Genomic DNA, 54046 nt, shown 5'->3' with positions numbered 1-54046 from the left:
GTCTCGGTCAGCCTGATGATGAACGCCGGCCTGCTGCTGGATCTCCAGCACCTGGACGAATCGGGCGCCGACGGCATCGGCCTCTATCGCACCGAACTGCCGTTCATGGCCCGCTCCAGCCTGCCCGACGTCACCGCCCAGACCGTGCTCTACCGCAAGATCATGGATCAGGCGGCGGGCAAGCCGGTGGTGTTCCGCACCCTCGACGTGGGCGGCGACAAGGTGCTGCCCTACTGGAATCCCTACGAGGAGGACAACCCGGCCCTGGGCTGGCGGTCCATCCGTATCACCCTGGACCGGCCGGCGGTGATGCGCCACCAGTTGCGCGCCCTGCTGCGTGCCGCCGCCGGGCGCGAGCTGCGGGTGATGTTCCCGATGATCGCCGAGGTCGCCGAACTGGTCGAGGCGCGGCGCATCCTCGACCTCGAGATCGAGCACGAGCGCGACCGCGACCACCCGCAGCCGACGGCCATCAAGGTCGGCACCATGCTGGAGGTCCCGGCGCTGGCCTTCCAACTCGACGCGCTGCTGCCCCGGGTCGATTTCGTGTCGATCGGGTCCAACGACATGGCGCAGTTCCTGTTCGCCGTCGATCGCGGCAACCCGCGCATTTCCGAACGCTACGACCCGCTGGCGCCGGCCATGCTGACGTTCCTGTGCGGCGTGGCGGCCAAGTGCGACGCCGCCGGCGTGCCGCTGTCGGTGTGCGGCGAGATGGCCGGCCGCCCGCTCGAGGCCATGGCCCTGATCGCCTGCGGCGTGCGCACCCTGTCCCTGGCCTCGCCGGCCATGGGGCCGGTCAAGACCATGATCCGCTCCCTCGAGGTGGCGCCGGTGCGCGCCTACCTGGACGGCCTACTGCACGGCCCCGACCGGTCCCTGCGGAACAAGCTGAAATGCTTCGCCCTCGACCACGGGGTGGTGCTGTAGGGGGCCTGCGAGCCGAACTTTCGCCATTCGTCACGCCCGGGCTTGACCCACGGCTGNGTCGATCGGGTCCAACGACATGGCGCAGTTCCTGTTCGCCGTCGATCGCGGCAACCCGCGCATTTCCGAACGCTACGACCCGCTGGCGCCGGCCATGCTGACGTTCCTGTGCGGCGTGGCGGCCAAGTGCGACGCCGCCGGCGTGCCGCTGTCGGTGTGCGGCGAGATGGCCGGCCGCCCGCTCGAGGCCATGGCCCTGATCGCCTGCGGCGTGCGCACCCTGTCCCTGGCCTCGCCGGCCATGGGGCCGGTCAAGACCATGATCCGCTCCCTCGAGGTGGCGCCGGTGCGCGCCTACCTGGACGGCCTACTGCACGGCCCCGACCGGTCCCTGCGGAACAAGCTGAAATGCTTCGCCCTCGACCACGGGGTGGTGCTGTAGGGGGCCTGCGAGCCGAACTTTCGCCATTCGTCACGCCCGGGCTTGACCCACGGCTGTCCGGTTTAAATTTCGGCTGGCAATTGCCCCCCTCGCCCGCTTGCGGGAGAGGGGGGCGAGCGCCAGCGAGCCGGGGTGAGGGCGGCGCGCGTCGGCGCGCCCAAGACCTGGAGAAACCAGCGCTTTCGCTGTCGCCAAGCGCACCTCGCGGCGCGCACCCTCTCCCTCCCGTCGCTGTCGCGACGGGCCCCTCCCTCTCCCGCAAGCGGGCGAGGGTAATCCTGTCTACTTCGGCCAGCGTCACCCTGGACGCAGCCGTCACCAAGGGCTCCGGAAGGCAATCCGAAAATTAAACCGGACAGAAGTGGGTCAAGCCCGGCGATGACGAGTGAGGGGGCACGAATTCGCGTCTCGTCGCACACAGGGCCTTGACGATGAAAGGCAAACGCTACCCCGCCCGCCGCTCGCCGTCCTCATCGGCCGCGTGCTCGGGGCAATGGACGTCGCTGAAGAAGTCGGGGTCCCTGATCTCCACCGAGAACGGCGTCACGCCGTGGTGGTGCCAGGAATCGATGCAGGCGATGTGATCGTTGAGCGACTGCCGGGTACGCCGGAACGCGTCCTCCTCGCTGGAAGCATCCACATGGCGGTATTCGAAGCTGTGCCGCATCCCCTCGCCGGTGGCGACGGGATCGCTGTGGCGGATCAGGACGTCGAAGGTCATGGCTTGTCATCCTCATTCGGGTGATACGCATTCTCATATTGGAAGGCGGCCGGTCGGCGGCAATAGGGAGCTTGGTTGCGGCCCCGGCCCCGCGCCCCATATTGTTGGCGCACCAATCGAGGGGCGTCCCGGCTGCCGCAGGCGGGGTCCGGATGCCCTGTCGCACGAAGGACGGCACCCATGGATTTCGAGAAGTACACCGAGCGGTCGAAGGGGTTCATCCAGTCGGCGCAGACCCTTGCGCTGAGGCGCGGCCACCAGCGCCTGACCCCTGAGCACCTCGCCAAGGTGCTGCTGGACGACAAGGAGGGGCTGGCCGCCAACCTGATGAAGGCGGCCGGGGCCGACCCCAAGAAGGCGCTGGCCGGAATCGAGGCCGAGCTGGACAAGCTGCCCAAGGTCGAGGGGCCGGGGGCCGGCGGCGTCCACCTCACCAGCGAGCTGGCGCGGGTGTTCGAGCAGGCCGAGCAGGCCTCCGAGAAGGCCGGCGATTCCTACGTCACCGCCGAGCGCATGCTGCTGGCGCTGTCCATGGCCGCCGGCACCGCCGCCGCCCGCGTGCTGTCCGAAGCCGGGCTTTCGCCCCAGGGTCTCAACCGCGCCATCGAGGAGGTGCGCAAGGGCCGCAAGGCCAATTCCTCGTCGGCCGAGGACCAGTACGACGCCCTGAAGAAATACGCCCGCGACCTCACCGCCGCGGCGCGCGAGGGCAAGCTCGATCCGGTCATCGGCCGCGACGAGGAGATCCGGCGCACCATCCAGGTGCTGTCCCGCCGCACCAAGAACAACCCGGTGCTGATCGGCGAGCCCGGCGTCGGCAAGACCGCCATCGTCGAGGGGCTGGCCTTGCGCATCGTCAACGGCGACGTGCCCGAGAACCTGAAGATGAAGCGGCTGATGAGCCTGGACATGGGCGCCCTGATCGCCGGGGCCAAGTTCCGGGGCGAGTTCGAGGAACGCCTGAAGGCGGTGCTGACCGAGATCACCAGTTCCAACGGCGAAGTCATCCTGTTCATCGACGAGATGCACACCCTGGTCGGCGCCGGCGCCGCCGAGGGCGCCATGGACGCCTCGAACCTGCTGAAGCCGGCCCTGGCCCGCGGCGAGCTGCACTGCGTCGGCGCCACCACCCTGAACGAATACCGCAAGCACGTGGAGAAGGACGCCGCCCTGGCCCGGCGCTTCCAGCCGGTCTTCGTCGAGGAGCCGGGGGTCGAGGATTCCATCTCGATCCTGCGCGGCATCAAGGAAAAGTACGAGATGCACCACGGCGTGCGCATCACCGATTCGGCGCTGGTCGCCGCGGTGACCCTGTCGCACCGCTACATCACCGACCGCTTCCTGCCCGACAAGGCCATCGACCTGATGGACGAGGCCGGCTCGCGCCTGCGCATGGAGGTGGATTCCAAGCCCGAGGAGCTGGACGAACTGGACCGCCGCATCGTCCAGCTGAAGATCGAGCGCGAGGCGCTGAAGCGCGAAAGCGACGCCGCCTCGCGCGACCGGCTGGCCCGGCTGGAGGCCGAACTGACCGAGCTGGAGGCCGAAAGCGGCCGCGTCACCGCCGAATGGCGGGCCGAGAAGGACCAGCTGGCCTCATCGACCAAGCTCAAGGAGCAGCTGGACCAGGCCCGCATCGACCTGGACAAGGCCATGCGCGCCGGCGACTGGGCGCGGGCCTCGGAAATCCAGAACGGCCTCGTCCCCGATTTGGAGCGGCGCCTCGCCGCCGCCGACGGCTCCGACCACCGCATGCTGCAGGAGGCGGTGACCGAGGAGCATGTGGCCGGGGTGGTGTCGCGCTGGACCGGCATCCCGGTCGACAAGATGCTGGCCGGCGAGCGCGACAAGCTGCTCGACATGGAAAACCGCCTGCGCACCCGCGTGGTCGGCCAGGACGAGGCGCTGGTGGCGGTGTCCAGCGCCATCCGCCGCGCCCGCGCCGGCCTGCAGGACCCCAACCGGCCCATCGGCTCGTTCCTGTTCCTCGGCCCCACCGGCGTCGGCAAGACCGAGCTGACCAAGGCGCTGGCCGAGTTCCTGTTCGACGACGAGACCGCCATGGTCCGCATCGACATGTCGGAATACATGGAGAAGCACTCGGTCGCCCGCCTGATCGGCGCCCCGCCCGGCTATGTCGGCTACGAGGAGGGCGGCGCGCTGACCGAGGCGATCCGCCGGCGCCCTTATCAGGTGATCCTGTTCGACGAGATCGAGAAGGCCCATCCGGACGTCTTCAACGTGCTGCTGCAGGTGCTCGACGACGGCCGCCTGACCGACGGCCAGGGCCGCACCGTCGATTTCCGCAACACCCTGATCGTGCTGACCTCGAACCTGGGCGCCGACATCCTGGCGGCCCAGGGCGAGGGCCACGATTCGGGCGAGGTGCGGGCCGAGGTGATGGAGGTGGTGCGGGCCGCCTTCCGCCCCGAATTCCTCAACCGCCTGGACGAGATCCTGCTGTTCCACCGGCTGGGCCGGCGCGACATGGGCGGCATCGTCGATATCCAGCTGGGCCGCCTGGGACGGCTGCTGGCCGATCGCAAGATCGCCCTGGACATCGACCAGGCCGGCCGCGACTGGCTGGCCGACAAGGGCTACGATCCGGTCTACGGCGCCCGGCCGCTGAAGCGGGTGATCCAGCGCTGGCTGCAGAACCCGCTGGCGACCATGATCCTGGAGGGCCGCATCGGCGACGGCCAGACCGCCACGGTTTCGGCCGAAGGCGGCGACCTGATGATCGGCGGGCAGCGGGTGGACGCGGACTGACCCGGCGTTGTGCGCCATGCGGCTTCCGCAACCCTCTTGCGCGTCCGCCGGCAAAGGTTGGGAAAAGGTTATATGACAAAGGCTTGAGCGCCCCGACCGGTGTGCGCATCGCATTTGCATCGATGCATCCGCCATGCTACGTAAAGGCCCCTCCGCGGGGGTGTACCCAACGCGATGGAAACGGCCGGCGCTCCGCCCCCTCCCCCCCCACAGGGGTGCTGGCCCAGGCCGGGGTCCCTGCCCGCGCGGGGACCCCGGCCGCCCCGCCGTTCAGGCCCCTTCCCTCAGGCAGGCCGGCGCGGCAGTGCGATGAAGAAGGTGGAGCCGCTATCGACATCGGACTCGACCCAGATGCGGCCGCCATGGTGGTCGACGATCTTCTTGCAGGTGGCCAGTCCGACCCCCGAGCCGTCGTAGACCTCCCGCGAGTGCAGGCGCTGGAACACCTCGAAGATGCGGGTGAAGAATTTCGGGTCGATGCCGATGCCGTTGTCCGACACCGTCACCACCACCTCGTCGCCGTCGAGCCGCCCGTCCACTTCCACCTTCGGCGTGACGCCCCGGGCAACGTATTTCAGCCCGTTGTCGAGGACGTTGAGGAACAGCCGCAGCAGCTCGTCGCGATAGGCCGGAACCGGCGGCAGCCCCCGCAGCCCGTCCCCGGTCTCCACCACCGCCGCCACGTCCTCGATGCGCGGCGACAGCATCCGCAGGGATTCGTCCACCACCTCCGCCACCACGACCTCGTCGCGGTCCCTGGCCTTGCGTCCGACGCGGGAATACTCCAGCAGGTCGACGATCATCCGGTCCATGCGGCGGGCGCCGTCCATGGCGTAGTGGATGAACTCGTCGGCCTCGGCGTCCAGCGCCCCCTTGTAGCGGCGCTCGAGCAGGGAGACGTAGGACGCGACCATGCGCAGCGGCTGGCGCAGGTCGTGGGACACCGCATAGGCGAACTGCTCCAGCTCGCGGTTCGAGCGCGCCATGCTGTCCTCGGCGATGCGGCGGGATTCGCGCATGGCGGCGAAGGCGGACACCAGCGCGCCGATCTCGTCCCGGGTGGCCGGCGGCAGCGGCACGTCGAAGTCCCGCCGCGCCAGGGCCTCGGAGGCCCGGACCAGGTCGCGCACCGGCCGCAGCACCGCCGAGCGGACCACCAGCACGGTGACCGCCACCAGCAGGGCGGACATGGCCAGGAAGACGATGCCCAGGGACAGCGAATGGCGGCGCTGGTAGGCCAGCATGGGCTCCTGGTCCACCACCACCGTCAGGGTGCCGTAGACGCGCCCGTCGCCGCCCACCTGGCGGACCACCTCGAGCGACCTTTGCTCCGGCCGGGACGCGGCGCTGCCGCCGCCCAGCGGATAAAGCGGCGTTCCGTCGGCGCCGTTCAGCCGGATCTCGATCCAGTCGCCGTTCTTGGCCCGCAGCGCGTCCAGGTTCTCGTAGATGACGTCGAGCCGGCTGCTCATCAGCAGCGGCGTCAGGCCCTCGGCGACGCTGTCGATATGGCGGGACGCCTCGTCGCGGTGCCGCTCGATCTCGCGGGTCTGCAGTTCCGGCAGCCAGATACCGTAGAAATAGGCCAGGGTGACCACAAATGCCGCCACCAGCGGCAACAGCAGCCGGCGCTGCAGACTCATTTCAGCTTTCCCTCTACGTCCCAGTACTTGTCCAGGCCCCACTCCTCCATGACGGCGTAATCGGCCATGGCGGCGGCACTGATCGGGTTCATCGGCAGCTTGTCGAGCATGGCCGCGCCCTCCGGCGTGGTGGCGAGGTCGAGGAAGGCCCGCCGCACCCGCTCCCGCACCTCTTGCGGCACCCGCGGATGCGCCGCCACCGGGTGCGACGGCATGCCGCGGGTGGTGTAGATCACCCTCACCCGGTCGCGGATTTCCGGCTTCTGCTCGCCCAGCACCTTCTGCACGCTGCCGCCGGCATCGACCAGCCGGTTGGCGACGTGAAGGAACACCGAGGCATGGGTGTTGACGTCGCGCAGCTTGACGCGCACCCCGAACAGGCGATCGAGATCAGCCTGCATCATGATGCTGGCGCCCAGCGCATTGGGGGTGGGCACCGCCAGGACCTTGCCCTTGAGCTCCTGGGGCGAGGAAACCGGGCTGTCGGCGGGGACCACCAGCACCCCCTTGAGCGGCGCCGCGCCGCGCACCAGCGGAATGTAGCCGCTGCGCCGACGTTCCTGCAGGATGTGGAAGGGGTTGGTGAAGACGAAATCGAACCGGCCGTTGGACAGGTCCTGCTCGAACTCGCGCACCGACAGGGCGGTGGTCATCTCGAAGCCGATTCCGGCCCGCTTCGCCACCTCGTCCAGCACCGGCTGCCAGACCGCGAACAACTGGCGCCGCTCGAACTGGGGCACCACGCCGAACAGGTAGGCCGGCTCCGCCGCCGCCGCGACCGTTCCCCAGCACTGCACCACCAGCGCCAACAGCAGGACGAGCCGCCCAGCCATCCACCGCATGAACCCCCCTTCCACCCCTGGCGGGCCAGAAAACCCATCCGGCCGGACTTATACCAAAGTATGGTGCCGGAGGACAATCCCGATCCACCTGTAATTCAGATGTACGCACCGACCGCGCCGTCCTTACAACCCTTTGGCGCATCACCCCTCTCCGGCATTATTGTTGCCTCGTGCGCAACTCGTTTGCTAAACAGGGGTAGGGATGCGCCGCGGTCTGCAATGACCAAGGCACCCGCCGCAAGGGCCTTTACTGGAACCGGCAGCGACGATGTCCTGTGCGTCGCCGTCACGAGGCAGGAACGACCAGTCACATGCAAGATGAACCGGTGACGGAACACCTTCCCGCCGCGCCTTCGTTCTCCGGTGTCGGGGCGACCCTGGCGGCGGCCCGCGAAAAAACCGGCAAGACCCTGGCCGAGGTGGCGACGCAACTGCGCATCCGCCAGCCTTATCTTCAGGCGCTGGAAGAGGGCCGCCACCGCGACCTGCCGGGCGGCACCTACGCGGTCGGCTTCCTGCGCACCTATGCCGAATTCCTCGACCTGGACGGCGAGGAAATGGTCCGCCGTTTCCGCGCCGAGGCGGCCGGCGACCTCAATTCCCGCTCGGAACTCATCTTCCCCTCGCCGGTCTCCGAGGGCCGCATTCCCGGCGGCGCGGTGCTGTTCCTGGCACTGGTCGCGGCGGCGGTGGCCTATGGCGGCTGGTACTGGCTGTCGTCGCGCGACGGCAGCGTCGCCGAGATGGTTCCGGCCCTGCCCGAAAAGCTGGCCACCACCCTCAACCGCCCCGGCGAGCCGGCGGCGGTCAAACCGGCCGAGACGGACAAGGCCGAACCGGCCGAGGCGGCCAAGGCATCCAAACAGGACATGGTTCCGCCGGCCGAGGACGACGAGGGCAAGAGCACACCGGCAAAGCCGGTGGAAGCGGTCAAGCCGGTGGAAACTGTAAAGCCGGTGGAACCTGCCAAGCCGGCGGACGTGGCCAAGCCGGCCGAACCGGCCAAGCCCGCCGAACCGGCCAAGCCGGCCGCCACCGACGAGCAGGGTGATTCCCGCATCAGCATCAGCGCCGCCGGCGACGATTGCTGGGTGCAGATCCGTGAGCTCGACGGCCAGCTGCTGATTTCGCGCCTGTTGCGCAAGGGCGACAGCTACGCCGTCCCCAATCGGCCCGGCCTGACCCTGATGGTCGGCAATGCCGGCGCGCTGGACGTCGCCGTCGATGGCAGGAAGGCGCCAGCCCTCGGCACCAGCGGCCAGGTCCGGCGCGACATCCGCCTCGATCCTGAAAAGCTGCTGGCGGGCGGGGCTTAGAGCAGGGTACGGAAAAACTCTGCTTGCCACCCTCTGATCCGTCACCCCCGCGAAGGCGGGGGTCCATGCTGGGGCGATATCGCGCTTTCACCGCAATATACTGTGTGCGGAGGCATGGATTCCTGCCTGCGCGCATATGCGCTGACTTAGGCAGGAGCTTCGCCTCATTCGGGCCTCATCCTGAGGAGCCGCCGCAGGCGGCGTCTCGAAGGACCAGGCCCGTGGCACGGCGTCCATGGCCCGCTGCATCCTTCGAGACGAGCGCTGCGCGCTCTCCTCAGGATGAGGCTACGGATACGGAATGGCCTAAGTCAGCGCCTATGTGCCTGCGCGGGAATGACGGAAAAAGGTTGGGAGTTTTTCTGCAGCCCGCTTATCAGTTCTCCGTGGCCGGCCAGGGAACGGGGTGGAACTCCACCCCCTCCTCCTTGAGCTCGCGGGCCTGCTCGGGCGAGGCCTCGCCGTAGATGGCCCGGGCCTCCGTCTCGCCGTAATGGATCTTGCGCGCCTCCTCGGCGAAGTTCTCGCCGACGTAGTCGCAGCTTTCCTCGACCTTCTTGCGGATCTCGCCCATGACCTTGCGCATGGCCCCGGCGGCGGCGGCGAGGTCGAGGGCCTCGCCGGTGGCGCGGTTCAGCCGCGGCGCCATGATCGCCTTGGCCACGTCGGTGGCGCCGCAGACCGGGCACGACACCGCCGCCGCCGCCACCTGCGCCTCATAGGCGGCGTTGTCCCTGAACCATCCCTCGAAATGATGGTCGTTGCCACAGCGCAGTTCGAACAGGATCATGACGGCATCATTACCCGAGGCCGGCCATCATGACAACGCCCATGCCGACACTGCCGCCATCGCCCTGGATCACCCGTTTCGCCCCGCTGGTGCGGGCCGGCGGCGCGGTGCTCGACCTTGCCTGCGGCGGCGGCCGCCACACCCTTCTGTTCCTGGATCGCGGCCACCCGGTCACGGCGCTGGACCGCGACCCGGGCCAGGCCCCGGCGGCGGCCGAACGCATCGCCGCCGACCTCGAGGACGGCTCCCCCTGGCCGCTGCCCGGCCGCCGCTTCGCCGCATTGGTGGTCACCAACTATCTGTGGCGCCCCCTTTTCCCCCACCTGCTGGCGGCGCTGGAGGAGGGCGGCGTGCTGCTCTACGAAACCTTCGCCCGCGGCAACGAGGCCTTCGGCCGCCCGCGCAACCCCGACCACCTGCTGGAGCGTGGCGAATTGCTGCGCCTCACGGCGGGCCTGACCGTGGTCGCCTTCGAGGACGGCATCCTCGACGACCGCGCCGTGGTGCAACGGCTCTGCGCGGTGCGGGGGGAGGCGGTGCGGCGGCTGTGAAGCCGGCCCCGCCCCAGCGCCCCCCTATTGTCCGCCCGGCGCCGGTTCCGCCGGGGCCGGTTCCGCTGCCGGCGGCGGCTCCTCGGCCTCGGCCGGGGGGACCATCTCAGGCTCCGGTTCCGGTTCCGGCGGCGGCGGCGGGGCGGTGAGGTCCTGCCAGCGGGCGGAATCCATGCTGGGCAATTGGTTGACCAGCGCCACCAGCGACCACAATTCGTCCTCGGACAGGCGTCCGTCCCAGGCCGGCATGCCCGAGCCGGCCAGGCCGTAGCGGACGATCCAGTAGAGCTCGGCCGAGGTCCATTCGCGCGCCGTCACCGCCAGGTCGCCCGGCGCGGGACGCATGGAGCGTGCGAAGACGCGCGGCGGCACCCCGGGGGCGCCGTGGCAGGCCATGCATTCGCTCTGGTAAAGCAGCGCCCCCGGCTCGACCGAGGTCTGGGCGCCGGCTTCCGGCACCACCACGGCCTTGGCCGCGTGGCGCACACCCTGGCGCTTGGCGGTCTCGGCCAGCCAGTGGAGCACGGGCGTCCGCCCCTCTCCCGCCGAGACGTCGTAGCGCCCGGTGTAGAGCCAACCCACCAGCGCCAGCGCCAGAAGCACCAGAACCCCGATCACACCCGCCAATACCCGCATGCCAAACCTCCCGCACGGAGTGTTCCGAGCAGGTGGGGACGGACCCGCTCAGGCGCGAGGGGGCATGGCGAAAGGCCTGTCATGCTCCATGCAGGGTATCTTGCGGCGGGCGTCAGCCACCTTGCGGGGGTCGATGTCGGCCATGATCCAGCCCGGCTGCTCCAGCGCATCGGCCAGGATCTCGCCCCACGGCGAGACGATCAGCGCATGGCCGTAGGTCTCGCGGTTGCCGGCATGACTGCCGATCTGGGCGGGGGCGAAGACGTAGCAGCCGGTCTCGATGGCCCGCGCCCGCAGCAGAACGTGCCAGTGGGCCTTGCCGGTGGTGCGGGTGAAGGCCGCCGGCACCGCCAGGAAGTCGCAGCCGGCCTTGCCGTAGGCCCGGTAGAGGTGGGGGAAGCGCAGATCGTAGCAGATGGACAGGCCCAGCCGCCCCCACGGCAGCTTCGCCACCACCGCCTCGGCCCCGGGGCTGAAGGTGGCCGATTCCTTGTAGACCTCGCCCAGACCGAGATCGACGTCGAACATGTGGATCTTGTCGTAGCGGGCCTTGATGGCGCCGTCGGGACCCAGCACGAAGGTGCGGTTGGCGACCATGCCGCCCTCGAGCAGCACCGCCAGCGACCCGATGTGCAGCCAGCACGACAGCTCGCGCGCCAGATCGGCGAACGCCTTCAGCGCCAGGTGGTCGTCCTCGGGCATGGCCTTGAGCACGACGTTGGAACGCCCCCATTCCATCATCGCCACGTTCTCGGGCATGCAGATCAGGTCGGCGCCGGCGGCCCGCGCCTCGACCGCCAGATGCGAGGCGACGTCGATGTTGCGCTGCAGGTCGGTGCCGGCATTGACCTGCAGGCAGGCCGCCTTGAAGCTGTCGTCGATCACGCTTGGGCCGCCAGCAGGGGATCCAGGCCGCCCTCGGCCTCCAGCGCGTAAAGATCGTCGCAGCCGCCCACATGGGTGCCGTTGACGAAGATCTGCGGCACCGTCTGGCGTCCGCCGGCGCGCGCCACCATGGCGTCGCGTAGCGCGGCATCGGTGGACACGTCGATCTCGCGGTAACCGACCCCCTTCTTCTCCAGCAGGCGCTTGGCCCGCACGCAATAGGGGCAAATCCTGGTGGTATAGATTTCCACGTCCGGCATCACGGCGGCTCCGTCGTTGCGTTGCCCTAATATAGCGAGGCGGCAGGTTTTGGCTAGGCGTGAGGGTGGACCACCCGCCCCAGCGTCAGCACGTCCACCGCCGCCGCCCCGGCCGCCCGCAGCACCCGGGCGCATTCGCCCACCGTCGCCCCGGTGGTGAGCACGTCGTCGATCAGCAGCACGGCCTTGCCGGCCGCCGCGTCCCGCAGCTTCGGATTGACGGCGAAGGCGCCCCTGACGTTGCGGCGGCGCTCCTCGCGCCCGAGATGGCCCTGGGCGGGGGTGTGGCGGCGGCGCAGCAGCAGGCGCGGTTCGACGGGCAGTCCGGCCTGCCGCCCCAGCGCCACCGCCAGCACCGCCGCCTGATTGTAGCGCCGCGCCAGCAGGCGGAAGGGATGCAGCGGCACCGGCGCCACCAGCTCGGCCCCGGCCAGAAGGTCCGCTCCCGCCCGGGCCATCCAGCGGGCGAAGGCGGGCGCCCCTTCCAGCCGGTCGGCGTGCTTGAAGCGCAGCACCAGCGCCTTCGACGAATCGTCGTAGCGGAACACCGCGCGGGCCCGGCGCCACGGCGGCGCGTCGGCCAGGCAATGGCCGCACAGCATGCCCTCGCCCGGGTCGACATCAAACGGATGGCCGCAGCTCTGGCACTGGGGCGCGCCCAGGAACGCCACCTTCTCCCAGCATTCCGGGCACAGGCTGCCCGGCTCGGCCACCACCGCGCCGCAAGCCAGGCACAGCGGCGGCAGCACCGCGTCCAGCATCACCCGCCCCAGCCCGGCCAATCGCCGCCGCATTCCTGTTTCCCCCGCCGTCCGCCCGTGCCATATAGCAGCCGATGTCCGGTTCCATCACCATCTTCGACCGCGCCCTGGTGCGCAAGCGCCGCGACCGCGCCGCCGCCGGCTTCGCCGCCCACGACTTCCTGGTGCGCGAGGCGGCCGAACGGCTGGCCGACCGCCTCGACGACGTCACCCGGCGCTTTCCCGTCGCCCTCGACCTCGGCTGCCATACCGGCGAGCTGGCGGCGGTGCTGGCCGGGCGCGGCGGCATCGAGACCCTGGTGCAGTGCGACCTGTCGCCAGTCATGGCCCGCCTTGCCGCCGCCACCGGCCACCCCACCTTGGCCGCCGACGAGGAATGGCTGCCCTTCGCCGACAACAGCTTCGACCTGGTGGTGTCGGCGCTGTCGCTGCACTGGGTCAACGACCTGCCCGGCACCCTGGTGCAGCTCAGGCGGGTGCTGAGGCCGGACGGGCTGCTGCTGGTGTCGCTGCTGGGTGGCGAGACCCTGACCGAGCTGCGCCAATGCCTGGCCGAGGCCGAGATCGCCAAGGAAGGCGGCCTGTCGCCCCGCGTCTCGCCCTTCGCCGAGGTGCGCGACCTGGGCCAGCTGCTGCAGCGCGCCGGCTTCGCCCTGCCGGTGGCCGACAGCGACACGGTGGCGGTGCGCTACGCCGAGCCCTTCCGCCTGCTCGCCGACCTGCGCGGCATGGGCGAGACCAACGCGGTGCTGGAGCGGCGCAGGACGCCGCTGCGCCGCGCCACCCTGTTCGCCGCGCTGGAGGCCTATGGCGGCCGCTTCGCCGGCCCCGACGGGCGGGTCCCGGCCACCTTCCATTTGCTGACCATGACGGCGTGGAAGCCGTCATGATCTTCCCCTCCCCCCTGGTGCGCGGCCGGCTGATCCGGCGCTACAAGCGTTTCATGGCCGATGTCGAGATGGAGGACGGCACGGTGGTGACCGCCCATCTGGCCAATTCGGGGGCGATGACCGGCACCTCCGATCCCGGTATCGAGGTGTGGCTGTCGCCCGCCGCCAACCCCGAGCGCAAGCTGAAGTGGAGCTGGGAGCTGTGCCGCATCGACGGCCATCTGGTCGGGGTCAACACCGCCCATCCCAACGCCCTGGCGGCCGAGGCCATCGCCGCCGGCACCATCCCGGAACTGGCCGGCTACGCCACAATCCGGCGTGAGGTTAAGTACGGCCGCAATTCCCGCATCGACCTGTTGCTCGAGGCGCCGGACCGTCCCACATGCTACGTCGAGGTCAAGAACGTCCACCTGAAGCGGGGCGACTGGGCCGAATTCCCCGATGCCGTCACGGCGCGCGGCGCCAAGCACCTGCTGGAACTGCGCGACATGGTCGCGGCGGGGTCGCGGGCGGTGATGCTGTACCTGGTCCAGCGCGAGGACTGCACCGGCTTCCGTCCCGCCGCCGACGTCGATCCCGCCTATGCGCGCGGGCTGGCCGAAGCCGTTGCGGACGGAGTCGAAACGATCTGCTATAGCTGCCGCCTCAGCCTGGATGGCATAATCGTGATGAACCCGATGCCCATCGATATCGGGACGAGGTGAGGATTTCGAGGAATATGGAACGGGAAGACCGCGAATCGGGCCGCATCACCCTGCACGGGCCGGACGATTTCGCCGCCATGCGCAAGGCCGGCCAACTCGCCGCCGAGGCCCTGGACTTCATCGCCCCGCATGTGCTGCCGGGCGTCACCACCGGCGAGCTCGACCGCCTGTGCGCCGAGTTCATCGCCGAACGCGGCGGCGTCTCGGCGCCCATGAACTACCGCGGCTTCCCCAAATCCATCTGCACCTCGGTCAACCACGTGGTCTGCCACGGCATCCCCGGCGACAAGACGCTGGAGGACGGCGACATCGTCAACATCGACGTCACCCCCATCGTCGATGGCTGGCACGGCGATTCCAGCCGCATGTACTATGTCGGCCGCCCCGGGGTGAAGGCGAAGAAGCTGGTCGAGGTCACCTACGAGGCGCTGATGCGCGGCATCGAGGTGGTCAAGCCCGGCGCCACCCTGGGCGACATCGGCTGGGCCATCCAGGATTTCGTCGAGCGCCAGCGCTTCTCGGTGGTGCGCGACTTCTGCGGCCACGGGCTGGGCCGCGTCTTCCACGCCCCCCCCAACATCATGCATTTCGGCCGCCCCGGCCAGGGCCTGGAACTGCGCGAGGGCATGTTCTTCACCATCGAGCCGATGATCAATGCCGGCCGGGCCGAGACCAAGATCCTGTCCGACGGCTGGACCGCGGTAACCAAGGACAAGTCGCTGTCGGCCCAGTTCGAGCACTCCATCGGCGTCACCGCGACGGGCTGCGAGATATTCACCCTGTCGCCCAGGGGCTGGCATCTGCCGCCTTACGAATAGCGAGTGCCCCCTCCCCCTTGTGGGGAGGGCCGGGGTGGGGGGCGTCGATGTCTGCCAAGGTGGCCGCCAACCCCACCCCCGACCCCTCCCCATGAAAGGGGAGGGGAGCCCCTATCCCGTCCCGAACCGCCCCGCTTATTGACATCGAACCGCAACGAAGGTTTCATGGCTGTGCCTAATGCCTAAACTTTGGTTTTATAAGAGGCCGAGGCATTACCTCAACCCGTGGGGACGGGCGAGGGGGAGGACAGAGGGACATGGCTTCCATGGCAACCGCGGCCGGAGGGGCCGAGGGGGGAGACGCAATCCGGCGGGTGAACGACACCCTGCGCGGTGCCGTCGTCGATGTGATGGGCACCCTGGTGCCCGAGGTGAAGGCCCTGCCGCGCGAGAAGGCCTTCGAACGAACCCTCGACGACCTTGCCTTGCTCGAGCGCTGCTTCAAGACCTTCCGCGCCCGACGCGAGCGTTTCACCGCCGTTCTGGTGGACGAGGCGAAACGGCCGGTGGCCGACGACACCACCCCGCTGTCGTGCGGCCGCACCCTGGACCAGGTGGTGGCGATGATCGTGCGCACCACCGCCAAGCGCTATTTCCGCCGCCGCTGGAGCCCCGACCAGGCCGACCGCCCGCTGGCCCCGCGCTTCGCGAAAAGCGGCCTGATGGACAAGGTCGGCGCCCTGCTGAACCGCCCCGCCGCCGCCGCCTCCACTCCGGCCGAACCCGGCCGCGCCGACGAGCTCTACCACGCCCTCAAGGAGCATCTGCTGCACGAGTGGCAGGTGCCGCTGGTTCCCACCTATGCCGACATGACGCCCCGTCTGGCCATCGAGCTGGGCGCCAAGATCCTGGAGCTGCGCGACCCCGAACACCTGAAGCGGGTGGTCGCCGATCCCGACGAGGCCGCCAAGCTGTTCGAGGACGCTCCCGCTCCCGCCGCCGCGCCCGAACCCGCGCCGGCGCCCGCCGCCAAGGGGCCGGACCAGCGGGCGCCGCTGCATCAGATCATCGCGCCGGGCGGCCAGCGTCTGCGCATCGAGGCCTTCTCGGGGGTATTGCGGCGCCAGGAGGTCCGCGACCTGGTCAAGGAAGGGCGCTCCATGGCGCGCCTGTCGGAAATCTTAAGCGGCGTCGGCGGCGGCACCGCCAAGCTGCTGGTGGGCGAGCTGGCCCTGCGCCTCGACCAACTGGCGGTGGTGCTGCTGGTCGCCCACGACACCGTCGGCGCCGACGTGTTCGTCCACTTCTTCGGCCATCCCGGCGATCCGGAAGTGCTGCGCCGGCTGGTCGCCAGGGCGCGCGAGGCCAAGCTGGACCAATCCAGCGACCTGCTGGCCTGGGCCGGCTTCATCGCCGAATCTCTTGCCCCTTTGGCGCGAACGCGTTAGCACTTCGGTAATCGCCTGGGGCGATCATCAGGCGATCACGTGAATCCTGGTCGGGGCAGGAGTAACGGTATGCGCGCCTTGCCCGGCGGCGACCACGCCAGTGTCGTCCGCAGGATCAATGCCACCTTGCAGGGACCGGTCGTCGATATCCTCGGCGACCTGGTACCCGAACTGCGCCGCATTCCCCGCCGCGACGCGCTGCAGGCGATCCTCGACGACGTCGATCTGCTGCATGCCTGCTTCCAGGCCTTCCGCGCCAACCCCGACAATTTCGCCCACGTCCTGGTGAACAAGCACAAGGTCAGCGTCGAGGACGCCCAGGCCCTGCTGGAATGCGGCCGCAGCCTCGACCAGGTCATCGCCATGGTGGTGCGCAGCGCCGCCAAGCGCCATTTCCGCCGCCGCCTGGACGGCGTCACCAAGCCGCTGCGCCGGCGCCCCAAGGCACGGCGCGACCTGATGGCGCGCATGATGGCGCTGTTCGCCCGCCCCAAGCGCGAGGCGCCGCTGCCGCGCAGCCGCGGCGACATCCTGTACGAGGTGTTCCAGGACTACCTGCTGCACGACTGGCAGGTGCCGATCATCCCGGAATACTGCCAGATGCCGCCGGCCCTGGTGCGCCGCCTGGGCGAACGCATCCTCGATTACCGCATCGCCGAGGACATCCGCCGCCTGCGCGCCGATCCCGACAACCCGCCGGCCCCGACCCCGGTGGTGATGGCGGGCGGCACCTACCAATTGCCGCCGCCGGTCGAGGAGAGCAAACCCGCCCCCGCCCCGATCACCGTCGCCGACCAGCGGGTCAGCGACGGCATGGCCAAGCTGGTGACCGAACCCGAAGCCACCGCCAAGGACGAGCGGGCGCGCCTCTCGGACGTGCTCACCGCCGACGGCAAGCGGCTGAAGGCCAGCGCCTTCACCATCGTCCTGCTGGACCCCAAGGTGCGTTCGGTGCTGCCCGATTCGGCCCAGACCGTGCGCATCACCGCCATCCTGGGCATCGTCAACGGCCAGTTGGGCAAGCTGCTGGTGGGCGAGCTGGGCCTGCGCACCGACCAGCTCGCCATCTTCGTCATGGCGGCCCACGCCGCGCTGGGCGACGACCGTTTCGAGAAGGCTTTCGGGGTGCCGGGCCGGCCCGACTACATGGCCAAGCTGGTGGACCGCGCCAAGGCCGCCGGCATCGGCCAGCACTCGGACCTGAAGCGCATCGCCACCTTCGTCACCGGCCTGTTCGCCGCCGCCGAGGCGGCGCAGAAGAAGGGCTGACCCGTCACAACCTGCGCCCCCACCGCAGCAGCAGCACGGCGACCAGCGCGACCACCACCAGCAGGCCGAGGAATCCCCAGGCCGGGATGCCGGAATGGCTGGCCGCCGGGGTCGGCACCGCTTCGCCGGGCACCAATGTGCCGCCCTGCTCGCCGGCGCCCTGGCCCATGTATTGCTGGGACGACATGGACTCGCTGGATGTGGTTCCCTGGGTCGGCGTCTCGGGCATGGCGTTCTCCTGTGATTGCGTCCGGCGGTACGGGAACCCTCCGCCGCGGCTCCGGGTTGGCGGGGGATGGGTCTGGTCGGATTCTTCGGGTTCCTGGCGGCGATCTTCCTCATCGGCGGGCTGGCGAAGGGCGCCGTCGCCTGGCTGCTGGTGGGCGGCGCGCTGGCCATCGCGACCATGCTCCTCGGTGTGCTCCGCCTCACCAAGCTGTGGGTGGACCGCAGCCGGCGCTGATTTCGGCTTAGCAGGGTGCGGAAATACTCTGCTTGCCACCCTCTGATCCGTCACCCCCGCGAAGGCGGGGGTCCATGCAGGGGCAATATGGCGTTCTGGCCGCAATATATTGTGTGCTGAGGCATGGATTCCCGCCTTCGCGGGAATGACGAAAGAAAAACAGGGGTTTTTCCGCAGCCTGTTAGAGCCGGATGCTATCAGGTTGAATCGCGAGGCGATCCAACCTGATAGCTGAATCCGCCTCTAAATCAATAAATTAGAGTGCGATTCAGACATTAGGTCGGCGCACCCCGTGCGCCGACCTAATGTCATCGCGCACTAGGGTCCGTACTCAATTAGGGTGTGGCCTGCGCCGAGACGAATTTGCCCGCCTGGCAGGAAGGACGCGCAGCGCGATGTGGACCATCGCGCAAGCGGCCTGACGCACCGGGAGGGCAAATTCGTCCGGCCCGGAGGGTTGGCGTTCCAAGGGCGCCCTGGTACGTTGCCGCCGCTAGGCGATGCGTCCAGCATCGCCGTCGCGCCGGCGCCTGCCATTGCGCCCTTGGAACGCCAACGCAGGCCACACCCTAATTGAGTACGGACCCTAGCGGGAATCCTCGGTTTCCGAGCGGGCGGTCTGCTCCCATTCCCGCCGCAGCGCGTCCAGCGCGGCCTCGGTATGGGTCCGGGCGGTCTGGTAGTTGGGGCCGACCGTCTGCTTCAGTTTCTCCCAGTTCTGCTTGGCGGTCTGCCACGCGCGGTCGAGGGAGGCCGCCGCCTCTCCGCCCTCGGCCCGCGCCGCCAGGCCGTCGATGCGCGTGCGCCACTCGGCCAGGCGGCCCTGCATCTGACGCTCATAGAACTCACGCTCGTATGACGCCTGGCGGTCCGGGGTCTCGGCCATGGGCCGGCCAGTGGGGGGCGGGGCGGTGTCGGGCGGCGTGGTGGTCTGCTCGGTGGTGGCGGCGGCCAGGACGACGGCGAGCACGGCGGCCGGAAGCGTGGTGTAGGGCATGGGCACCTCCTCTCGTTGCTGTAATCAACGGGTGAGCGGGCCTGCGCGTTCGCACCCGCCCGCTCACCCCGTCTCGACCCGGAACCAGCGGTAGCCGTAGGGACCCAGCGGCACGGTCCTGCCGGCGAGGGGGCGCGACGGCGGGGCGCCGATCAGCTCGACCGCCTGGCCGTCGCCGAACGGGTCCATGTCCAGCTCCGCCTCGCAGGCCTCGGCGGCGAGGTTGTGGACGGCCAGCAGGTCGCGGTCCCGCCAATGGAAGCGCAGGGCGAAGATTCCGGGGCGGTCGGCGGTGACGACACGGCATTCGCCCAGGCCGATCTCGGGGCAGGACCGGCGCATGCGGATCAGCCGGCTTACGATGTTGAGCAGGGAATCCGGGTCGTGCAGCTGGCCGCGCACATTGACGCGGGAGCAGCCGTAGCGGCCACTGGCGATGACCGGCCGGATCAGGCCGTCGGCCGGCGCGCGGGAGAAGCCGCCATTGGCGGCGTCGGACCATTGCATGGGCGTGCGCACCGCCTCGCGCGCCTCCAGCGACAAATCGTCGCCCATGCCGATCTCGTCGCCGTAACGGATGACCTGCAGGCCCGGCAGCGTGAACATCAGGCTGAACGCCATGGCCTGGCGGCCGGGGTCGCCGTCCATCATGGTGGCCAGGCGGCGGCGGATGCCGCGGCCGTAGATCTGCATGTCGGGATCCGGGCCGAAGGCGGCGAACACCTGCTCGCGTTCCTCCGCCGCCAGCCGCCCGAGGTCGAGTTCGTCGTGGGTGCGCAGGAAATTGGCCCAGGCTCCGGTCGGCCCCGGACCGGGCAGGCCGTCCAGGGCGGCGGCCAGCGGCGCCGCCTCGCGCCGCGCCAGCGCCAGGAAAAGGGCCTGGTTGACCAGGAAGTTGAACAGCACGTTCATGCGGTGGCCGGCGCCGAAATACTGCTCGATGCTGTCGGCGGCCACGTTGGCCTCGGCCAGCAGCACGGCGTCCGCCGCCCGCCACGACACGAACTGGCGCATGTCGGCGAGGAAGGAATAGAGCGCCCTGCCCTGCTCGGCCGGCGCGCCGGCCAGCTCGATGAGGAACGGGGCGGCATCGACGCGGAAGCCCGAGATGCCGAGCCGCAGCCAGAACCCCATGATGCGCAGGATCTCGTCGCGCACCGCCGGATTGGCGATGTTGAGGTCCGGCTGCTGGGCGTAGAAGCGATGGAAGTACCAGGCCCCGGCCTGCTCGTTCCAGGTCCAGGTCCGTTCCTGCTGTCCGGGAAAGACCATGCCGGTATCGGCGCCGGCCGGCTCGTCCCGCGACCAGACGTAGTAGTCGCGGTAGGGCGATCCCGCATCGGCGCAGGCCTGAAGGAACCAGGGGTGCCGGTCCGAGGTATGGTTGACCACCAGGTCGAGGATCAGGCGGATGCCGCGCTGGCCGAGCTGATGGGCGAACTCGGCGAAATCGCCCAGATTGCCCAGGCGCGGATCGACGCCGTAATAATCGGTGATGTCGTAGCCGTCGTCGCGGTTGGGGCTGGGGAAGAACGGCTGCAGCCAGATGCAGGTGACCCCCAGGGTCTCGAAATGGTCGATGCGGTCGATCAGCCCGCGGAAATCGCCGGTGCCGTCGCCGTCGGCGTCCATGAAGGTCTCGACGTCCAGGCTGTAGACCACCGCGTTCTTGTACCACATGGCCGCGTCCCGCCTGCGTCGATGCCCGTCGGAAAGGGGAACGCGACCGAGGCGGCCGGGTTCCGCGCGCCGGCGGCGAACCCGCCGCCCCCGGACGCGTTGACGTCAGGGAACAGGCAGATGGGAGGCGGCGATGTTGAAGGTGGTCGGCTGGGTCGTGGGCATCATCTTCCTGATCGGCCTGCTGGTGGTGTTCGGGATTTTCGACCTGATCTTCTGACGCCGCGCTTGTCCCGCTGCCGGCCGTGCGCTAGCGCGTGTTCCGTTCTAACGGAACATGCCTGCGGCCCAAGGGGCCGCGGCCGTGTCGCCCCGTAGGGGCTAACGACGCCCGTCAGGGCGGCCCGAGCTTGCGAGGGTGGGCTTCGCCCACAAGGGCGCGGAACGCGCCCGCCCGGCGAGGGCTAAACAAACAAACCATGTTCCGTTTGAACGGAACATGGTTTAGCGTCGCGCCTCCCGACAGCGAGGCCGACCATGGACAGCACCACCCCCCAATGCCCGGCATGCGGGTCCGAACACGCCTATCCCGACGGCTCGCTGTGGGTCTGTCCGGAATGCGGCCACGAATGGGCCGCCGGCGCGGAAGCGGCCGAGGCGCCGGCGGCCGAGGGCGGCGGGGTGAAGGATGCCAACGGCAACCCGCTGGCCGACGGCGACAGCGTCACCGTCATCAAGGACCTCAAGGTCAAGGGCTCGTCCCTGGTGGTCAAGGGCGGCACCAAGGTGAAGAACATCCGCCTGGTGGCGGATGCCGTCGATGGTCACGACATCGCCTGCAAGATCGACGGCATCGGCGCCATGAACCTGAAATCGGAATTCGTCCGCAAGGCGTAGGCCGCCGAGTCAGGCCCGAGCGTCGCCTCATTCGGGCCTCATCCTGAGGAGCCGCCGCAGGCGGCGTCTCGAAGGACGAGGCCCGTCGCAGGTGGCCCGCCTCATCCTTCGAGACGAGCGCTGCGCGCTCTCCTCAGGATGAGGCTACGGAATGACCGAAATCCACCACCACCGCCATGTGGTCGCTGGCGCCGTCGTCCGGGGCCACCGACCAGGCGACCGGCGCCAGGGCGCCGCCGATGCGATACAGCACGTGATCGATGCAGTCGCCCGGTCCGCCTCCCACCAAGGTCGCCTGCGGGGCCAGGCCCAGGGCGGTGCGGCAATCGGCGAAGCCCGAGCCTTCCGGCGCCAGCGCCTCGACCGGGGCGTTGACGTCGCCGGCGATGACGGCATCGCCATTTTCCCCCAGCGCCGCCGCCGCCATCCGCCATTGCCGCCGGCGCAGCTCGCCGGCATCGGCGAGATGGGTGAGGTGGACCACCGCCACGGCCAGTCCCTCCAGCTCCGCCACCAGGGCGGCGCGCTCGCCGTCCCGCGCATCGGCCGGCAGCGGCACCGCCCGGAACGACCGCAGCGGCCGGCGGGTCAGCACGGCAAGGCCGGACCAGCTGTCGGCCTCGGCCCCCTCGATGCGGCGGCGCTTGTGGCGGAGCGGCAGGAATGCCGGCGTCATGTCCAGATGCCGGGCCAGGTGGGCGGCGGTGTCGAGGCCGAGATCGGGGGCCTGCAGCACCTCCTGCAACGCCACCACGTCCGCAGCCAGCCCGGCCAGGAGGCCGGTCATCAGCTCGAGGCGGCGGCCATAGGGGCCGTCGCCCTTCCAGGTATTCAGGGTGACGACGCGCATGGTCTCAGCCGCCGAACGGGAAGCGTGCCGACAGCCGGAAGGCGGCGCCGGGAGCTGCCTGCTCGAACAGGCAGAGCGAGCGGAACGCCACCGGCTCGGCCAGGGCGGCGGCCGCCGCCGCCCGCGCCACGGCGGCGATGTCGGCCTCGCCGTCGCGCAGCCGCCGGGTCAGGGTGAGGTGGAAGCGGAAGCGGTCGAGCACGTAGGGATAGCCCCATTCCTTCAGCAAGTCGCGGTGACGCTGGTCCAGGGGGGCGGCCAGCCGCTTGGCCAGCTCCGCCTCGGTGGGCGGGGCGCGGAAGCGGTCGAAATGCCGCACGCAATCGGCGGCCAGCGAATCGATGGCCGGAGACGGAAGCGACGGTTGCAAGGCGAGGAAGCCGTCGAGCGGCTCCAGCACCAGCGCCGGCGCGGTGAAGGCGGGGCGGGCGCGGGCGAACTCGGCCGCCGCATTGAGAAGCTCGTCGCGGCTGCGGCCCTCGGCCAGGCGGAAGGGCGGCTTCAGGGTGGCGTGGAAGCCGTAAAGCCGGGGCTCGGCGATCAGGTCGTCCCGCCCCTCCAGCCACGCCCCCGCCAGCCACGCTTGTCCGAAGCGGGCCAGTGCGGTGCCCTCCTCGGGGGCGAAGTACAGCGCATAGCGCAGGCTCATGTCTTGCCCTCGCCGGGCGCGGGCCTCCGCCCGCTTGTGGGCGAAGCCCACCCTCGCAGGCTCGGGCCGCCCTGGCGGGCGTCGTTTGCCCCTGTGGGGCGGCACGGCCGCGCCCGCAATGGGCGCTGGATGCCGGCCGACTTCGCAAACGGATGAGACGAAGCGACGGCCGGCATCAATGCATCACCCTCTCGGCATGGACCAGCCGGCCGGCCACCATGGTCGCCACCACCCGGGGCAGGGCCGGGTCGGACTCATCGACCAGCACCAGATCGGCGCGCTGGCCGGGGGCGAGCTCGCCGCGGTCGTGGAAGCCGGCGGCGCGGGCGGGGTTGGTCGATACCAGCCGCCACGCCCGGGCCAGGTCCATGCCCTCGCGCACCAGGCGGAAGGCGCCGTGGGCCAAAGCGGGGTAATAGTAGTCCGAGGTCAGCACGTCCACCAGCCCGTCGCGGGCCATGTCGGCGGCCTTCATGCCGCCCTCGATGTGGCTGCCGCCGCGCACCACGTTGGGGGCGCCGAAGATGGTGGCGTTGCCCAGGCGGCGGCCTTCCTCGGCGGTGGCGCGGGTGAGCGGGAACTCGCACAGCTCGCAGCCCAGCGCATGGAAATGCCGGCGCATCTCGGGCGAGGGATCGTCGTGGGAGGCCAGGGCGATGCCGTGGCGCCGCGCGGCGGCGGCCAGGCGGGCATTGACCGCCGGAACCCGGTCGGCGCGGTCGGCGACCTCGCGCACCAGGGCGATGAAGGCGTCCACCGTCATGTGGGCGCGCTCGGCGTACTGGGCCAGCTTGGCCGGCGTGTCGATGCGGGCGGTGAACATGGGCAGATGGTCGTTGAAGGCCAGCAGGTGGATGCGGCCCTCGGCCAGCCACGCCTCGATCTGGTCGGCGGCCTCGATGTTGTAGACCTCGTGGCGGAGGTGGACATGGCTGTCGCAGGCCAGCTTGGGGCGCAGACGGTCGAGGGTGTCGAGGAACCCCACCGCCGCCTCGCGCCCGCGCAGGCCGGGCTCCCAGCTCCAGGTCAGGCCGTGCAGGGCGGTGGTGATGCCGTTGGCCACCAGCTGGCGGTCGGTGTCGAGCAGCGCCACGTCGGCGGGAAAGCGCACCTGCGGCCGCGGCATCAGCTGGCGCTCGAAGGCGTCGCCGTGCAGATCGACGATGCCCGGCAGGGCCAGCAGGCCGGCGGCGTCGAGCACCCGGCCGTTGCCGGACCCGGCCAGCTCGGCGATGCGCCCCCCGGCCACCGCGATGCCGGTCTCGACGATCCCGTGCGGGGCCAGCACGCGCGCCCCCCGGATGAACATGTCCATGCGTCCCCTCAAGGCTGGTGAACGCGTCTGCAATATCGCCGGGCGGCGGGGCCGGGCATGATTGTTTGATGACAGAACGGTCGGCGGGGCGACCTTCGCCCGATTGGTCGGTCAGCCGCCCGGCTCGAACACGATCTGCACCCGGTCCGAGGCCCAGCGCGCCACCGAATATTCCACCGGGCGCCCCGAGGAATCGACGTTGACGCTTTCGGTCATCAGGATCGGCTTGTTGGGGGCCTGCTGCAGCAGGCGGGCGTCGCCGGCGCGGGCGGCGCGGGCGGTCACCCGGGTGACCTTGCGGGTATAGTCGCCGACCCCGAGCCGTTCCATCGAACGGGTGATGGAGCCGGTCTCGGCGATGATGGCGGCCAGGCTGGGAAAGCGGGCCTTGGCGAAATAATGGGACGACACGCTGACCGGGCGGCCGTCGGCCTCGCCGAGCCGCTCGATGACCACCACCAGGCTGCCCTTGCGGATTTCCAGCGACCGCGCCACCGCCGCCTCGGCCGCCTCCTCGCGCACCGCCAGGGTGCGCCCCGAGGGCTCGCGGTTGTGGCCCGCCACGGTCTCGGAAAAGCGGGTGCGCTTCTTGACCCGGTAGTCGATGACGCTTTCCTGGACGAAGGTGCCGCGCCCCTGCTCGATGCGCACCAGCCCCTGTTCGGCCAGTTCGGCCACCGCCCGGCGCACGGTATGGCGGTTGACGCCGAAATCCCCGGCCAGCTGGTGTTCGGTCGGCAGCTGCTCGCCGGGCTGGCGGCGGCCGACGACGATGTCGCGCTCCAGCCGTTCGGCGATCTGGCGCCACAGCAAGGTGCCCGCGCCGCGGGCGAGGTCCTGCCCCGTCATGGAAACTTCACCCTTCAACCCTTGAGTCCGAAAGCGTCCAACGCCATAACTATGGCACGATGACGTATAGACGTCTATACCAATTTCGGATTGATCCATGCCCCCCGCCGAAACCGAGTTCCGCCGCCGCTGGATGGGCGTGCTGGCCAAGGCCGCGCCGGCCGAGATCGCGGCCGCCTGGCACCGCCTGGCGTCGCCGCCGGCCTATGCCCTGCTGCGCCGGCCTGAAATCGGACTGGTGATGGTGCGCGGCCGCGCCGGCGGCGACGGCGGCGCCTTCAACCTGGGCGAAATGACGGTGACCCGCTGCTCCGTCCGCCTGCCGTCGGGCATTGTCGGCCATGCCTGGGTGGCCGGGCGCGCCCCCGCCCACGCCGAACGCGCCGCGGTCATCGACGCCCTGCTGCAGCAGGGCGACGCCACGCTCGGTCCCGAAATCGACCGGCTGGAGGCGCTGCAGGCCGAACGCCGGACCCTGGCCGCGCGCAAGGCGGCGGCCACCCGGGTCGACTTCTTCACCATGGTCCGCGGGGAGGATTGAGAGTGACCGCTGTGCACGCCACCGACGGGCTGCTGCCCGGTTTCGCCGACCCGGTCCTCGATTCCCAGCGGGTGTTCCGCGCCGTGCTGGAGGCCACCGCTCGGCCCGGCACCCTGGTCGAGCTGCCGCTGCACCTGGAGCCGCCGGCCCCGCTCGACGCCGCCACCGCCGCGGTGATGCTGGCGCTGGCCGATTACGAGACGCCGCTGTGGCTGGACGGCACCGCCGCCACCGACGCGGTCGCCGAGTACCTGCGCTTCCATTGCGGCTGCCCGCTGGTGAGCGACCCGGCGGCGGCGGCCTTCGCGCTGATCGCCGACGCTTCCATCATGCCGCCGCTGGCCGCCTTCCATGCCGGCAGCGACGAGTATCCCGACCGCTCCACCACCCTGGTGATCCAGGTCGCCACCCTGACCGCCGGCGAGCCGGTCGAGCTCAGCGGCCCCGGCATCCGCGACAGCGCCCGCCTGGCGGCCGGCGCCTTTCCGCCCGATTTCCCGCGCTGGGTGGCGGCCAACCACGAGCTGTTCCCGCGCGGCGTCGATCTGGTGCTGGCCAGCGGCCGCAGCCTGGCGGCGCTGCCGCGCAGCACCAGGCTGGAGTGGTAGGCCATGTACGTCGCGGTCAAGGGCGGCGAGACCGCCATCGACAACGCCCACCGCCTGATGGCGGAGGAGCGGCGCGGCGCCCCCGCCACGCCCGAGCTGTCGCTGGACCAGATCGCCGGCCAGTTGGGCCTGGCGGTGGACCGGGTGATGACGGAAGGATCGGTGTACGACCGCGAGCTGGCGGCGCTGGCGCTCAAGCAGGCCCAAGGTGACGTGGTCGAGGCGGTGTTCCTGCTGCGCGCCTACCGCACCACCCTGCCCCGCTTCGGCGCCTCGGAGCCGCTGGACACCGCCGCCATGGCCATCCGGCGGCGCATCAGCTCGGCGTTCAAGGACCTGCCCGGCGGCCAGGTGCTGGGGCCGACCTACGACTACACCCACCGCCTGCTCGATTTCGCGCTGGCGGAAGGCGGCGATCCCGCCCCGGCGGCGCTGGCGCCCGAGCCGCTCGACGCCGCCATGCCCCGGGTCGCCGACGTGCTGGGACAGCAGGGCCTGATCGAGGACAATCCCGCCGGCGACGAGAGCCCGGGCGACCTCACCCGCCAGCCGCTGAATTTTCCCGCCGGGCGTGATCTGCGGCTGCAGAACCTGGCCCGTGGCGACGAAGGCTTCCTGCTGGCGCTGGCCTATTCCTCGCAGCGCGGCTACGGCAACACCCACCCCTTCGCCGGCGAGATCCGCATGGGCAATGTGGCGGTGGAGCTGGTGCCGGAGGAGCTGGGCTTCGCCATCGAGATCGGCGAGATCGCGGTCACCGAATGCCAGATGATCAACCAGTTCAAGGGCTCGAAGACGCGGCCGCCGCAATTCACCCGCGGCTACGGCCTGGCCTTCGGCCGCTCGGAACGCAAGGCCATGGCCATGGCCCTGGTCGATCGCAGCTTGCGCGCCGGCGAACTGGGCGAGGACGCCACCAGCCCGGTGCAGGACGAGGAATTCGTGCTGGCCCATTCCGACAGCGTCGAGGCCTCGGGCTTCGTCCAGCACCTGAAACTGCCCCATTACGTGGATTTCCAGTCGGAACTGGAGCTGATCCGGCGGCTGCGGGCCGGCAAGGAGGCCGCGGAATGACGCGCCCTGACCAGATCATCCCCTCGCCCGCTTGCGGGAGAGGGAGGGGCCCGTCGCCCCAGCGACGGGAGGGAGAGGGCGCGCGCCGCCCTCACCCCGGCTCGCTGGCGCTCGCCCCCTCTCCCGCAAGCGGGCGAGGGGTTGGCGGTCCGGGAATGACGAAAAAATCGGACAACCGCCCATGACCCACGCCACCGGCTACAACTTCGCCTATCTCGACGAGCAGACCAAGCGGATGATCCGCCGCGCCATCCTCAAGGCGGTGGCGATCCCCGGCTATCAGGTGCCGTTCGGCAGCCGCGAGATGCCGCTGCCCTATGGCTGGGGCACCGGCGGCATCCAGGTGACGGCGGCGGTGATCGGGGCCGACGACACCCTGAAGGTCATCGACCAGGGCGCCGACGACACCACCAACGCCGTCTCCATCCGCCGCTTCTTCGCCCGCACCGCCGGCATCGCCACCACCGAGCGGACCGAGGCGGCGACCATCATCCAGACCCGCCACCGCATCCCCGAGACGCCGCTGGCCGAGGGCCAGATCCTGGTCTATCAGGTGCCCATCCCCGAGCCGCTGCGCTGGCTCGAGCCGCGCGAGACCGAGACCCGCAAGATGCACGCCTTGGCCGATTACGGGGTGATGCACGTCAAGCTTTACGAGGACATCGCCCGCTTCGGCCGCATCGCCACCACCTACGATTATCCGGTGCTGGTCAACGGCCGCTACCTGATGCGGCCCTCGCCCATCCCCAAGTTCGACAATCCCAAGATGCACATGAGCCCGGCCCTCCAGCTGTTCGGCGCGGGGCGCGAGAAGCGCATCTACGCGGTGCCGCCCTATACGGCGGTCAAGAGCCTGGATTTCGACGACCATCCCTTCGAGGTCCAGGCCTGGGACCAGGCCTGCGCCCTGTGCGGCGCCACCGACAGCTTCCTCGACGAGGTGGTGACCGACGACAAGGGCGGCCGCATGTACGTCTGCTCCGACACCGATTATTGCGGCCGCCGCCGCGAGGCCCAGGAGGCCGCCCAATGAGCGCGCCGCTGCTCCGCGTCAAGGACCTCACCCGCCTGTACGGCGCCCGGGTGGGCTGCCGCGACGTCTCGTTCGACCTGTGGCCGGGCGAGGTGATGGGCATCGTCGGCGAATCGGGCTCGGGCAAGACCACCCTGCTGAGCTGCCTCTCGGCCCGCCTGGAACCCACCGCCGGCAGCGTCCAATACGACGTGCGCGGCCAGGGCCTGACCGACATCTACATCATGGGCGAGCCGCGGCGGCGCATGCTGATGCGCACCGACTGGGGCATCGTCCACCAGAATCCCAGGGACGGGCTGCGCATGGGCGTCTCGGCCGGGGCCAATGTGGGCGAGCGCCTGATGGCGGTGGGGGCGCGCCATTACGGCGACATCCGGGCCCGCGCCGACGAATGGCTGGGCAAGGTGGAGATCGAGTCGGAACGCCTGGACGACCTGCCGCTGACCTTCTCGGGCGGCATGCTGCAGCGCCTGCAGATCGCCCGCAACCTGGTCACCCATCCCCGCCTGGTGTTCATGGACGAGCCCACCGGCGGCCTCGACGTCTCGGTCCAGGCCCGCCTGCTCGACCTGCTGCGCCGGCTGGTCACCGACCTGAACCTGGCCGCCATCATCGTCACCCACGACCTGGCGGTGGCCCGGCTGCTGGCCCACCGGCTGATGGTGATGAAGAACGGCGAGGTGGTGGAATCCGGCCTGACCGACCAGGTGCTGGACGACCCGCACCATCCCTATACGCAGCTGCTGGTCTCTTCGGTGCTGATGCCATGACCAAATTCGGCTCGGACTGCAATTTCCGTCGTTCCCGCGAAGGCGGGAACCCAGGGGTCCCGGAACGGATGTCGGTGCACCCCCTGGGTCCCCGCCTGCGCGGAAACGACGCTGGAGATGGACATCGCGCGCCTTTCGCGGACGGGAGGCTTCCATGACCGCCATGATCCGGGTCGAGACCCTGTCCAAGACCTACGTGCTGCACACCCAGGGCGGGGTCAGCATTCCGGTCTTCGCCGATGCCGACCTGGAGGTGGCGGGCGGCGAATGCGTCACCCTGCACGGCCCCTCGGGCTCGGGCAAGTCGACCCTGCTGCGCTGCCTGTACGGCAACTGCAAGCCCGATGCCGGGGCCATCCGGGTCCGCCACGACGGCGCCGAGGTGGACATCGCCGCCGCCGACCCGCGCGACGTGCTGGCGGTGCGCAAGCACACCATGGGCTATGTCAGCCAGTTCCTGCGCGCCATCCCGCGAGTGCCGGCCCTCGACGTGGTGGCCGAGCCGCTGCGCGCGGTGGGAGTGCCGGCCGAGACGGCGCGGGGCCGCGCCGCCGAGCTGCTGGCCCGCCTGCGCATCCCCGAGCGGCTGTGGGCGCTGGCCCCGGCCACCTTCTCGGGCGGCGAGCAGCAGCGGGTCAACATCGCCCGCGGCTTCGCCGCCGGCCATCCCATTCTGCTGCTGGACGAGCCCACCGCCTCGCTGGATGCCCGCAACCGCGCCGTGGTCATCGAGCTGATCGAGGAGGCCAAGGCCGCCGGCACCGCCCTGGTCGGCGTCTTCCACGACGACGAGGTGCGCGAGGCCGTCTCCACTCGCATCTTCTCCATGCTAGGCTGACCCGACCATGACCAGCGAAATCGTGCTCGCCAATGCCCGCATCGTCACCGCCGACGAGGTGATCCGGGGCACCCTGCACGTGAAGGACGGGCGCATCATCGGCCTGGCGAGGGGCGCCACCGCGCTGCCCGGCGCCGTCGATTGCGACGGCGACTACGTGGTGCCGGGGCTGGTGGAGCTGCACACCGACAATCTGGAGAAGCACGTCACCCCCCGGCCCAAGGTGCGCTGGCATCCCGGCTCGGCGGCGCTGGCCCACGACGCCCAGATGGCCTCGGCCGGCATCACCACCGTCTTCGACGCCATCTCGTGCGGCGACATCATCGAGGGCTCGACCCGGCTGGAGACCCTGGAGGACATGGTCGGCGCCGTCAGCGACGCCCAGGCGCGCGGCCATTTCCGCGCCGAGCACCGGCTGCACCTGCGCTGCGAGGTGTCCAGCGCCAACATCCTGGAGCTGTTCGGCGCCTTCGCCGACAACCCGCTGGTCGGCATCGTCAGCCTGATGGACCACACCCCGGGCCAGCGCCAGTTCGTGCGCGAGGACAAGTATTACGAATACTACCAGGGCAAGTACGGCTTCAGCGATGCCGAGATGGTGGAGTTCACCCGCCGCCAGCAGGAGAATTCCGCCCGCTATTCCGACCCCCACCGCCGCGCCATCGCCGCGACCTGCCGGGAGCGGGGCCTGACCCTGGCCAGCCACGACGACGCCACCCCCGAGCACGTGGCCGAGGCGGCCGGGCTGGGCATCCACTTCGCCGAGTTCCCCACCACCGTCGAGGCCGCCCGGGCCTCGCGCGCCGCCGGCATGATGGTGCTGATGGGAGCGCCCAATCTGGTGCGCGGCGGCTCCCATTCCGGCAACGTCTCGGCCGCCGAGCTGGCCGGCATCGGCTGCCTCGACGTGCTGTCCTCGGATTACGTGCCCATCAGCCTGATGGAGGCGGCCTTCCTGCTGCACGGCGGCCCGCTGGGCTTCGCCCTGCCCGCCGCCATCGCCACCGTCGCCGCCAACCCGGCGCGGGTCGCCGGCCTCGACGACCGCGGCACCATCGCGGTGGGCAAGCGCGCCGACCTGGTCCGCGTCCATGATGCCGGTCACATGCCGGTGGTCCGCGCCGTCTGGCGCCAGGGCCGGCGCATCGCCTGAGGAAAGGACTCCCCATGCCCAAGCTGGCCGAGACCGTCGTCCACGAGTCCGTGCGCCTGCGCGAGACCACCATCGGGCGCCGCTGCGAGGTGCTGGCGGACACCCGCATCGAGTATTCCCGCCTGGGCGACTACTCCTATCTGGGCGAGGATTGCGAGGTGGCCGATGCCGAGATCGGCAAGTTCGTCGCCGTCGCCAACCGGGTCCGCATCGGCGCCCCCAACCATCCCATGGAGCGCCCGTCGCAGCACCGCTTCACCTATTGCCCGGAATATTACGAGGCGGGGGCCGGGCGCGACCTCGGCTTCTTCGCCGACCGCCGCGCCGCCCGGGTGGTGATCGGCCACGACGTGTGGATCGGCCACGGCGCCATCGTGCTGCCCGGCGTGACTGTGGGCGTCGGCGCGGTGATCGCCGCCGGCGCCGTGGTCAGCCGCGACGTCGCGCCCTATACGGTGGTCGGCGGCGTGCCGGCCAGGCCCATCCGCGCGCGCTTTCCCGCCGCCATCGCCGCCAGCCTGGCCCGCATCGCCTGGTGGGACTGGCCCGACCAGGTGCTGTTCGCCCGCCTGGCCGAGTTCCAGAGGATGCCGGCGGAAGAGTTCTGCCGACACTACGATCCGGCCATGGAGGTCGCACCATGATCACCGTCCGCGACAGCCGCGACGACGACGTCGCCACCATCGCCGCCATCTACGGCCATTGGGTCCGGCACGGCCTCGCCAGCTTCGAGCTGGAGCCGCCCGGCGAAGGCGAGATGGCGTCGCGCCGCGCCGCCCTGCTGGCCGCCGGCTACCCCTATCTGGTGGCCTCGAACGGCGACGGGCGGGTGGTGGGCTATGCCTATGCCGGCCCCTACCGCACGCGGCCGGCCTATCGCTTCACCGTCGAGAATTCGGTCTATGTCGCCCCCGACGGCCAGGGGCGCGGCGTCGGCCGGGCGCTGATGTCCGAGTTGATCCGCCGCTGCGAGGCGGCCGGGTTCCGCCTGATGGTGGCGGTGATCGGCGATTCCGCCAACACCGCCTCGATCAAGCTGCATGCCGGTTTCCGCTTCGGCCATGCCGGCCTGCTGCCGGCCGCCGGCTGGAAGCACGGGCGCTGGGTCGACAGCGTGCTGATGACCCGCCCCCTCGGCCCCGGCGCGGCGATGCCGCCGGGTTAGGCCGCCGGAGCAGGCAGATACCCCTCGCCCGCCCGCGGGAGAGGGAGGGGCCCGGCCGTCAGGCCGGGAGGGAGAGGGCCCGCACCGTCAGGTGCGCTTCGCGACAGCGAAAGCTCTTGCGTTATCATATTATGGACGCGTGGACACGCGCCGCCCTCACCCCGGCTCGCTGACGCTCGCCCCCCTCTCCCGCAGGCGGGCGAGGGGGACCATTCTTACGGGTTTTTCTGCGCCGGGTTAGGCCGCCGCCAGCTCGATGACCGGGCGGCTGTCGTTGGCCGGTTCCGGATCGGCGGCGGCGGCGGCGGCCACCGGTTCGGTCATCCGCACGGAGGCCAGCAGCAGCGCCACGGCGGGCAGCATGGGCAGCACCGGGGCGACCACCTTGTAGAAATCCTCCGCCGACGTTCCCGTCACCGCGAACGCCCAGGCCGAGGCCGCGAAGGCGGCGGCGATGGCGATAAGGGTCGGAGCGAGCATGGCTTTCCTCTCAATATGATGATGCGCTAATGTTGCGCTGCAGCAGGACATGGCGCGCCGATTCTCCAGCGCAAGCGCCGTCCTCGCCCCCGGGTAGGCCGGCCCACCCGGTCGAGGCGGCGGCTTTCACCCGTCTCGCGCAGCATCCTTAGGCGGAGCTGGCGATGGCGGCAATGAAACGCCGTCCCATGCTGCAATGCGGAATAAAATTGCCCGCCCCTGCCCCACCCTGGACTGAGGTATGGGGCGGCCCCAGCCCGCCCCGACGGGTGGCATATCCGGCTAGATCCGCCGGAACAGGCACCAGGTGAAGTGCTGCACGCCGCCATTGGGGGTGACGTGCTCCTCGCGCATTTCGGCCACCAGGTCGAAATCCGGCCCCAGCAGGTCGGACAGCGTGCCGGCGTCGTGGCGCATCACCGGCAGGCCGGAGCATTTCTCGGGACCATCGGGGGCGAAGGTGCCCAGCACCGCCCAGCCGCCCGGCACCAGCGCCGCCATCATCACCTTGCGATAGGCCTTGCGTTCCTCGGGGCGGGTGAGGAAGTGCAGCACGGCGCGGTCGTGCCACAGCTCGAACAGGCCCGGCACCGGGCGCCATTCCAGCACGTCCGATTCGATCCAGGTGACGTCCTCGGCCATCGCCCCCAGGCGGTCGGCGGCGACGTCCAGGGCGGCGGCCGAGACGTCGAGCACGGCGACCTGGCTGTGGCCGCGTTCGAGCAGGCGGTCCACCAGCAGCGACGCGCCGCCGCCGACATCGACGATGCCGGCGGCGCGCGACAGGCCCGCCCGCGCGATCAGGGCCAGCGAGGCGGCGGGCTCGGCCTGGTACCAGCTCACCCCCTCGGGCGCCTTGCTGGTCCAAACCTCCTGCCAATGGCTGCGGCGTTCGTCGTTGATGGTCATGGTCTCCTCCCGGTGCGGTTCCACATTATGTGGGATCGCATGCCCCTGACCAGAGCAACTCCGTCGCGGCGGGCTGGAATTCTTTGCCCGGGAGTCGTATAGAGAACCCCCTGCTCTCGCGCGTGCGAGATGACATTCCTGTTTCGAGGACGTGATGGCTGAACCGTGGACGCCGGAGTCCTGGCGCTCGAAGACCCTGCACCAGGTGCCCACCTACCCCGACGCGGCCCGCCTGGCCGGTGCCGAGGAGACCCTGCGCACCTTCCCGCCGCTGGTCTTCGCCGGCGAGGCGCGGCGCCTGAAGGCCTCGCTGGCCCGCGTCGCCGACGGCCGCGCCTTCCTGCTGCAGGGCGGCGACTGCGCCGAAAGCTTCGCCGAGTTCCGCGCCAACAACATCCGCGACACCTTCCGCGTCATGCTGCAGATGGCGGTGGTGCTGACCTACGGCGCCGCCGTGCCGGTGGTCAAGGTCGGCCGCATGGCCGGCCAGTTCGCCAAGCCGCGCAGCGCCGACACCGAGACCATCGACGGCATCACCCTGCCCAGCTACCGCGGCGACATCATCAACGGCATCGACTTCACCCCGGACTCGCGCATCCCCGACCCCGAGCGCATGGTGCGCGCCTACAACCAGTCGGCCGCCACCCTGAACCTGCTGCGCGCCTTCGCCCAGGGCGGCTATGCCGACCTGCACAAGGTGCACCAGTGGACCCTGGGCTGCGTCACCGGCTCGCTGCAGGGCAAGCTGTACGAGGATCTGTGCAACCGCCTGTCCGAGACGCTGTCCTTCATGGAAGCCTGCGGCATGACCTCGGAGACCACCCCGCAGATCCGCGAGACCGAGTTCTTCACCTCGCACGAGGCGCTGCTGCTGCCCTACGAGGAGGCGCTGACCCGCGTCGATTCCACCACCGGCGACTGGTACGACTGCTCGGCCCACATGCTGTGGATCGGCGAGCGCACCCGCCAGCTCGACGCCGGCCACGTGGAGTTCCTCAGGGGCGTCAGGAATCCCATCGGCTTCAAGGCCGGGCCGGGCATGTCCGGCGACGACCTGCTGCGCCTGATCGACGCGCTCAACCCCGACAACGAGCCCGGGCGCCTGACCATCATCACCCGCATGGGCGCCGAGAAGATCGGCGAGAGCCTGCCCGGCCTGGTCCGCGCGGCGGCGCGCGAGGGACGCTCGGTGGTGTGGTCGTGCGATCCCATGCACGCCAACACGGTCAAGGCCGCCGGCGGCTTCAAGACCCGCGAGTTCGACCGCATCCTGGCCGAGGTGCGCGCCTTCTTCGCCGTCCACAAGGCCGAAGGCAGCCATGCCGGCGGTGTCCATTTCGAGATGACCGGCCAGGACGTCACCGAATGCGTCGGCGGCACCAAGGCGGTCACCGAGGCCCGCCTGGGCGACCGCTACCACACCCATTGCGACCCCCGCCTCAACGCCACCCAGGCGCTGGAGCTGGCCTTCCTGGTCGCCGACCAGCTCAAGGCCGACCGCCAGGGGGACCAGGCCACGGCGCGGGTGGCGGCGCGGTAAGCCCCCTCCCCCCCTCTCTCCCTCCCCCCTTGCGGGGGAGGGTTGGGGTGGGGGGGGGGAACCGCGTCGGACGTGGTCGTTCGCGGCTTCACCCCGCCCCCAACCCCTCCCCATCAAGGGGAGGGGAGAGTGGAAGCGCCGTCACCCCGCCGCCCGTTCCACCACGTCCGGCAGGTTGTCCTCGATCATCCGTTCGAGCAGCCGGTATTCCTCGACCCGCGAGGTGGTGCGGCGCCACACCATGTCGATGGGGCGGCCGGGCGGCGGCGGCTGGAACGGGCGCACCGCGATCTGGTCGTCGGCCTCGGCCTCGGCCTTGACGTAAAGGGCCGGCAGCAGCGTCGCGCCCAGGCCGGTGGCCACCATCTGTCGCAGCGAATCCAGCGAAGTGGCGCGGAAATCGGGATGTTCGGCGGCGCCGGCCTGGCGGCACAGGACCAGCGCCGGCTCGCGCATGCCGTCGCCCTCCTCGAGCATGATCAGGCGTTCCCCGGCCAGGTCCGAAGGCATCAGGGACTGCTTCTCGGCCAGCCGGTGGCCCAGCGGCAGCACCGCATAGAGCGGTTCGCGGAACAGGGTGCGCACGGTCAGATGGTCGTCGTCGCGCGGCGCCGCGGCGACCAGCAGGAGGTCGAGGTCGCCATGGGCCAGCTCGGCCAGCAGGCGGTCCTGCGGCTCCTCGCGCAGGTACAGGCGCAGCTCGGGATACCGGCTCCGCAGCACCGGCAGGATGTGCGGCAGCAGATAGGGACCCAGGGTGCGTAGCACCCCCACCCTCAGGGTTCCGGCCAGCGGCCGGCTGCCGGCCTGGGCCGCCTGTTCCAGGTCGGCGACGTCGCGCAGGATGGCCCGCGCCCGGTCCGCCACCTCGCGGCCCACCGGGGTGAGCAGCACCCGGCGGCGGGTGCGCTCCACCAGCAACACCCCCAGCGTGTCCTCGAACTGGGCAACCTGGGCCGACAGCGCCGGCTGGGACAGGCCCAGGCGCTCGGCAGCGCGGCGGAAATGCAGCGTTTCGGCGACGGCGACCAGGCAGCGCAACTGACGGAGGGAGACGGCCATGGCTGTGTTATAACCTTTTCCTATCAATAATGAAAGACAAATCGATTGGCATTATCACCGCGCGCGCCCTAGTTTCATTGTCAAGGTTACTGAACCTGGGAGAAGACCATGTCCACCCCCCGAGCCTCCTCGGACCCCGCCACCTCGTACTTTCGCGCCCTGCGTGAGGCGCCGCTGCTGTCGGGCGAGGACGAAGCCGAGCTGATCCGCCGCTGGCGCGACAATTCCGACGAGGGCGCGCGCACCCGGCTGATCGAGGCCCATCTGCGCCTGGTGGCCAAGACCGCCGCCCAGTTCAAGGGCTACGGCCTGGGCACCGCCGACCTCATCGCCGAGGGCAATCTCGGCCTGGTGCGGGCGCTGGAGACCTTCGAGCCGGAGCGCGGCCTGCGCTTTTCCACCTACGCCCAGTGGTGGGTGCGCGCCGCCATGTTCGAATATGTGCTGAAGTTCTCCACCCCGGTCAATTTCGGCCTGTCGGCCGAGCGCAAGCGCCTGTTCTTCAAGCTGCGCGGCCTCAAGGCCCGGCTCACCGGCCCCTCGGGCGGCTCGCTCAGCGCCGCCGACACCGCGACCGTCGCGGCCGAGCTGGGGGTCAAGCCCGAGCGCGTCGCCGAGATGGAGCGCCTGATGACCCAGCCGCCGCGCTCGCTGGACGCCCCGGTGGTGGAAGGCGGCGCCTCGTTCGGCGAGCTGCTGGCCGACGACACCCCGTCGGTGGAGGAGCGCCTGGGCGAGCGACAGGAGCTGATGTACCGCCGCGAGCTGCTGAAGCACGCCTGGAGCGAACTCACCGAACGCGAGCGCGACATCGTCGCCGAGCGCACCCTGCGCGACAAGCCGCTGCGCCTGGAAGACCTGGCCCAGCGCTACAACATCAGCCGCGAGCGCGTCCGCCAGATCGAGGCCTCGGCCCTGGGCAAGCTCAAGACCCTGGTCGCCGGCGCCCCCGCCCGCCTGGCCGCCAAGCCCGCAGGCGCCTGATCCCCCCTTTACCTCCGGCCCTCCGGACTCGGCCGCCACCCCTCGGGGCTGGCGGCCTTTTTTTCACCCGGCAGCGCCAGGGCCGCCGCGACCACCACCAGCGCCGCCGCCGCCATCAGCCAGAACAGCACCGCGAAGCCGCCGGTGGCGCCGTGCAGCAGCGACACCAACGGCACCGCCAGGCCCGAGACGCCGAAGGACAGCACGAATTTCATGCCGAAGGCGGTGCCGCGCCAGCGCGCCGGGGTGTAGCGGGCCAGCAGCAGGTTCTCGGCCGGGATGGCGGCCATGTTGAAGGCCACCGCCAGGGTGGCGGCCAGCACCAGCGGCAGGCCGGCGGCCCAGGCGCACAGGGCGAGCAGCGGCACCTGGCCGAGATAGGCCAGCAGGTAGACCCATTTGGCCGGGAAGCGGTCGGCGAGGTGGCCGGCCAGCACCTGGGTCAGGCCGGCGGCGAGATAGACCGCGCTGACCGCGGCGGCGGCCTCGCCGATGCCGGCGCCGTCGCCCAGGCGCTCGGCGAACAGCTTGGGCAGGGCCGGCTGGGTCGCCTGATAGACCAGGCCGCCGCACAGCATGGTCAGCGACAGCACCAGACCGGCGCGCACGGTGTCGCCGCGGCTGGCCGGCGGCACCAGAACCCGGTCGATGCGGGTCTCGACCACCCAGCCCCGAGCCAGGACCAGCAGGAAGACGGCGCCGGTCAGCAGCACCGCCAGCCCGGGCACCACGAAGGCGGCTCGCCAGCCGAAGGCTTCGATCAGCCCGCCCGCCACCAGCCCGGCCACCGCCGGTCCGATACCGCCGAACACCCCGTTGACGCCGATGGCCTTGCCCCGGTCCACCGCGTTGCGCAGCAGCCAGTTGATGCCCACCGGGTGATAGATGGCGCCGAACAGCCCCACCAGCGCCAACGCCGCCGCCAGCGTCGCCGGCCCGTCGGCCAGCCCGACCAGCACCGCAGCGCCGCCCAGGCCGAGGAAGTACACCGCCATCATCCCCACCGTGCTCCAGCGGTCGCCCAGCCAGCCGGCGACCGGGGCGAGCAGGCCGTAGAGCAGCTTGCCGGCGACGATCAGCGCCAGCACTTCGCCGTAGGGCAGCCCCAGCTCGGCCGGCAGCACCAGCGCCGCGATGTAGAAGATCGGCTCGAACAGGTGGGCGTAGAGATGGCCCACGCACGAGAAGGCGAGCGCGGCGCGGCCGGAGGATTGCGGGTTCGCGGCAGGGGGGGCGGGCATGGAGAGGCACTGTGCCCGAGCCAGGGTATGTCCGCAACCCGGCCGCGCGCCGGGCGCAGGCCGCCTTCACTGTGTGAACCGGCAAGTCAAGCGTATACTCGACTTTAGTTTTAAGACGTTCGCATAGGCTCTGAGAGGGAGGACGCCATGCTGTTCAGATCGGTCGAGGCCTATGTGGAGGCCCTGCAGAAGGATCACTCCCTGGCGATGATCCCGATGGGGATGGTGGCCGAATTCAAGGGCATCACCCGCTCGGCGGTGTCGGAGCAGATCAAGGCCGGCCAGTTGGAAAGCATCTCGGTGAAGGGCCGCAGCAAGACCTGGAAGGGGGTGACCCCGAAGGCGCTGTTCGCCCAGGCCGCCCGCATCGAGGGCGACACCCGCGAACGCCGGGCCAAGGTGCTGCGGTCGGTGTCCAACGCCGCCGTTGCCGGTCGGCTGATTCCCTACAGCGAGGTGATGGAGGCGGCCGGACTGTCGTCGCGCAACCCGCGCCACCGCGGCGTCATCGGCGCCCTGCTCACCGACCTGTCGCAGGAAAGCTGGCGCGAACACGGCTTCCTGGTCAGCTGCATCGTCATCCAGAAGGCATCGGGGCGGCCCAACGGCCTGTTCTTCGAACTGGCGCGGACCCTGGGCGCGCTGCCCGAGGACGGCGACCCCGACGCGTTCTGGCAGGCCGAGTGCCTGAAGCTCTATGCCGCCATGACCGCCAAGCCGAAGGAGGCGCAGGAGCGCCGCGCCGGGTAGAGGCTGTCACCCGCCGCGCCGGGCGGCCATCAGCCGCCAGGCCAGCACGATCAGCACCGCCACCACGGCGACGATGAGGGTGCCGAGGGCGTTGATCTGGGGGCTCACCCCCAGGCGCACCGACGAGAACACCTCGATGGGCAGGGTGGTGGCGCCGGGACCCGAGACAAACTGCGCCACCACCACGTCGTCCAGCGACAGGGTGAAGGCCAGCAGCCAGGCCGCCGCCAGCGACGGCGCGATGACCGGCAGGGTGATGACCAGGAACACCTTCAGGGGCCGCGCCCCCAGATCCATGGCCGCCTCCTCCAGGCTGCGGTCCATCTGCGCCAGGCGCGAGCGCACCACCACGGTGGCATAGGCCATGCCCATGGTGGAATGGGCGATGGCGATGGTGGCGAAGCCGCGTCCGTCGGGCCAGCCCACCGCCTGTTCCAGCGCCACGAACAGCAGCAGCAGCGCCAGGCCCAGGATCACCTCGGGCATCACCAGCGGCGCGGTGACCAGCCCGTTGAACAGCATCCGGCCGCGAAAGCGGCCCAGCCGCACCAGCACCACCGCCGCCAGCACCCCCAGCGCCAGCGCCGCGGTGGCGCTGGTGGCGGCGACCTTCAGCGACAGCCAGGCGGCATCGAGGAACGCTTCGTTGCGGGTCAGCTCGCCATACCACTTGGTCGAGAACCCGCCCCAGACGTTGACCACCCGCGAGGCGTTGAACGACCACGCCACCAGCAGGCCGATGGGCAGGTACAGGAAGGCGTAGCCGAACAGCAGCGCCGCCAGAAGGCCACCCGATCGCCTCATTTCTCCTCCGGCTCCAGGCGGGCCTGCAGGCGGTTGAACACGGCGATGGGCAGCGCCAGCGCCGCCAGCATGGACACCGCCAGGGCGGCCGCCGTCGGCCAGTCGCGGCTGAAGGCGAAGACGTCCCACAGCGCCTTGCCCAGCATCTGGGTGTCGCCGCCGCCCAAGAGGTCGGGGATGACGTATTCACCCACCGCCGGCACGAACACCAGCATGGAGCCGGCCACCACCCCGGGCAGCGACAGCGGCAGCGTCACCGACAGGAACGCCCGCCAGGGCCGCGCCCCCAGATCGGCGGCCGCCTCGAGCAGCGACGGATCGAGCTTTTCCAGGGTGGCGTAGAGCGGCAGCACCATGAACGGCAGGTAGGAATAGACGATGCCGATATAGACCGCGGCATCGGTGTTGAGGATCACCAGCGGCTCGGAAATCACCCCCGCCCACAGCAGCGCGCCGTTCAGCAGCCCCTCGTCCTTGAGGATGCCCATCCAGGCGTAGACCCGGATCAGGAACGAGGTCCAGAACGGCAGGATGATCAGCAGCAGCAGCGGCCCGCGCCGGTCGGGCCGGGCCCGGGCGATGCCCAGCGCCATGGGATAGCCGATCAGCAGGCACAGCAGCGTCGAGACCAGGGCGATGCCCACCGACTGGAAATAGGCGCCGACGTAGAGGTCGTCCTCGAACAGAAGCGCGAAGTTCTCCAGCGTCGCCCGCACCCCCACCAGGGCGCCGTCGGCGAAGTCCAGGATGGGCTCGTAGGGCGGCACCCCGGCGCGCATCTCGGACAGGCTGATCTTGCCGACGATCAGCAGCGGCACCAGGAAGAACAGCACCAGCCAGGCATAGGGCACCGCCAGCACCAGCGCCCGCCCGACCCCGCCGCGCCAGCCGCCTACGCGCATGACCAACTCCTCCCTCCCCCCTTGTGGGGGAGGGTTGGGGTGGGGGGTGAACCGCGTCGGCGCTTGAGTGTGCGACTCCACCCCGCCCCCGACCCCTCCCCATCAAGGGGAGGGGAGCAGAAAAGGAAAGACCCCTCCCCATCAAGGGGAGGGGAGATTTGCGGGATACGCGTCACCGCAGCACCACCGCGTTGCCGGGGTGCCAGGTCAGCGCCACCGCATCGTCCCAGGTGATCGCCGGTTCCGAGGAATGGCGCAGATTGGCGGCGGTGACCATGGCGACCGCGCCCGAGGGCAGGCGGACATGGTAGATGGAGACGTCGCCGAGATAGGCGATCTCCACCACCCTGCCGGTCAGCGCGCCGGGGGGCGCGGTGCCGTCGTCGCGGCTCATGGCGATCTTCTCGGGCCGCACCATCACCGTCACCATCCCGCCGATCTCGGCCGTGCCGGCCACCGCCAGCGGCGCCTCGATGCCGGGGACGCGGATCTCGAGCACGCCGTCCGCGCCGGCCGCCACCCGTCCGTCGAAGAAATTGGCGATGCCGATGAAGTCGGCGACCACGCGGTTGGCCGGGTATTCATAGATTTCGTGCGGGGTGCCGACCTGCAGCACGCGGCCCTTGTCCATCACCGCGATGCGGGTGGACATGGTCATCGCCTCCTCCTGGTCGTGGGTGACCATGACGAAGGTGACGCCCACCTTTTCCTGGATGTTGACCAGCTCGAACTGGGTCTGCTCGCGCAGCTTCTTGTCCAGCGCCGACAGCGGCTCGTCCAGCAGCAGCACCTTGGGCCGCTTGACCAGGCTGCGCGCCAGCGCCACCCGCTGGCGCTGGCCGCCCGACAGCTGATGCGGCCGCCGCCCGGCGAAGTCGCCCATCTGCACCAGATCGAGGGCCGCCGCCACCCGTTCCCGGATCTCGGGCCGGGGCACCCCGTCCTGCTTCAGGCCGAAGGCGACGTTGTCGGCGACGCTCATGTGCGGGAACAGGGCGTAGGACTGGAACATCATGTTCACCGGCCGCTCGTAGGGCGGCACGTCGGTGACGTCCGCCCCGCCGATCAGCACCCGACCTGCCGACGGGCTCTCGAACCCGGCCAGCATCCTGAGCAGCGTGGTCTTGCCGCAGCCCGAGGGGCCGAGCAGGGAGAAGAACTCCCCCTCGGCGATCTCGATATCGATGCCGGCGACCGCCTCGGTGTCGCCGAACCGCTTCTCGATGCCCTCCAGGCGGATGGCGATGGCGGCCAAGGCCGGCGCCCTATTTCTTGGCGGCGCGGAACTTGGACCAGGCGCGGCTGCGGGCGCGGTCGTAGTCGCGGCCGGCCGGCGGCGGCGGGGTGTGCAGCTTGGCCTGCACCGCCGCCGGCGGGAAGATCACCGGGTCCTTGGCGATGGCCGGGTCGGTCTTGTCCATGGCCGCCGGCACCGCGTTGGCATAGCCGACCTCGTTGGTGATGCCGGCGATCACGTCGGGGCGCAGGATGAAGTTGATGAAGGCGTGCGCCGCCTCGGGATGGGGGGCGTCGGCGGGAATGGCCATGACGTCGATGTTGACCAGGGCGCCTTCCTTGGGGATGACGATGGCGATGTCCTGCTTCTTCTTGGCCTCGGCGGCGCGGCTGCGCGACTGCACCAGATCGCCGACATAGCCGTGGGCCAGGCAGATGTCGCCGTTGGCGAGATCGGCGCGGTAGCGCTCGGAATTGACGTAGCGGTAATTGGGGCGCAGCGGCGTCAGCGCCTCCATGGCGGCGGCCAGGCTGTCCGCATTCTGCACCTGGGGGTCCTTGCCCCGGTAGATCTGCATGGCCGGCACCGCCTCGGTCGGAGTGTCGAGCAGCGACACGCCGCAGCCCTTGAACCGGGACACCACCGCCGGATCGAACAGCATCGCCCACGAGTCCACGGGCGCGTCGGGCATCGCCTTCCCGATCTTGTCGACGTTGTAGGCGAAGCCGGTGGCCGCCATCATGTAGGGGACGCCGAAGCGGTTGCCGGGATCGACCTTGGCCAGGTTGGCCATGACGCCCTTGTCCAGGCCGGCGGCGTTGGGCAGCCTGGCGACGTCGAGGGGCTGGTACATGCCCGCCTTGACCTGGGCGGCGAAGAACGGCGAGGCCGAGGGGAACACCACGTCATAGCCCGACTTGCCCGCCGACAGCTTGGTGTCGAGGATCTCGTTGTCGGCGTAGGTGTCGTACTTCACCTTGATGCCGGTTTCCCGGGTGAAGGTCTCCAGGGTGTCCTTGGCGATGTAGTCCGACCAGTTGTAGACGTTGACCACCTTGTCCTCGGCGTGGGCCGGCAGGACGGCGAGGCCGGCCAGGGCGGCGGCGGCGAGACGGGTCAGGCGAGCGAGCATGGGCTGTCCCCCCAATGGCTGATGCGTGGCAGGATCGGGCGGCACCCCCCGGCCCCGCCTCGCCCCGGATATTCCGCCGCACCGCACACCGAGTCAATAACGGGGGAGCCTCGGACCGCCGACACCTATTGCATTGGTTTCGCGCTTGAACGACATTGTCCGCGATGGCGGAACTCTCCCCCGCCGCGTGCGAAGACAGGCGTCATGGGCTTTTCGACGGTCCTCATCATCAGTCTGGCGGCCGGTGTCATCCTGATCGTCGGCGGCGGCCTGATGATGTACATGGGCAACCTGGTCAAGTCCGCCTACGAGATCAAGGTGCAGATCAACACCGAGGTCGAGGAACGGCTGGGCAAGATGGGCGAGGACCTCGACAAGAAGTCCCGCTGGATCAAGCGTGACCTGCTGGAGGAGATCGAGAAGATCAAGGCCAACATGCACGCCGAGAACGCCGCCAAGGTGGGGGAATTGCTGACGCCGCTGCTGGCCCGCATCGAAACGCTGGAAGCGGCGCTGAAGAACGAGCGGGCCGACTGGAACAAGGCGGTCGAGTCGGACCGCGCCATGCTCACCAATCTCGACAACCGGGTGAAAGCCCTGACCAAGCAAATCAAGGGCGGCGACGCCACGGGCGAACCGGCGGCCAAGCCGACCCCCCCTGCCGCCGGCGCTCCGGCCGCCGGCGCGGCCCCGGCCCCGGCCCCGGCCCCGGCAAAACCCGCAACCGCGGCGCCGGTGAGCCAGACGCTGCAGGAATTCTGACGGCTTCGTAAGGCCCGGTGCTCGCGTCCCCAGCTTGATACGTCATGCCCGGGCATCGACACGGCGCGGCCTAACTCATTGATTCATGAAGCGTCCGGGCGGACCCACGGTAGATCGCCGGGTCAAGCCCGGCGATGATGAGTGGGGCGCAAAGACTACCCAGAACTCGCCGTGCCCGCACAATCGTTGCTGCGCCCGCATCGCCGGCGCGACCCCCGGCGCTGACGACGGCCGGCCCGGCTGTCCCTTGACCGCCATCAATCCGGGACTCGCGGCCGGCCGCTAGGGTCGGGTCCGACACCAGCTTCCGGAGGACAACGCAGTGACCGAGGTCGTTCTTGACGTGCGCACGATCCAGCCGCAGGACCGTCACACCACCATTTTTTCGGCCTTCGACGCCGTGCCGGCAGAGGGGGCGGTGATCATCGCCGCCGACCACGACCCGCGGCCGCTGTTCCATCAGTTCAACGCCCGGCGCCCGGGCGAATTCGACTGGAGCTATCTCGAATCCGGACCCGAGGTGTGGCGGGTGCGCATCGGGCGGGTCGCCGCCGCGCCGACCGAGCGGGGCGCCTCCTGCTGCGGCACCTGCGGCTGAGACCGGGCCGGCGCGGACGCGGTCGGCGCCGGCGATCGCCCTGATCTTCGCCCTCCCTGCCGCCCGGCCGCTCTGCTACGCTGGATCGCACTGCATTGGCGCGTTGGCACGGAGCGGACACATGGCACCTGGCATTCGGCTGCGACCGGCCATCACCCTTGCCGCGCTCCGGCTCGCCGCCCCGCAGGCCGACGCTCTGGAGCCGGCATCGACCGGGGTGGCGGCCGCATGGCTGAAGGCCCTGCCCTGAGCCCCGCCCCCGTCAGCATCCCCGACCTTGGGACGGCGCCGGGCCGGCAGATCCTGCGCTGGGCGGCCTTCGTGCTGCTGTTCATCGCCCTCGACCGCCTGAGTTTCGTCGACGACCTGCTCGGCATCTCGGTCACTCCGTGGAGCCCCAAGACCGGCCTCGCCGTCGCCTTCCTGCTGATCCGGGGCGCGGCGCAATGGCCGGTGGTGGCGCTGGCCTCGGTGCTGGCCGACCTGCTGATCCGCGACATGCCGCTGGGCGCGTCCATTCCCAGCGCCGTCAGCTACGCCCTGGTGTTCGCCCTGGCGGCCGGCGCCTTCCGGCGCATCCGTGGGGCGTCGCCGCAGCTGGAGCGGCCGCGCGATCTCGCCCTGTTCATGGTGGTCGCCGCCCTGGCGGTGGTGCCCGCCACCATCTTCCGCATCGTCTTCGTCACCGACCAGCTTCACATGGAGGCCGGCTGGTTCGTGCAGATCCTCACCCGCCGGGTGGTCGGCGACCTGGCCGGGATCGCGCTGTTCGCGCCCCTGTTCGTGCGCTGGGCGGCCCACGGCTGGCGGATCCGGCGGCCAAGCCGGGAGCGCGCCGGCCAGTTCGCCCTGGCGGCGGTGGTGAACTGGGTGGTGTTCGGGCTGGAAAGCACCGACGAGCTGCGCTTCTTCTATGTGCTGTTCCCGCCGGTGATCTGGGTGGCGCTGCGCGGCGGGCTGTTTCCGACCCTGCTGCTGCTGGCCATGACCCAGCTGTGCATCATCGCCGCCACGACGCTGCGCGACCTGCCCGAGCTGACCGTGACGGCGCTGCAGCTGCTGATGCTGACGCTGGCGGTCACCGGCATCCTGATGGCCGCCACCGCCGACATGCGCCAGCGCGCCGAGCGCGCCCTGCGCGACCGCTGGAACGAGCTGTCCCGCCTCAGCCGCGTCCATGCCACCAGCGAGATCGCGGCCGGCCTGGCGCACGAGCTGAAGCAGCCGCTGGCCGCCATCCTCAATTTCCTGGCCGCCGGCCGCCGGCTGCTCGACCAGTCGCCGCCGGCCGCCGCCGAGGCCGCCGACAACGTCCGCCTGGCCGAAGCGCAGGTGCTGCGCGCCGACGAGATCGTGCGCCGCATCCGCGATTTCGTGCGCAAGGGCGAGGCGCGGCGCCAGCCGGTCGAGCTGGCCCGCTGCATCCATGAGGCGCAGGCTCTGGTCCAGCCCCTGGCCGAGCGGCACCGCGTCCGCATCGGCTTCGACGAGGGGGCGCCGCTGCCCCGCATCCTCGCCGACGAGATCCAGACCTTGCAGATCCTGGTCAACCTGATGTCCAACGCCATCCAGGCCATCGCCGAGGCCGCGCCGGCCGTCCGCCGGATCGACCTCGCCGCCCGGGTGCTCGCCGGCGGGCGCGAGATCGAGCTGGCGGTGAGCGACAGCGGTCCCGGCCTGTCGGCCGCCATCGTCGAGCAGATCTTCCAGCCCTTCGTCACCGGCCGCCCCGACGGCATCGGTATCGGCCTGTCCATCAGCCGCGCCATGGCCGAGGCGCAGGGCGGCGCCCTGTGGCATGATCCGCCCGAGCCCGGCAAGGGCGCCACCTTCCGCCTGACCCTGCCCATCGTTCCCACGGGTGCCCATGACCGACAAGCCTGACCTCTGGATCGTCGATGACGACCAGGCCGTGACCCAGTCCCTGTGCGCGCTGCTGAACTCGCACGGCTATCGCACCCAGGGCTTCGCCTCGGCCCGCGCCTTCCTCGACTTCATCGCGCCGGACCGGCCGGGCATCCTGGTCAGCGACATCACCATGCCGGGCATGTCCGGCATCGAGCTGCGCCACGCCTTGCTGGAGATGGGAGTGGACGTGCCGGTGGTGTTCATCACCGGCTATGCCGATCTCGGGCTGGCCATCCAGGCGCTGCGCGCCGGCGCCGCCGACTTCATCGAGAAGCCCTTCACCGACGCCGTCCTGCTGGCCAGCCTCGAGCGGGTGGCGGGCCAGGCGGCACCCGCCGCCGACCGCAGCCGCCTGGCCGGCATCCGCGCCCGCTTCGAGACCCTGACCGAGCGCGAACGGGAGGTGATGTCCCTGGTCGCCGCCGGCCTGTCGACCAAGGACGTCGCCCAGCGCCTGGGCATCAGCCCGCGCACCGTCGACATCCACCGCGCCCATCTGGCCGAGAAGATGCGGGCCGCCAGCCTGGCCGAACTGGTGCGCCAGGCGGTGCTGCTGGGGCTGTAAGCGCCGCCGGGCGCCCCCGAAAGGAAAGCGCACTCCGTCGTTCCCGCGCAGGCGGGAACCCAGGAGTCGCGGACAAGCCAGTGGTGCACCCCTGGGTCCCCGCCTGCGCGGGGACGACGGTCAGTGCGCGCGACGAGGCATCACCCCCTCAGATCCCGCCAGGGGATTAACCACAGAGACACAGAGAAGGATGTTTTTTCCTCCGTGCGCTCTTCGTGCCCTTCGTGTCTTCGTGGTGAATCCACTTTTTCACCCCCCGGCACCGGACACCCCGCCCATCCAAAAAAGAAACCCCGGCCCGGGAAGCCCCGGCCGGGGTCAAGGAAAGTGTGGGTACAACAACAAGGTCCAAATGCAACCCGGACGGCGACGGCGCGAAGGCCTGCGGCGGCCGGTATGCGGTCCTCTCTCCTCACCCCTGACGGGGCTCCAATGATGCGGACCGTATATGCCATGAACATGCGGGGTCAAACAAAAATGAAAGTGGAATACACGAAATAAAATACCTAAGTAGCTGTACCTAGGTATTGGTACTTATTTGCGACCTTAGTGATATTTTTCATGTCATAACAGCTCATTGGCCTTCCGTTTTTCTCGACTGACACCTCGCAATCCTGTATCTCTGCCAGGATAGGGGGCGCGGCACGTCTCGATGTGTCCCGACGCGCAGGGTTTCGCTGCGCCGGGGGTCAAGCCGGACGGGTCGCGCATAACAAAAAAGTCGGGAGCACGGAGATGCACGATTTGAAGGCCATGACCGACAAAGAAAGGGAGAACGCAGCCGATTACTGGCGCGCGTCCCTGAAGCTGATTTTCTTTTGCCTTGCCATCTGGTTCGTCGTTTCCTACGGCTTCGGCATCCTGTTCGCCGACGCCCTCAACGCCATCCAGATCGGCGGATTCAAGCTCGGCTTCTGGTTCGCCCAGAACGGCTCGATCTATGTCTTCGTCGCCCTGATCTTCTTCTATGCCGCGCGCATGAACAAGATCGACCGCGAACACGACGTGCACGAAGACTGAGGGGCGGAAAATCATGGATCTCAAGACACTCACCTACATCGTCGTCGGACTGACGTTCGTCCTGTACATCGGCATCGCCATGTGGACCCGCGCCAGCAGCACCGGCGAGTTCTACGTCGCCGGCGGCGGCGTCCATCCCGTGGTCAACGGCATGGCGACCGGCGCCGACTGGATGAGCGCCGCGTCGTTCATCTCCATGGCCGGCCTGATCGCCTTCCTGGGTTACGGCGGCTCGGTCTACCTGATGGGCTGGACCGGCGGCTACGTGCTGCTGGCCATGCTTCTGGCCCCGTACCTGCGCAAATACGGCAAGTTCACGGTGCCCGAGTTCATCGGCGACCGCTACTATTCCAAGGCCGCCCGCATGGTCGCCGTGGTGTGCCTGATCTTCATCTCGTTCACCTATGTCGCCGGCCAGATGCGCGGCGTCGGCATCGTGTTCTCGCGCTTCCTTGAAGTGGAGATCGTCACCGGCCTGATGGTCGGCATGGGCATCGTGTTCATCTACGCGGTGCTGGGCGGCATGAAGGGCATCACCTACACCCAGGTGGCGCAGTACGTGGTGCTGATCACCGCCTACACCATCCCGGCGGTGTTCATCTCGTTCCAGCTGACCGGCAACCCGCTGCCGCAGATGGCCTTCGGCTCGACCCTGTCGGACGGCTCGGGCTTCATGCTCGACCGCCTCAACCAGGTGGTGACCGATCTGGGCTTCGCGGCCTACACCGCGGGCAACAAGTCGACCATCGACATCTTCGCCATCACCTTCGCCCTGATGGTCGGCACCGCCGGCCTGCCGCACGTGATCGTGCGGTTCTTCACCGTGCCGAAGGTGCGTGACGCGCGCTCGTCGGCCGGCTGGGCGCTGGTGTTCATCGCCCTGCTGTACACCGTCGCTCCGGCGGTGGGCGCCATGGCCCGCCTGAACCTGACCACCACGGTGCAGACCGGCGCGGTCGGCTCGCCCGAGGGCAACCTTTCCGCCGAGCAGCGTCCCGAGTGGATGAAGCGCTGGGAACAGACCGGCCTTCTGAAGTTCACCGACAAGAACGGCGACGGCCGCATCCAGTACTACAACGACGGCAACAAGGCCTTCGCCGAGAAGGCCGCCAGCTTCGGCTGGAAGGGCAACGAGCTGAAGGTCGACAACGACATCATGGTGCTGGCCAACCCCGAGATCGCGGGTCTGCCGAACTGGGTGATCGCATTGGTGGCCGCCGGCGGCATCGCCGCCGCGCTGTCCACCGCCGCCGGCCTGCTGCTGGTGATTTCCTCGTCCATCTCGCACGACCTGCTGAAGGGCGCCATCATGCCCGACATCAGCGAGAAGAACGAGCTGATGGCCGGCCGCATCGCCGCGGCGGTGGCCATCGGCATCGCCGGCTATCTCGGCTACAACCCCCCCGGGTTCGTGGCGCAGGTGGTGGCCTTCGCCTTCGGTCTGGCGGCATCGTCCCTGTTCCCGGTCATCCTGATGGGTATCTTCTCGAAGACCGTGAACCGCGAGGGGGCGATCGCCGGCATGCTGACCGGCCTGTTCTTCACCTTCGGCTACATCCTCTACTTCAAGGGCATCTTCATCACCCCGATGGCTCCGAACACGCCCGAGCACTGGCTGTTCGGGATCTCGCCGGAAGGCATCGGCACGGTGGGCATGCTCCTGAACTTCGCCGTGGCGTTCGGCGTGTCCAAGGTCACGGCGGCGCCGCCCGAGCACATCCAGCACATGGTGGAAGACATCCGTCTCCCCGCCGGTGCCGGCACCGCCCAGAGCCACTGAGCGGCGTGCACGATTGAAAAGGCCCCCGCGAGCACCGCTCGCGGGGGTCGTTTTCCGTGTGCTACCCTGGCGCCGCCCGCAAGCGGCCCAATTGATGGAATTCCCATGACCCCCGCCATCGCCGACATCCGCGATTTCCTGTCCGTCCACCACCCCTTCGACCTGCTGCCGATCTCGGCGCTGGACGAGGCCGCCGCCGCCGTCGAGATCGTGCGGGCGGCCAAGGGCACCGTGCTGTGGCAGCCCGGCGACCGGGTCGCGGCGCTCTACGTGGTGCGCAGCGGCGCCGCCGAGACTTTGGACGGCGACGGCCAGCTGCTGGCCCGCATGGGCGAGGGCGAGTGCTTCGGCGTGCGCGCCCTGCTGCGCGACGGGGTGGCGGTCAACCGCACCGAAATCATCGAGGATTGCGAACTGTGGCTGCTGCCCCAGGCGCTGGTGGCGCGGCTGCGCGCCGATCATCCGCCGCTGTCCTATTTCTTCGCCATGTTCGACGGCGGCCGCATCGGCGACGCCATGAAGGCCGGCGCCAAGGAAATGGGCCTGCTGTCCATGCGCATCCAGGACGTGCTGAGCCGGGCGCCGGTCACCGCGCCGGGCGACATCACGGTGCAGGACGCGGCCCGGCGCATGCGCGAGCACAAGGTGTCGGCGCTGATGCTGACCGCGCCCGATGGCGCCCTGGCCGGCATCCTCACCGACCGCGACCTGCGCAGCCGGGTGGTGGCCGAGGGTCTGGCGCTGGACACCCCGGTGGCCGCGGTGATGTCGCACGGGCCCCGCTGCATCGAGGCCACCGACCTGGTGTTCGAAGCCATGCTGGCCATGTCGCGCCACAACATCCACCACCTGCCGGTGCTCGACCACGGCCGGGTGGTCGGCTGCCTGACCACCTCGACGGTGGCCGACACCCATACCCATTCGCCGCTGTTCCTGGCCAAGAAGATCCACCTTGCCGACGCCACCGAGGGCTTGCGCGCGGTGACCGCCCAGATCCCGGCCCTGGTCGAGGACATGGCGGCGGCCGACGCCACCGCCCAGAGCATCGGCCGGGTGGTGTCGGCGCTGACCGACGCGGTGACCGAGCGGCTTCTCGCCCTGGCCGAGGCCCGCCTGGGACCGCCGCCGGTTCCCTATGTCTGGATGGCCGCCGGCTCGCAGGCGCGCCAGGAGCAGACCGCGCTGTCGGACCAGGACAATTGCATGATCCTGGCCGACGCATACGACGAGGCCGCCCACGGTGACTACTTCCGCACCCTCGCCACCTTCGTCACCGACGGGCTGAATGCCTGCGGCTATGTCTACTGCCCGGGCGAGATGATGGCCCGCACCGACCAGTGGCGCCGGCCGCTGGCCGCCTGGCGCGAGTATTTCCGCAAATGGATCGACGAGCCGCAGCCCAAGGCGCTGATGCTGTCCTCGGTGTTCTTCGACCTTCGCGCGGTCCATGGCGATGCCGGCCTGTTCGAAGACCTGCACCGCTCCATCGTCGAGAAGTCCCAGCGCAACCGCATCTTCCAGGCGCACATGGCGCACAACGCCCTGACCCACCGGCCGCCGCTGGGATTCTTCCGCAACCTGGTGCTGGCCTCGGGGGGCGGGCGCGACCACACCCTCGACCTCAAGCACAACGGCATCGTCCCCATCGTCGATCTCGCCCGCGTCCATGGCCTGGCGGCCGGAGTGCCGGCGGTCAACACCTTCGAGCGCATCGAGGCGGCGGGCGCGGCCAAGGCGCTGAGCCAGGACGGCGCCGCCGACCTGCGCGACGCGCTGGAATTCATCAGCATCGTGCGCCTGCGTCACCAGGCCCGCTGCATCCGCGAGGGCCGCAAGCCCGACAATTTCGCCTCGCCCGACGATCTGTCGTCGTTCGACCGCAGCCACCTGAAGGCGGCGTTCAACGTCATCAAGACGCTGCAATCGTCGCTGGCCAACACCTACCAGCTCAGCCGGTTCTGACGGGGCGGAAGCGATGGCGTTCGAACTGATCATCGTTGTCTGCATCGGGCTTGCCGCCGCCGGCGTGTTCCTGCTGGCGGCCCGCCTGCTGGGCTGGCGCGGCGCCCGCAAGGTGGTGCCGCTGGTGGCGGCGCTGGCCATGGTCGGCTACCAGGTCTGGAGCCGCTACACCTGGGCCGAGCGCACGGTGGCGCGGCTGCCCGAGGACTCGGTGGTGATCCAGGCGCTGCCCAAGACCAGCCTGATCGAGCCGTGGACCCTGCTGCGGCCGATGACCGGGGGCCTGGTGGTGATCGACCGCAGCGCGGTCATGACCCATCCCGACCACCCGCATCTGCGGCTGGTGACCACCCGGCTGGTCGAGCAGTATGAAGAAACGCTGACCCTGCCCCAACTGGTCGATTGCGGCCGCCGCCGCCGGGCGCTGACCGGCGCCGACGACGCCCCGCTGCCCGAAGCGGCCGCGTGGATCGAGGGCGGCGAGCCGGCAATGCTTTACGACGCGGTCTGCCCGCGTTAGCCCACCCTGGCAGAAGGAACGAGGACGACCATGGCGACTTGGCGAACCGGATTGGCGGCGGCGGCCGCACTGGCATTGTGGAGCGGCCCGGCCTGGGCCGCCGGCGGGGCGGCCCTGGACCTCACCGGCTCGTGGGTCGGCTTCGCCGCGCTGGCGGTGTTCGCCCTCGCCTACGGCCTGGTCATCGCCGAGGAGGCCACCCACCTGCGCAAGTCCAAGCCGGTGGTGGTCGCCGCCGGCGTGATGTGGGTGCTGGTGGCCGTCGCCTACGCCGTCGAGGGCCAGAGCGAGCACGTGGCCGTGGCGGTCCGCCACGTCATCCTGGAATATTCCGAGCTGATGCTGTTCCTGCTGGTCGCCATGACCTACGTGAACGCCCTCGATGAACGCAAGGTGTTCGAGGCGCTGCGGTCGTGGCTGGTGCGCTCGGGCTTCAGCTATCGCAAGCTGTTCTGGCTGACCGGCACCCTGGCCTTCTTCATCTCGCCGGTGGCCGACAACCTGACCACCGCGCTGCTGATGTGCGCCGTGGTGATGGCGGTGGGTGTCGGCCAGCGCGGCTTCGTCGCGGTCAGTTGCATCAACATCGTGGTGGCGGCCAATGCCGGCGGCGCCTTCAGCCCGTTCGGCGACATCACCACCCTGATGGTGTGGCAGAAGGGGGTGGTCCAATTTTCCGAATTCTTCGCCCTGTTCATCCCCTCGGTGGTGAACTTCCTGGTGCCGGCGGCGCTGATGCACTTCTCTCTGCCCAAGGGGGCGCCCCATTCCAGCGGCGAGGTGGTCTCCATGCTGCCCGGCGCCCGGCGCATCCAGGCGCTGTTCGCGCTGACCATCGCCACCGCGGTCTGCTTCCACAACTTCCTGCACCTGCCGCCGGTGCTGGGCATGATGACCGGGCTGGGGCTGCTGCAGCTGTTCGGCTATTACCTGAAGCGCAAGGCGCACAAGACCCAGGACTACCCCTACGACGTCTTCCGCAAGATCGCCCGCGTCGAGTGGGATACCCTGCTGTTCTTCTACGGCGTCATGATGTGCGTCGGCGCCCTGGGGGTGATCGGCTACCTGACCATGGTGTCGAACCTGCTTTACGTCGATCTCGGCCCCACCACCGCCAACATCCTGATCGGCATCGCCTCGGCCATCTTCGACAACATCCCGCTGATGTTCGCGGTGCTGACCATGCAGCCCGACATGTCGCTGGGGCAATGGCTGCTGATCACCCTGACGGCGGGCGTCGGCGGCTCGATGCTGTCCATCGGCTCGGCCGCCGGCGTGGCGCTGATGGGGCAGGCGCGCGGGATCTACACCTTCTCGTCGCACCTGCGCTGGAGCTGGGCGGTGGCTGCCGGCTACGCCGCCAGCATCGCCGCCCACAAGGTGGTCAATTCCAGCCTGTTCTGACGGTCGGAGCCAGCCCCATTCGGGCCTCATCCTGAGGAGGCCGCGTCAGCGG

At 69.9% G+C, this 54046-nt stretch carries 57 protein-coding genes (1 of these 57 cut by a window edge); 34 read left to right on the top strand and 23 right to left on the bottom strand.

Annotation, left to right across the window (positions count from 1 at the left end):
* Both ptsP and MTBUT4_RS04855 read left to right on the top strand, forming a co-directional pair.
* On the top strand, positions 1–930 hold the 3' end of the coding sequence (ptsP, locus tag MTBUT4_RS04860) for a phosphoenolpyruvate--protein phosphotransferase (RefSeq protein WP_173978536.1). It extends 1332 nt beyond the left edge of the window; only the last 930 of its 2262 coding nucleotides appear in the window; its start codon lies beyond the left edge, outside the window; it ends in the stop codon at positions 928–930.
* 61 nt (positions 931–991) lie between these two features.
* Entirely contained in the window at positions 992–1369 is a 378-nt protein-coding gene (locus MTBUT4_RS04855; protein ID WP_371737560.1) for a putative PEP-binding protein, read from the top strand.
* Positions 1370–1814: 445 nt separating this feature from the next.
* Here MTBUT4_RS04855 and MTBUT4_RS04850 read toward each other — a convergent pair whose 3' ends face one another.
* The gene (locus MTBUT4_RS04850) at positions 1815–2090 is read right to left on the bottom strand and encodes a hypothetical protein (protein ID WP_173978534.1); all 276 of its coding nucleotides are present in this window, start codon (positions 2088–2090) and stop codon (positions 1815–1817) included.
* Positions 2091–2270: 180 nt separating this feature from the next.
* Between MTBUT4_RS04850 and clpB the strand changes: the two genes are divergently transcribed.
* Positions 2271–4859, top strand: a complete 2589-nt coding sequence (gene clpB, locus MTBUT4_RS04845) for an ATP-dependent chaperone ClpB (protein WP_173978533.1) — start codon at positions 2271–2273, stop codon at positions 4857–4859.
* Positions 4860–5143: 284 nt separating this feature from the next.
* On the opposite strand, the gene MTBUT4_RS04840 is transcribed toward clpB, so the two are convergent.
* Together MTBUT4_RS04840 and MTBUT4_RS04835 are read right to left on the bottom strand one after the other, a co-directional pair.
* Positions 5144–6502: an ATP-binding protein gene (locus MTBUT4_RS04840; protein WP_173978532.1), complete on the bottom strand. Its 1359-nt coding sequence runs from the start codon at positions 6500–6502 to the stop codon at positions 5144–5146.
* On the bottom strand, positions 6499–7335 hold the full coding sequence (locus MTBUT4_RS04835) for a phosphate/phosphite/phosphonate ABC transporter substrate-binding protein (RefSeq protein WP_217424111.1): 837 nt from the start codon (positions 7333–7335) through the stop codon (positions 6499–6501). Before MTBUT4_RS04835 ends, MTBUT4_RS04840 begins: the two co-directional genes overlap by 4 nt.
* A 320-nt stretch (positions 7336–7655) precedes the next feature.
* On the opposite strand from MTBUT4_RS04835, the gene MTBUT4_RS04830 reads away from it, so the two are divergent.
* Complete coding sequence (locus MTBUT4_RS04830) at positions 7656–8660, top strand: RodZ domain-containing protein (RefSeq protein ID WP_173978530.1); 1005 nt, start codon at positions 7656–7658, stop codon at positions 8658–8660.
* A gap of 376 nt (positions 8661–9036) precedes the next feature.
* Here the strand turns inward: MTBUT4_RS04830 and MTBUT4_RS04825 are convergent, their stop codons facing one another.
* Positions 9037–9450 (bottom strand): DUF1178 family protein, encoded by a 414-nt coding sequence (locus MTBUT4_RS04825; protein ID WP_173978529.1) that lies wholly within the window; start codon positions 9448–9450, stop codon positions 9037–9039.
* A gap of 41 nt (positions 9451–9491) precedes the next feature.
* On the opposite strand from MTBUT4_RS04825, the gene MTBUT4_RS04820 reads away from it, so the two are divergent.
* Positions 9492–10001, top strand: coding sequence for a bifunctional 2-polyprenyl-6-hydroxyphenol methylase/3-demethylubiquinol 3-O-methyltransferase UbiG (locus MTBUT4_RS04820; RefSeq protein ID WP_217424110.1), 510 nt, complete (start codon positions 9492–9494; stop codon positions 9999–10001).
* A 24-nt stretch (positions 10002–10025) separates the two neighbouring features.
* On the opposite strand, the gene MTBUT4_RS04815 is transcribed toward MTBUT4_RS04820, so the two are convergent.
* The 4 genes from MTBUT4_RS04815 to MTBUT4_RS04800 are packed head-to-tail and all read right to left on the bottom strand — an operon-like array spanning position 10026 to position 12576.
* The gene (locus tag MTBUT4_RS04815) at positions 10026–10637 is read right to left on the bottom strand and encodes a cytochrome c (RefSeq protein WP_173978527.1); all 612 of its coding nucleotides are present in this window, start codon (positions 10635–10637) and stop codon (positions 10026–10028) included.
* A gap of 48 nt (positions 10638–10685) precedes the next feature.
* Positions 10686–11519 carry a carbon-nitrogen hydrolase family protein gene (locus MTBUT4_RS04810; protein ID WP_173978556.1) on the bottom strand — a complete coding sequence of 278 codons (834 nt, stop codon included), beginning with the start codon at positions 11517–11519 and terminating at the stop codon, positions 10686–10688.
* On the bottom strand, positions 11519–11782 hold the full coding sequence (gene grxC / locus MTBUT4_RS04805) for a glutaredoxin 3 (protein ID WP_173978526.1): 264 nt from the start codon (positions 11780–11782) through the stop codon (positions 11519–11521). The genes MTBUT4_RS04810 and grxC overlap by 1 nt, the downstream gene beginning before the upstream one ends.
* 53 nt (positions 11783–11835) lie before the next feature.
* Positions 11836–12576, bottom strand: a complete 741-nt coding sequence (locus tag MTBUT4_RS04800; protein WP_173978525.1) for a ComF family protein — start codon at positions 12574–12576, stop codon at positions 11836–11838.
* 41 nt (positions 12577–12617) lie between these two features.
* Between MTBUT4_RS04800 and MTBUT4_RS04795 the strand changes: the two genes are divergently transcribed.
* The 5 genes from MTBUT4_RS04795 (at position 12618) to MTBUT4_RS04775 (ending at position 17612) form a co-directional block, all read left to right on the top strand.
* Positions 12618–13433: a methyltransferase domain-containing protein gene (locus MTBUT4_RS04795; protein ID WP_173978524.1), complete on the top strand. Its 816-nt coding sequence runs from the start codon at positions 12618–12620 to the stop codon at positions 13431–13433.
* Complete coding sequence (sfsA, locus tag MTBUT4_RS04790) at positions 13430–14137, top strand: DNA/RNA nuclease SfsA (RefSeq protein WP_173978523.1); 708 nt, start codon at positions 13430–13432, stop codon at positions 14135–14137. The genes MTBUT4_RS04795 and sfsA overlap by 4 nt, the downstream gene beginning before the upstream one ends.
* 14 nt (positions 14138–14151) lie before the next feature.
* Positions 14152–14955, top strand: a complete 804-nt coding sequence (gene map / locus MTBUT4_RS04785; protein ID WP_173978522.1) for a type I methionyl aminopeptidase — start codon at positions 14152–14154, stop codon at positions 14953–14955.
* A 257-nt stretch (positions 14956–15212) separates the two neighbouring features.
* The gene (locus MTBUT4_RS04780) at positions 15213–16343 is read left to right on the top strand and encodes a hypothetical protein (protein ID WP_254434741.1); all 1131 of its coding nucleotides are present in this window, start codon (positions 15213–15215) and stop codon (positions 16341–16343) included.
* A gap of 69 nt (positions 16344–16412) precedes the next feature.
* Entirely contained in the window at positions 16413–17612 is a 1200-nt protein-coding gene (locus MTBUT4_RS04775) for a hypothetical protein (protein ID WP_173978521.1), read from the top strand.
* A 4-nt stretch (positions 17613–17616) separates the two neighbouring features.
* On the opposite strand, the gene MTBUT4_RS04770 is transcribed toward MTBUT4_RS04775, so the two are convergent.
* Positions 17617–17841, bottom strand: a complete 225-nt coding sequence (locus tag MTBUT4_RS04770) for a hypothetical protein (RefSeq protein WP_173978520.1) — start codon at positions 17839–17841, stop codon at positions 17617–17619.
* 66 nt (positions 17842–17907) lie between these two features.
* On the opposite strand from MTBUT4_RS04770, the gene MTBUT4_RS04765 reads away from it, so the two are divergent.
* Complete coding sequence (locus MTBUT4_RS04765; protein WP_173978519.1) at positions 17908–18075, top strand: hypothetical protein; 168 nt, start codon at positions 17908–17910, stop codon at positions 18073–18075.
* A 586-nt stretch (positions 18076–18661) separates the two neighbouring features.
* Here the strand turns inward: MTBUT4_RS04765 and MTBUT4_RS04760 are convergent.
* Positions 18662–19072, bottom strand: a complete 411-nt coding sequence (locus MTBUT4_RS04760) for a hypothetical protein (RefSeq protein WP_173978518.1) — start codon at positions 19070–19072, stop codon at positions 18662–18664.
* Between the two features lie 63 nt (positions 19073–19135).
* Positions 19136–20752: an alpha-amylase family protein gene (locus MTBUT4_RS04755; protein WP_173978517.1), complete on the bottom strand. Its 1617-nt coding sequence runs from the start codon at positions 20750–20752 to the stop codon at positions 19136–19138.
* Between the two features lie 477 nt (positions 20753–21229).
* Between MTBUT4_RS04755 and MTBUT4_RS04750 the strand changes: the two genes are divergently transcribed.
* On the top strand, positions 21230–21589 hold the full coding sequence (locus MTBUT4_RS04750) for a zinc ribbon domain-containing protein YjdM (protein WP_173978516.1): 360 nt from the start codon (positions 21230–21232) through the stop codon (positions 21587–21589).
* Positions 21590–21722: 133 nt separating this feature from the next.
* On the opposite strand, the gene MTBUT4_RS04745 is transcribed toward MTBUT4_RS04750, so the two are convergent.
* The 4 genes from MTBUT4_RS04745 to phnF form a co-directional block, all read right to left on the bottom strand.
* The gene (locus MTBUT4_RS04745; RefSeq protein ID WP_173978515.1) at positions 21723–22439 is read right to left on the bottom strand and encodes an endonuclease/exonuclease/phosphatase family protein; all 717 of its coding nucleotides are present in this window, start codon (positions 22437–22439) and stop codon (positions 21723–21725) included.
* Between the two features lie 4 nt (positions 22440–22443).
* Positions 22444–23088 (bottom strand): DUF1045 domain-containing protein, encoded by a 645-nt coding sequence (locus MTBUT4_RS04740; protein ID WP_173978514.1) that lies wholly within the window; start codon positions 23086–23088, stop codon positions 22444–22446.
* 175 nt (positions 23089–23263) lie between these two features.
* Positions 23264–24403, bottom strand: coding sequence for an alpha-D-ribose 1-methylphosphonate 5-triphosphate diphosphatase (locus tag MTBUT4_RS04735; protein WP_173978513.1), 1140 nt, complete (start codon positions 24401–24403; stop codon positions 23264–23266).
* A 111-nt stretch (positions 24404–24514) separates the two neighbouring features.
* On the bottom strand, positions 24515–25252 hold the full coding sequence (phnF, locus tag MTBUT4_RS04730; protein ID WP_173978512.1) for a phosphonate metabolism transcriptional regulator PhnF: 738 nt from the start codon (positions 25250–25252) through the stop codon (positions 24515–24517).
* A 97-nt stretch (positions 25253–25349) separates the two neighbouring features.
* On the opposite strand from phnF, the gene phnG reads away from it, so the two are divergent.
* From phnG to MTBUT4_RS04685, 9 genes are all read left to right on the top strand, one after another.
* Positions 25350–25793 carry a phosphonate C-P lyase system protein PhnG gene (gene phnG, locus MTBUT4_RS04725; protein ID WP_254434740.1) on the top strand — a complete coding sequence of 148 codons (444 nt, stop codon included), beginning with the start codon at positions 25350–25352 and terminating at the stop codon, positions 25791–25793.
* 2 nt (positions 25794–25795) lie between these two features.
* Positions 25796–26401: a phosphonate C-P lyase system protein PhnH gene (gene phnH, locus MTBUT4_RS04720; RefSeq protein ID WP_254434739.1), complete on the top strand. Its 606-nt coding sequence runs from the start codon at positions 25796–25798 to the stop codon at positions 26399–26401.
* A 3-nt stretch (positions 26402–26404) separates the two neighbouring features.
* The gene (locus MTBUT4_RS04715) at positions 26405–27475 is read left to right on the top strand and encodes a carbon-phosphorus lyase complex subunit PhnI (protein ID WP_173978511.1); all 1071 of its coding nucleotides are present in this window, start codon (positions 26405–26407) and stop codon (positions 27473–27475) included.
* 181 nt (positions 27476–27656) lie between these two features.
* On the top strand, positions 27657–28508 hold the full coding sequence (locus MTBUT4_RS04710) for an alpha-D-ribose 1-methylphosphonate 5-phosphate C-P-lyase PhnJ (protein WP_173978510.1): 852 nt from the start codon (positions 27657–27659) through the stop codon (positions 28506–28508).
* Positions 28505–29278 carry a phosphonate C-P lyase system protein PhnK gene (gene phnK, locus MTBUT4_RS04705; RefSeq protein ID WP_173978509.1) on the top strand — a complete coding sequence of 258 codons (774 nt, stop codon included), beginning with the start codon at positions 28505–28507 and terminating at the stop codon, positions 29276–29278. The genes MTBUT4_RS04710 and phnK overlap by 4 nt, the downstream gene beginning before the upstream one ends.
* 154 nt (positions 29279–29432) lie before the next feature.
* Positions 29433–30116, top strand: a complete 684-nt coding sequence (gene phnL, locus MTBUT4_RS04700) for a phosphonate C-P lyase system protein PhnL (RefSeq protein ID WP_173978508.1) — start codon at positions 29433–29435, stop codon at positions 30114–30116.
* 7 nt (positions 30117–30123) lie between these two features.
* Positions 30124–31269, top strand: a complete 1146-nt coding sequence (locus tag MTBUT4_RS04695) for an alpha-D-ribose 1-methylphosphonate 5-triphosphate diphosphatase (RefSeq protein WP_173978507.1) — start codon at positions 30124–30126, stop codon at positions 31267–31269.
* Between the two features lie 14 nt (positions 31270–31283).
* Entirely contained in the window at positions 31284–31913 is a 630-nt protein-coding gene (locus MTBUT4_RS04690; protein ID WP_173978506.1) for an acetyltransferase, read from the top strand.
* The gene (locus MTBUT4_RS04685) at positions 31910–32434 is read left to right on the top strand and encodes a GNAT family N-acetyltransferase (RefSeq protein WP_173978505.1); all 525 of its coding nucleotides are present in this window, start codon (positions 31910–31912) and stop codon (positions 32432–32434) included. The genes MTBUT4_RS04690 and MTBUT4_RS04685 overlap by 4 nt, the downstream gene beginning before the upstream one ends.
* Before the next feature lie 237 nt (positions 32435–32671).
* Here MTBUT4_RS04685 and MTBUT4_RS04680 read toward each other — a convergent pair whose 3' ends face one another.
* Entirely contained in the window at positions 32672–32914 is a 243-nt protein-coding gene (locus MTBUT4_RS04680) for a hypothetical protein (protein ID WP_173978504.1), read from the bottom strand.
* A gap of 282 nt (positions 32915–33196) precedes the next feature.
* Positions 33197–33823, bottom strand: coding sequence for a class I SAM-dependent methyltransferase (locus MTBUT4_RS04675; protein WP_217424109.1), 627 nt, complete (start codon positions 33821–33823; stop codon positions 33197–33199).
* A gap of 154 nt (positions 33824–33977) precedes the next feature.
* On the opposite strand from MTBUT4_RS04675, the gene MTBUT4_RS04670 reads away from it, so the two are divergent.
* Positions 33978–35363 (top strand): class II 3-deoxy-7-phosphoheptulonate synthase, encoded by a 1386-nt coding sequence (locus MTBUT4_RS04670; protein ID WP_173978503.1) that lies wholly within the window; start codon positions 33978–33980, stop codon positions 35361–35363.
* Positions 35364–35504: 141 nt separating this feature from the next.
* Here MTBUT4_RS04670 and MTBUT4_RS04665 read toward each other — a convergent pair whose 3' ends face one another.
* Positions 35505–36425: a LysR substrate-binding domain-containing protein gene (locus MTBUT4_RS04665; protein ID WP_173978502.1), complete on the bottom strand. Its 921-nt coding sequence runs from the start codon at positions 36423–36425 to the stop codon at positions 35505–35507.
* A gap of 108 nt (positions 36426–36533) precedes the next feature.
* On the opposite strand from MTBUT4_RS04665, the gene MTBUT4_RS04660 reads away from it, so the two are divergent.
* Positions 36534–37409: an RNA polymerase factor sigma-32 gene (locus MTBUT4_RS04660; RefSeq protein ID WP_173978501.1), complete on the top strand. Its 876-nt coding sequence runs from the start codon at positions 36534–36536 to the stop codon at positions 37407–37409.
* A gap of 8 nt (positions 37410–37417) precedes the next feature.
* On the opposite strand, the gene MTBUT4_RS04655 is transcribed toward MTBUT4_RS04660, so the two are convergent.
* Positions 37418–38650: an MFS transporter gene (locus MTBUT4_RS04655; protein ID WP_173978500.1), complete on the bottom strand. Its 1233-nt coding sequence runs from the start codon at positions 38648–38650 to the stop codon at positions 37418–37420.
* A gap of 147 nt (positions 38651–38797) precedes the next feature.
* Here MTBUT4_RS04655 and MTBUT4_RS04650 point away from each other — a divergent pair, with 147 nt between their 5' ends.
* Positions 38798–39400, top strand: coding sequence for a hypothetical protein (locus MTBUT4_RS04650; protein WP_173978499.1), 603 nt, complete (start codon positions 38798–38800; stop codon positions 39398–39400).
* 6 nt (positions 39401–39406) lie between these two features.
* On the opposite strand, the gene MTBUT4_RS04645 is transcribed toward MTBUT4_RS04650, so the two are convergent.
* From MTBUT4_RS04645 to MTBUT4_RS04630, 4 genes are all read right to left on the bottom strand, one after another.
* Entirely contained in the window at positions 39407–40204 is a 798-nt protein-coding gene (locus MTBUT4_RS04645) for an ABC transporter permease subunit (RefSeq protein ID WP_173978498.1), read from the bottom strand.
* Entirely contained in the window at positions 40201–41106 is a 906-nt protein-coding gene (locus tag MTBUT4_RS04640) for an ABC transporter permease subunit (RefSeq protein ID WP_173978497.1), read from the bottom strand. The genes MTBUT4_RS04645 and MTBUT4_RS04640 overlap by 4 nt, the downstream gene beginning before the upstream one ends.
* A gap of 172 nt (positions 41107–41278) precedes the next feature.
* A complete protein-coding gene (locus MTBUT4_RS04635; RefSeq protein ID WP_173978496.1) occupies positions 41279–42361 on the bottom strand; it encodes an ABC transporter ATP-binding protein in 1083 nt (360 codons plus the stop codon).
* Between the two features lie 10 nt (positions 42362–42371).
* On the bottom strand, positions 42372–43475 hold the full coding sequence (locus MTBUT4_RS04630) for a polyamine ABC transporter substrate-binding protein (RefSeq protein ID WP_173978495.1): 1104 nt from the start codon (positions 43473–43475) through the stop codon (positions 42372–42374).
* 204 nt (positions 43476–43679) lie between these two features.
* Here MTBUT4_RS04630 and MTBUT4_RS04625 point away from each other — a divergent pair, with 204 nt between their 5' ends.
* The 10 genes from MTBUT4_RS04625 (at position 43680) to nhaD (ending at position 53994) form a co-directional block, all read left to right on the top strand.
* On the top strand, positions 43680–44237 hold the full coding sequence (locus MTBUT4_RS04625) for a hypothetical protein (protein WP_173978494.1): 558 nt from the start codon (positions 43680–43682) through the stop codon (positions 44235–44237).
* Between the two features lie 322 nt (positions 44238–44559).
* Complete coding sequence (locus tag MTBUT4_RS04620; RefSeq protein WP_173978493.1) at positions 44560–44835, top strand: DUF2249 domain-containing protein; 276 nt, start codon at positions 44560–44562, stop codon at positions 44833–44835.
* A gap of 121 nt (positions 44836–44956) precedes the next feature.
* Positions 44957–45085, top strand: coding sequence for a hypothetical protein (locus tag MTBUT4_RS19675; RefSeq protein ID WP_256367216.1), 129 nt, complete (start codon positions 44957–44959; stop codon positions 45083–45085).
* Positions 45064–46719 carry an ATP-binding protein gene (locus MTBUT4_RS04615; RefSeq protein ID WP_173978492.1) on the top strand — a complete coding sequence of 552 codons (1656 nt, stop codon included), beginning with the start codon at positions 45064–45066 and terminating at the stop codon, positions 46717–46719. The genes MTBUT4_RS19675 and MTBUT4_RS04615 overlap by 22 nt, the downstream gene beginning before the upstream one ends.
* The gene (locus MTBUT4_RS04610) at positions 46703–47308 is read left to right on the top strand and encodes a response regulator transcription factor (protein ID WP_173978491.1); all 606 of its coding nucleotides are present in this window, start codon (positions 46703–46705) and stop codon (positions 47306–47308) included. Before MTBUT4_RS04615 ends, MTBUT4_RS04610 begins: the two co-directional genes overlap by 17 nt.
* Positions 47309–48061: 753 nt before the next feature.
* Positions 48062–48328, top strand: a complete 267-nt coding sequence (locus tag MTBUT4_RS04605; protein WP_173978490.1) for a DUF4212 domain-containing protein — start codon at positions 48062–48064, stop codon at positions 48326–48328.
* A 13-nt stretch (positions 48329–48341) separates the two neighbouring features.
* Positions 48342–50108, top strand: coding sequence for a sodium:solute symporter family protein (locus MTBUT4_RS04600; protein WP_173978489.1), 1767 nt, complete (start codon positions 48342–48344; stop codon positions 50106–50108).
* A gap of 105 nt (positions 50109–50213) precedes the next feature.
* Positions 50214–52070, top strand: coding sequence for a DUF294 nucleotidyltransferase-like domain-containing protein (locus MTBUT4_RS04595; RefSeq protein WP_173978488.1), 1857 nt, complete (start codon positions 50214–50216; stop codon positions 52068–52070).
* Between the two features lie 13 nt (positions 52071–52083).
* Entirely contained in the window at positions 52084–52590 is a 507-nt protein-coding gene (locus MTBUT4_RS04590) for a hypothetical protein (protein ID WP_173978487.1), read from the top strand.
* Positions 52591–52620: 30 nt separating this feature from the next.
* Positions 52621–53994, top strand: coding sequence for a sodium:proton antiporter NhaD (gene nhaD, locus MTBUT4_RS04585; RefSeq protein WP_173978486.1), 1374 nt, complete (start codon positions 52621–52623; stop codon positions 53992–53994).
* Positions 53995–54046: the final 52 nt, after the last annotated feature.

Source organism: Magnetospirillum sp. UT-4 (assembly GCF_902729435.1).
Classification (GTDB): Bacteria; Pseudomonadota; Alphaproteobacteria; order Rhodospirillales; family Magnetospirillaceae; genus Magnetospirillum.
Note: the sequence above shows the minus strand (reverse complement) of the source record. Positions and strands in the feature narration are given on the sequence as shown.

Excerpts from the sequence above, each read along its gene's own strand:
- MTBUT4_RS04690 (WP_173978506.1), top strand. The coding sequence starts at position 31,284 with ATGCCCAAGCTGGCCGAGACCGTCGTCCACGAGTCCGTGCGCCTGCGC.
- MTBUT4_RS04675 (WP_217424109.1), bottom strand. The coding sequence starts at position 33,823 with ATGACCATCAACGACGAACGCCGCAGCCATTGGCAGGAGGTTTGGACC.
- MTBUT4_RS04715 (WP_173978511.1), top strand. The coding sequence starts at position 26,405 with ATGTACGTCGCGGTCAAGGGCGGCGAGACCGCCATCGACAACGCCCAC.
- MTBUT4_RS04850 (WP_173978534.1), bottom strand. The coding sequence starts at position 2,090 with ATGACCTTCGACGTCCTGATCCGCCACAGCGATCCCGTCGCCACCGGC.
- phnG (WP_254434740.1), top strand. The coding sequence starts at position 25,350 with ATGCCCCCCGCCGAAACCGAGTTCCGCCGCCGCTGGATGGGCGTGCTG.
- MTBUT4_RS04815 (WP_173978527.1), bottom strand. The coding sequence starts at position 10,637 with ATGCGGGTATTGGCGGGTGTGATCGGGGTTCTGGTGCTTCTGGCGCTG.
- MTBUT4_RS04775 (WP_173978521.1), top strand. The coding sequence starts at position 16,413 with ATGCGCGCCTTGCCCGGCGGCGACCACGCCAGTGTCGTCCGCAGGATC.
- phnF (WP_173978512.1), bottom strand. The coding sequence starts at position 25,252 with ATGACGGGGCAGGACCTCGCCCGCGGCGCGGGCACCTTGCTGTGGCGC.
- MTBUT4_RS04835 (WP_217424111.1), bottom strand. The coding sequence starts at position 7,335 with ATGGCTGGGCGGCTCGTCCTGCTGTTGGCGCTGGTGGTGCAGTGCTGG.
- sfsA (WP_173978523.1), top strand. The coding sequence starts at position 13,430 with ATGATCTTCCCCTCCCCCCTGGTGCGCGGCCGGCTGATCCGGCGCTAC.
- MTBUT4_RS04595 (WP_173978488.1), top strand. The coding sequence starts at position 50,214 with ATGACCCCCGCCATCGCCGACATCCGCGATTTCCTGTCCGTCCACCAC.
- MTBUT4_RS04710 (WP_173978510.1), top strand. The coding sequence starts at position 27,657 with ATGACCCACGCCACCGGCTACAACTTCGCCTATCTCGACGAGCAGACC.
- MTBUT4_RS04630 (WP_173978495.1), bottom strand. The coding sequence starts at position 43,475 with ATGCTCGCTCGCCTGACCCGTCTCGCCGCCGCCGCCCTGGCCGGCCTC.
- MTBUT4_RS04760 (WP_173978518.1), bottom strand. The coding sequence starts at position 19,072 with ATGCCCTACACCACGCTTCCGGCCGCCGTGCTCGCCGTCGTCCTGGCC.
- MTBUT4_RS04680 (WP_173978504.1), bottom strand. The coding sequence starts at position 32,914 with ATGCTCGCTCCGACCCTTATCGCCATCGCCGCCGCCTTCGCGGCCTCG.
- grxC (WP_173978526.1), bottom strand. The coding sequence starts at position 11,782 with ATGCCGGACGTGGAAATCTATACCACCAGGATTTGCCCCTATTGCGTG.
- phnL (WP_173978508.1), top strand. The coding sequence starts at position 29,433 with ATGACCGCCATGATCCGGGTCGAGACCCTGTCCAAGACCTACGTGCTG.
- nhaD (WP_173978486.1), top strand. The coding sequence starts at position 52,621 with ATGGCGACTTGGCGAACCGGATTGGCGGCGGCGGCCGCACTGGCATTG.
- MTBUT4_RS04625 (WP_173978494.1), top strand. The coding sequence starts at position 43,680 with ATGGGCTTTTCGACGGTCCTCATCATCAGTCTGGCGGCCGGTGTCATC.
- MTBUT4_RS04820 (WP_217424110.1), top strand. The coding sequence starts at position 9,492 with ATGCCGACACTGCCGCCATCGCCCTGGATCACCCGTTTCGCCCCGCTG.
- MTBUT4_RS04640 (WP_173978497.1), bottom strand. The coding sequence starts at position 41,106 with ATGCGCGTAGGCGGCTGGCGCGGCGGGGTCGGGCGGGCGCTGGTGCTG.
- MTBUT4_RS04765 (WP_173978519.1), top strand. The coding sequence starts at position 17,908 with ATGGGTCTGGTCGGATTCTTCGGGTTCCTGGCGGCGATCTTCCTCATC.
- clpB (WP_173978533.1), top strand. The coding sequence starts at position 2,271 with ATGGATTTCGAGAAGTACACCGAGCGGTCGAAGGGGTTCATCCAGTCG.
- MTBUT4_RS04615 (WP_173978492.1), top strand. The coding sequence starts at position 45,064 with ATGGCTGAAGGCCCTGCCCTGAGCCCCGCCCCCGTCAGCATCCCCGAC.
- MTBUT4_RS04780 (WP_254434741.1), top strand. The coding sequence starts at position 15,213 with ATGGCTTCCATGGCAACCGCGGCCGGAGGGGCCGAGGGGGGAGACGCA.
- MTBUT4_RS04745 (WP_173978515.1), bottom strand. The coding sequence starts at position 22,439 with ATGCGCGTCGTCACCCTGAATACCTGGAAGGGCGACGGCCCCTATGGC.
- phnK (WP_173978509.1), top strand. The coding sequence starts at position 28,505 with ATGAGCGCGCCGCTGCTCCGCGTCAAGGACCTCACCCGCCTGTACGGC.
- MTBUT4_RS04605 (WP_173978490.1), top strand. The coding sequence starts at position 48,062 with ATGACCGACAAAGAAAGGGAGAACGCAGCCGATTACTGGCGCGCGTCC.
- MTBUT4_RS04770 (WP_173978520.1), bottom strand. The coding sequence starts at position 17,841 with ATGCCCGAGACGCCGACCCAGGGAACCACATCCAGCGAGTCCATGTCG.
- MTBUT4_RS04735 (WP_173978513.1), bottom strand. The coding sequence starts at position 24,403 with ATGGACATGTTCATCCGGGGGGCGCGCGTGCTGGCCCCGCACGGGATC.
- MTBUT4_RS04800 (WP_173978525.1), bottom strand. The coding sequence starts at position 12,576 with ATGCGGCGGCGATTGGCCGGGCTGGGGCGGGTGATGCTGGACGCGGTG.
- MTBUT4_RS04695 (WP_173978507.1), top strand. The coding sequence starts at position 30,124 with ATGACCAGCGAAATCGTGCTCGCCAATGCCCGCATCGTCACCGCCGAC.
- MTBUT4_RS04660 (WP_173978501.1), top strand. The coding sequence starts at position 36,534 with ATGTCCACCCCCCGAGCCTCCTCGGACCCCGCCACCTCGTACTTTCGC.
- MTBUT4_RS04665 (WP_173978502.1), bottom strand. The coding sequence starts at position 36,425 with ATGGCCGTCTCCCTCCGTCAGTTGCGCTGCCTGGTCGCCGTCGCCGAA.
- MTBUT4_RS04750 (WP_173978516.1), top strand. The coding sequence starts at position 21,230 with ATGGACAGCACCACCCCCCAATGCCCGGCATGCGGGTCCGAACACGCC.
- MTBUT4_RS04840 (WP_173978532.1), bottom strand. The coding sequence starts at position 6,502 with ATGAGTCTGCAGCGCCGGCTGCTGTTGCCGCTGGTGGCGGCATTTGTG.
- MTBUT4_RS04590 (WP_173978487.1), top strand. The coding sequence starts at position 52,084 with ATGGCGTTCGAACTGATCATCGTTGTCTGCATCGGGCTTGCCGCCGCC.
- MTBUT4_RS04830 (WP_173978530.1), top strand. The coding sequence starts at position 7,656 with ATGCAAGATGAACCGGTGACGGAACACCTTCCCGCCGCGCCTTCGTTC.
- MTBUT4_RS04740 (WP_173978514.1), bottom strand. The coding sequence starts at position 23,088 with ATGAGCCTGCGCTATGCGCTGTACTTCGCCCCCGAGGAGGGCACCGCA.
- MTBUT4_RS04825 (WP_173978529.1), bottom strand. The coding sequence starts at position 9,450 with ATGATCCTGTTCGAACTGCGCTGTGGCAACGACCATCATTTCGAGGGA.
- map (WP_173978522.1), top strand. The coding sequence starts at position 14,152 with ATGGAACGGGAAGACCGCGAATCGGGCCGCATCACCCTGCACGGGCCG.
- MTBUT4_RS04600 (WP_173978489.1), top strand. The coding sequence starts at position 48,342 with ATGGATCTCAAGACACTCACCTACATCGTCGTCGGACTGACGTTCGTC.
- MTBUT4_RS04685 (WP_173978505.1), top strand. The coding sequence starts at position 31,910 with ATGATCACCGTCCGCGACAGCCGCGACGACGACGTCGCCACCATCGCC.
- MTBUT4_RS04755 (WP_173978517.1), bottom strand. The coding sequence starts at position 20,752 with ATGTGGTACAAGAACGCGGTGGTCTACAGCCTGGACGTCGAGACCTTC.
- MTBUT4_RS04650 (WP_173978499.1), top strand. The coding sequence starts at position 38,798 with ATGCTGTTCAGATCGGTCGAGGCCTATGTGGAGGCCCTGCAGAAGGAT.
- MTBUT4_RS04670 (WP_173978503.1), top strand. The coding sequence starts at position 33,978 with ATGGCTGAACCGTGGACGCCGGAGTCCTGGCGCTCGAAGACCCTGCAC.
- MTBUT4_RS19675 (WP_256367216.1), top strand. The coding sequence starts at position 44,957 with ATGGCACCTGGCATTCGGCTGCGACCGGCCATCACCCTTGCCGCGCTC.
- MTBUT4_RS04795 (WP_173978524.1), top strand. The coding sequence starts at position 12,618 with ATGTCCGGTTCCATCACCATCTTCGACCGCGCCCTGGTGCGCAAGCGC.
- MTBUT4_RS04655 (WP_173978500.1), bottom strand. The coding sequence starts at position 38,650 with ATGCCCGCCCCCCCTGCCGCGAACCCGCAATCCTCCGGCCGCGCCGCG.
- MTBUT4_RS04610 (WP_173978491.1), top strand. The coding sequence starts at position 46,703 with ATGACCGACAAGCCTGACCTCTGGATCGTCGATGACGACCAGGCCGTG.
- MTBUT4_RS04645 (WP_173978498.1), bottom strand. The coding sequence starts at position 40,204 with ATGAGGCGATCGGGTGGCCTTCTGGCGGCGCTGCTGTTCGGCTACGCC.